49 protein-coding genes and 1 riboswitch (1 of these 50 running past the window's edge) are annotated in these 57671 nt (G+C 59.0%); of the genes, 31 read left to right on the plus strand and 18 right to left on the minus strand.

Translation table 11 applies throughout. The features are described 5' to 3' along the window. Positions 1-326 precede the first annotated feature (326 nt). From pepE to M3P88_RS03930, 3 genes are all read left to right on the plus strand, one after another. Complete coding sequence (pepE, locus tag M3P88_RS03920) at positions 327-1052, plus strand: dipeptidase PepE (protein WP_249614758.1); 726 nt, start codon at positions 327-329, stop codon at positions 1050-1052. Positions 1053-1187: 135 nt separating this feature from the next. Beyond that, positions 1188-1829, plus strand: a complete 642-nt coding sequence (locus M3P88_RS03925) for a DUF1345 domain-containing protein (RefSeq protein WP_249614759.1) — start codon at positions 1188-1190, stop codon at positions 1827-1829. A 76-nt stretch (positions 1830-1905) separates the two neighbouring features. Next, entirely contained in the window at positions 1906-3291 is a 1386-nt protein-coding gene (locus M3P88_RS03930; protein WP_249614760.1) for an FAD-dependent oxidoreductase, read from the plus strand. A gap of 16 nt (positions 3292-3307) precedes the next feature. Here the strand turns inward: M3P88_RS03930 and M3P88_RS03935 are convergent, their stop codons facing one another. Continuing rightward, a complete protein-coding gene (locus M3P88_RS03935; protein WP_249614761.1) occupies positions 3308-4108 on the minus strand; it encodes a hypothetical protein in 801 nt (266 codons plus the stop codon). Between the two features lie 172 nt (positions 4109-4280). Here M3P88_RS03935 and M3P88_RS03940 point away from each other — a divergent pair, with 172 nt between their 5' ends. The 7 genes from M3P88_RS03940 (at position 4281) to M3P88_RS03970 (ending at position 12367) form a co-directional block, all read left to right on the plus strand. Continuing rightward, complete coding sequence (locus tag M3P88_RS03940) at positions 4281-5711, plus strand: efflux transporter outer membrane subunit (RefSeq protein WP_249614762.1); 1431 nt, start codon at positions 4281-4283, stop codon at positions 5709-5711. Then, entirely contained in the window at positions 5708-6874 is a 1167-nt protein-coding gene (locus M3P88_RS03945) for an HlyD family secretion protein (RefSeq protein ID WP_249614763.1), read from the plus strand. The genes M3P88_RS03940 and M3P88_RS03945 overlap by 4 nt, the downstream gene beginning before the upstream one ends. Then, on the plus strand, positions 6871-8409 hold the full coding sequence (locus tag M3P88_RS03950) for a DHA2 family efflux MFS transporter permease subunit (RefSeq protein ID WP_249614764.1): 1539 nt from the start codon (positions 6871-6873) through the stop codon (positions 8407-8409). Before M3P88_RS03945 ends, M3P88_RS03950 begins: the two co-directional genes overlap by 4 nt. A gap of 30 nt (positions 8410-8439) precedes the next feature. Next, entirely contained in the window at positions 8440-8967 is a 528-nt protein-coding gene (locus tag M3P88_RS03955) for an acyloxyacyl hydrolase (RefSeq protein ID WP_249614765.1), read from the plus strand. A gap of 80 nt (positions 8968-9047) precedes the next feature. Further along, a riboswitch (TPP riboswitch) is annotated at positions 9048-9138 on the plus strand. Between the two features lie 52 nt (positions 9139-9190). Next, positions 9191-10204, plus strand: coding sequence for a thiamine ABC transporter substrate-binding protein (locus M3P88_RS03960; protein ID WP_249614766.1), 1014 nt, complete (start codon positions 9191-9193; stop codon positions 10202-10204). Between the two features lie 2 nt (positions 10205-10206). Further along, the gene (locus M3P88_RS03965; protein ID WP_249614767.1) at positions 10207-11763 is read left to right on the plus strand and encodes an ABC transporter permease; all 1557 of its coding nucleotides are present in this window, start codon (positions 10207-10209) and stop codon (positions 11761-11763) included. After that, positions 11747-12367: an ABC transporter ATP-binding protein gene (locus M3P88_RS03970; protein ID WP_249614768.1), complete on the plus strand. Its 621-nt coding sequence runs from the start codon at positions 11747-11749 to the stop codon at positions 12365-12367. Before M3P88_RS03965 ends, M3P88_RS03970 begins: the two co-directional genes overlap by 17 nt. Here the strand turns inward: M3P88_RS03970 and M3P88_RS03975 are convergent. Continuing rightward, complete coding sequence (locus M3P88_RS03975) at positions 12364-12852, minus strand: YbaK/EbsC family protein (protein ID WP_249614769.1); 489 nt, start codon at positions 12850-12852, stop codon at positions 12364-12366. The genes M3P88_RS03970 and M3P88_RS03975 overlap by 4 nt on opposite strands. A 126-nt stretch (positions 12853-12978) precedes the next feature. Here M3P88_RS03975 and M3P88_RS03980 point away from each other — a divergent pair, with 126 nt between their 5' ends. From M3P88_RS03980 to M3P88_RS04005, 6 genes are all read left to right on the plus strand, one after another. Then, the gene (locus M3P88_RS03980; protein ID WP_249614770.1) at positions 12979-14595 is read left to right on the plus strand and encodes a methyl-accepting chemotaxis protein; all 1617 of its coding nucleotides are present in this window, start codon (positions 12979-12981) and stop codon (positions 14593-14595) included. A gap of 298 nt (positions 14596-14893) precedes the next feature. Further along, positions 14894-15205 carry a DUF485 domain-containing protein gene (locus M3P88_RS03985; protein WP_249614771.1) on the plus strand — a complete coding sequence of 104 codons (312 nt, stop codon included), beginning with the start codon at positions 14894-14896 and terminating at the stop codon, positions 15203-15205. After that, the gene (locus M3P88_RS03990) at positions 15202-16857 is read left to right on the plus strand and encodes a cation acetate symporter (RefSeq protein ID WP_249614772.1); all 1656 of its coding nucleotides are present in this window, start codon (positions 15202-15204) and stop codon (positions 16855-16857) included. Before M3P88_RS03985 ends, M3P88_RS03990 begins: the two co-directional genes overlap by 4 nt. A 108-nt stretch (positions 16858-16965) precedes the next feature. Beyond that, on the plus strand, positions 16966-18633 hold the full coding sequence (gene ettA / locus M3P88_RS03995; RefSeq protein ID WP_249614773.1) for an energy-dependent translational throttle protein EttA: 1668 nt from the start codon (positions 16966-16968) through the stop codon (positions 18631-18633). A 145-nt stretch (positions 18634-18778) separates the two neighbouring features. After that, a complete protein-coding gene (pdxY, locus tag M3P88_RS04000) occupies positions 18779-19633 on the plus strand; it encodes a pyridoxal kinase PdxY (protein ID WP_249614774.1) in 855 nt (284 codons plus the stop codon). A gap of 11 nt (positions 19634-19644) precedes the next feature. Beyond that, the gene (locus M3P88_RS04005; RefSeq protein ID WP_249614775.1) at positions 19645-20463 is read left to right on the plus strand and encodes a class I SAM-dependent methyltransferase; all 819 of its coding nucleotides are present in this window, start codon (positions 19645-19647) and stop codon (positions 20461-20463) included. Between the two features lie 34 nt (positions 20464-20497). On the opposite strand, the gene M3P88_RS04010 is transcribed toward M3P88_RS04005, so the two are convergent. Together M3P88_RS04010 and trxC are read right to left on the minus strand one after the other, a co-directional pair. Further along, the gene (locus M3P88_RS04010) at positions 20498-21421 is read right to left on the minus strand and encodes a PliI family lysozyme inhibitor of I-type lysozyme (RefSeq protein WP_249614776.1); all 924 of its coding nucleotides are present in this window, start codon (positions 21419-21421) and stop codon (positions 20498-20500) included. A 52-nt stretch (positions 21422-21473) separates the two neighbouring features. Then, a complete protein-coding gene (gene trxC / locus M3P88_RS04015) occupies positions 21474-21905 on the minus strand; it encodes a thioredoxin TrxC (RefSeq protein ID WP_249614777.1) in 432 nt (143 codons plus the stop codon). A 95-nt stretch (positions 21906-22000) separates the two neighbouring features. Here trxC and M3P88_RS04020 point away from each other — a divergent pair, with 95 nt between their 5' ends. Further along, the gene (locus tag M3P88_RS04020; RefSeq protein WP_249614778.1) at positions 22001-23119 is read left to right on the plus strand and encodes a glycerate kinase; all 1119 of its coding nucleotides are present in this window, start codon (positions 22001-22003) and stop codon (positions 23117-23119) included. On the opposite strand, the gene M3P88_RS04025 is transcribed toward M3P88_RS04020, so the two are convergent. Next, entirely contained in the window at positions 23116-23982 is an 867-nt protein-coding gene (locus tag M3P88_RS04025; RefSeq protein WP_249614779.1) for an ion transporter, read from the minus strand. The two genes, M3P88_RS04020 and M3P88_RS04025, sit on opposite strands and share 4 nt — an antisense overlap. Before the next feature lie 120 nt (positions 23983-24102). Between M3P88_RS04025 and cysK the strand changes: the two genes are divergently transcribed. From cysK to M3P88_RS04045, 4 genes are all read left to right on the plus strand, one after another. Beyond that, positions 24103-25035: a cysteine synthase A gene (gene cysK / locus M3P88_RS04030; protein ID WP_249614780.1), complete on the plus strand. Its 933-nt coding sequence runs from the start codon at positions 24103-24105 to the stop codon at positions 25033-25035. 43 nt (positions 25036-25078) lie between these two features. After that, positions 25079-25549: a hypothetical protein gene (locus tag M3P88_RS04035; protein WP_249614781.1), complete on the plus strand. Its 471-nt coding sequence runs from the start codon at positions 25079-25081 to the stop codon at positions 25547-25549. Beyond that, the gene (locus M3P88_RS04040; protein WP_349629037.1) at positions 25546-25941 is read left to right on the plus strand and encodes a YchJ family protein; all 396 of its coding nucleotides are present in this window, start codon (positions 25546-25548) and stop codon (positions 25939-25941) included. The genes M3P88_RS04035 and M3P88_RS04040 overlap by 4 nt, the downstream gene beginning before the upstream one ends. Before the next feature lie 97 nt (positions 25942-26038). Continuing rightward, positions 26039-27067, plus strand: coding sequence for a histone deacetylase family protein (locus M3P88_RS04045; protein ID WP_249614783.1), 1029 nt, complete (start codon positions 26039-26041; stop codon positions 27065-27067). Between the two features lie 43 nt (positions 27068-27110). Here M3P88_RS04045 and M3P88_RS04050 read toward each other — a convergent pair whose 3' ends face one another. The 3 genes from M3P88_RS04050 to M3P88_RS04060 form a co-directional block, all read right to left on the minus strand. Beyond that, complete coding sequence (locus tag M3P88_RS04050; protein ID WP_249614784.1) at positions 27111-27593, minus strand: glutathione peroxidase; 483 nt, start codon at positions 27591-27593, stop codon at positions 27111-27113. A 363-nt stretch (positions 27594-27956) separates the two neighbouring features. Beyond that, positions 27957-29084 (minus strand): M14 family metallopeptidase, encoded by a 1128-nt coding sequence (locus M3P88_RS04055; protein ID WP_249614785.1) that lies wholly within the window; start codon positions 29082-29084, stop codon positions 27957-27959. Between the two features lie 149 nt (positions 29085-29233). Continuing rightward, positions 29234-29788 (minus strand): phasin family protein, encoded by a 555-nt coding sequence (locus M3P88_RS04060; RefSeq protein ID WP_249614786.1) that lies wholly within the window; start codon positions 29786-29788, stop codon positions 29234-29236. Positions 29789-30016: 228 nt separating this feature from the next. Here M3P88_RS04060 and phaR point away from each other — a divergent pair, with 228 nt between their 5' ends. Then, complete coding sequence (phaR, locus tag M3P88_RS04065; RefSeq protein WP_249614787.1) at positions 30017-30589, plus strand: polyhydroxyalkanoate synthesis repressor PhaR; 573 nt, start codon at positions 30017-30019, stop codon at positions 30587-30589. Positions 30590-30651: 62 nt separating this feature from the next. Here phaR and hypF read toward each other — a convergent pair whose 3' ends face one another. Beyond that, positions 30652-32955: a carbamoyltransferase HypF gene (gene hypF / locus M3P88_RS04070; RefSeq protein ID WP_249614788.1), complete on the minus strand. Its 2304-nt coding sequence runs from the start codon at positions 32953-32955 to the stop codon at positions 30652-30654. 136 nt (positions 32956-33091) lie between these two features. On the opposite strand from hypF, the gene M3P88_RS15880 reads away from it, so the two are divergent. Continuing rightward, positions 33092-33214 carry a hypothetical protein gene (locus M3P88_RS15880; protein ID WP_283773142.1) on the plus strand — a complete coding sequence of 41 codons (123 nt, stop codon included), beginning with the start codon at positions 33092-33094 and terminating at the stop codon, positions 33212-33214. After that, positions 33211-35706 (plus strand): EAL domain-containing protein, encoded by a 2496-nt coding sequence (locus tag M3P88_RS04075; RefSeq protein WP_249614789.1) that lies wholly within the window; start codon positions 33211-33213, stop codon positions 35704-35706. The genes M3P88_RS15880 and M3P88_RS04075 overlap by 4 nt, the downstream gene beginning before the upstream one ends. 93 nt (positions 35707-35799) lie before the next feature. Here M3P88_RS04075 and M3P88_RS04080 read toward each other — a convergent pair whose 3' ends face one another. Next, the gene (locus M3P88_RS04080) at positions 35800-37332 is read right to left on the minus strand and encodes a methyl-accepting chemotaxis protein (protein ID WP_249614790.1); all 1533 of its coding nucleotides are present in this window, start codon (positions 37330-37332) and stop codon (positions 35800-35802) included. Between the two features lie 253 nt (positions 37333-37585). Here M3P88_RS04080 and M3P88_RS04085 point away from each other — a divergent pair, with 253 nt between their 5' ends. From M3P88_RS04085 to M3P88_RS04105, 5 genes are all read left to right on the plus strand, one after another. After that, entirely contained in the window at positions 37586-38122 is a 537-nt protein-coding gene (locus M3P88_RS04085) for a hypothetical protein (protein ID WP_249614791.1), read from the plus strand. After that, a complete protein-coding gene (locus tag M3P88_RS04090) occupies positions 38119-39003 on the plus strand; it encodes a DMT family transporter (protein ID WP_249614792.1) in 885 nt (294 codons plus the stop codon). Before M3P88_RS04085 ends, M3P88_RS04090 begins: the two co-directional genes overlap by 4 nt. 19 nt (positions 39004-39022) lie before the next feature. Continuing rightward, positions 39023-39892, plus strand: coding sequence for a DMT family transporter (locus M3P88_RS04095; RefSeq protein ID WP_249614793.1), 870 nt, complete (start codon positions 39023-39025; stop codon positions 39890-39892). Positions 39893-39929: 37 nt separating this feature from the next. Then, on the plus strand, positions 39930-40286 hold the full coding sequence (locus M3P88_RS04100; RefSeq protein ID WP_249614794.1) for a SpoIIAA family protein: 357 nt from the start codon (positions 39930-39932) through the stop codon (positions 40284-40286). A 73-nt stretch (positions 40287-40359) separates the two neighbouring features. Then, complete coding sequence (locus tag M3P88_RS04105; RefSeq protein ID WP_249614795.1) at positions 40360-42663, plus strand: Tex family protein; 2304 nt, start codon at positions 40360-40362, stop codon at positions 42661-42663. A gap of 96 nt (positions 42664-42759) precedes the next feature. Here the strand turns inward: M3P88_RS04105 and M3P88_RS04110 are convergent, their stop codons facing one another. Continuing rightward, positions 42760-43482 (minus strand): phosphatase PAP2 family protein, encoded by a 723-nt coding sequence (locus tag M3P88_RS04110; RefSeq protein ID WP_249614796.1) that lies wholly within the window; start codon positions 43480-43482, stop codon positions 42760-42762. A gap of 173 nt (positions 43483-43655) precedes the next feature. Between M3P88_RS04110 and M3P88_RS04115 the strand changes: the two genes are divergently transcribed. Next, positions 43656-44627 carry a M14 family metallopeptidase gene (locus tag M3P88_RS04115; protein ID WP_283773108.1) on the plus strand — a complete coding sequence of 324 codons (972 nt, stop codon included), beginning with the start codon at positions 43656-43658 and terminating at the stop codon, positions 44625-44627. Between the two features lie 239 nt (positions 44628-44866). Beyond that, the gene (locus M3P88_RS04120) at positions 44867-46186 is read left to right on the plus strand and encodes a hemolysin family protein (RefSeq protein ID WP_249614798.1); all 1320 of its coding nucleotides are present in this window, start codon (positions 44867-44869) and stop codon (positions 46184-46186) included. A gap of 94 nt (positions 46187-46280) precedes the next feature. Here the strand turns inward: M3P88_RS04120 and M3P88_RS04125 are convergent, their stop codons facing one another. The 7 genes from M3P88_RS04125 to prpB all read right to left on the minus strand — a co-directional run. Continuing rightward, on the minus strand, positions 46281-48059 hold the full coding sequence (locus M3P88_RS04125) for an aminopeptidase P family protein (protein WP_249614799.1): 1779 nt from the start codon (positions 48057-48059) through the stop codon (positions 46281-46283). Positions 48060-48150: 91 nt separating this feature from the next. Continuing rightward, complete coding sequence (locus M3P88_RS04130; protein WP_249614800.1) at positions 48151-50307, minus strand: methyl-accepting chemotaxis protein; 2157 nt, start codon at positions 50305-50307, stop codon at positions 48151-48153. A gap of 141 nt (positions 50308-50448) precedes the next feature. Continuing rightward, on the minus strand, positions 50449-52077 hold the full coding sequence (locus tag M3P88_RS04135) for a methyl-accepting chemotaxis protein (protein WP_249614801.1): 1629 nt from the start codon (positions 52075-52077) through the stop codon (positions 50449-50451). Between the two features lie 151 nt (positions 52078-52228). Then, a complete protein-coding gene (gene prpF, locus M3P88_RS04140) occupies positions 52229-53425 on the minus strand; it encodes a 2-methylaconitate cis-trans isomerase PrpF (RefSeq protein ID WP_249614802.1) in 1197 nt (398 codons plus the stop codon). Positions 53426-53509: 84 nt separating this feature from the next. Next, positions 53510-56131, minus strand: a complete 2622-nt coding sequence (acnD, locus tag M3P88_RS04145; RefSeq protein ID WP_249614803.1) for a Fe/S-dependent 2-methylisocitrate dehydratase AcnD — start codon at positions 56129-56131, stop codon at positions 53510-53512. Between the two features lie 86 nt (positions 56132-56217). After that, the gene (prpC, locus tag M3P88_RS04150) at positions 56218-57363 is read right to left on the minus strand and encodes a bifunctional 2-methylcitrate synthase/citrate synthase (protein ID WP_249614804.1); all 1146 of its coding nucleotides are present in this window, start codon (positions 57361-57363) and stop codon (positions 56218-56220) included. A 36-nt stretch (positions 57364-57399) separates the two neighbouring features. Further along, positions 57400-57671 carry the 3' end of a methylisocitrate lyase gene (gene prpB, locus M3P88_RS04155; RefSeq protein ID WP_249614805.1) on the minus strand. The gene runs 607 nt beyond the window's last position, so 272 of the gene's 879 nt are visible here — the last part of the coding sequence; the start codon falls outside the window, past its right edge — the gene reads right to left on this strand; the stop codon is at positions 57400-57402.

Consider the following 57671-nt stretch of genomic DNA (forward strand, 5'->3'; position numbering starts at 1 on the left):
GGAAAACCCCGGCTTGTGGTTTGTGCCCCTTGTGCTGGCGAAGGCTTGGCGTAAACGGTGCGGATCCTCTGTAATCAACGATATGTGCGCGAGTATTTGATTCGTTGTACCGGGTCTTTACCAATGTTTAATGGTTTAAACAAAGACCGGCTTGAGGCCTCGCTGCGACCTTTTACCGTGCTATTGGTATTTTAGATAGTGACATCTTCTTGTTTTGCTCCGGCAGTGGCGCTTGTGCGCTATCATGCGCGCGTAGCGCGTGTCCGGGGTCCGGCCTGGGGTTGGGCGGATCTTGCGCACGCCTTTTCCCTATTTAAGGAGCACGCATGCGTCTGTTACTGTTGTCCAATGCCAAGACCGAGGGGATGGCTTACCTCGAATACGCCATTCCGCACTTTCAGTCTTTCTTCGCCGGCAAAGTCGAGCGTGCGCTGTTTATCCCGTTTGCCAACGCGGCGGGGGACTATCTCGGTTTCGAAGCCAAGGCGGCGGTGGCTCTGGCCCAGGCCGGCATCAAGCTTGAGTCGATCACGCGCTTTGCCGATCCGGTGCAAGCGGTGCGCGAGGCGCAAGCGGTGATTGTCGGTGGCGGCAGCACCTGGAAGCTGTTGCGTGATGTGCGCGCTTTGGGCTTGCTGGAGGCGATACGTGAACGCGTCGCCGGCGGCATGCCTTATGCCGGCTGGAGCGCCGGTGCCAATCTGGCTTGCCCGACCATTATGACGACCAATGACATGCCCATTTGCGACCCCAAGGGTTTTGATGCGCTGGATTTCATTCCCTTCCAGATTAATCCGCATTATCTGCATGGCAATCCGCCGGGCTTTAAGGGCGAAACGCGCGAAGAGCGTATCGCTGAATTTGGCAAGCTCAATCCCGATACCTGGGTGGCGGGCATACGCGAAGGCACGGGCTTTGTCATCGAGGATGGTACGATCCGCATGGTGGGCGAGCTCGATTGCCGCGTATTTAAGGCCGGCACCGAGCCGTGTGAAGTGCCTGCGAGTGGCGACTTTTCCTTCCTGATGCGCAGCCAGCGTCCTTGCGCCTGAGTCTCGCTTGAAGCCTGCGCCGCGATGCCCGGCATCGTGGCGCAGGTCATGTGATGTCGCAGCAAGTACACTGGGGGCTGACGGATACCGAGCTGGTGTTTTATGGCTAAACAGCATGCCTCGCACAGAGGCGGTTTGATACGGCAATTTTTGCAGACCCGTCCGCGTTTGACGCTGGCTTTGCTGGCGGGGATATTGTCTTACTGGTTTTTGCCGGACAGTCTGACGCTGTTGACGCGGGTGCTGCTGGGCTGGAACGTGACGGCATGGAGCTATCTGCTGGCGCTGTGGACCATGATGCTGCATGCCCGGGTGCAGCATATCCGGCAGGAAGCGCAGCGTCAGGACGAGAGCGCGGCCAAGGTGCTGGCACTGGTGTGTGTGGCGACGCTGATGAGCCTGGCGGCCATTGTGCTGGAAATGGCGCTGGCACATGCGCCGGCAGGTGGCTGGCATCTGACGTTGACCGGGATGACGCTGCTGGGTGCCTGGCTATTGCTGCCGACCTGTTTTGCCGTGCATTACGCCCACCTGTTTTACCTGTCCGGCGCAGAGCCGCCTTTGCTTGGTTTTCCCGACGCGCCGCCCGAGCCCGATTACTGGGACTTCCTCTATTTTTCTTTCACGATTGCTGCAACCAACCAGACCGCCGATGTCGCGGTCGCCAGTTCGCGCGTGCGCCGTTTGGTACTGCTGCAAAGCATGCTGTCTTTCGTGTTTAACCTGTTTATTCTGGGTTTATCCATCAATCTGGGCGCCGGTTTAATCGGCGGCTAAGCGTCAGCGGAGGAGCCTGCCAGCTGCTAGTCTGCAGCGAGGCAGCACGGGGCTGCCCTTGGTCTGGAGATTAAAGATGGCACGTCTTCCTCCGCTGGAGTTTGTCGTGTTGGGTGGTGGTATGGCCGGACGGCGCTTGGCGCGGGATCTGGCGCGCCGTGGCCATCGGGGCGCCTTGGTCGAATATCATGCTTTTGGCGGCGCCTCGCTGAATGTGGCTTGTCTGCCGGACGCGGTCATGGTGCGCGCGGCGCGCATCGCTCACCAGATGCGCCAAGGCGCGGCCTGCGGCGTGGGCAGCGGCGTATGTGAAGTGGATCTGGCGCGCCTGTTTGCCTGTATCGGCGAGACGGTTTCTGCCGCCCGCGCCCATGATCTTGCCTTGTGGCCGGCAGAAAAGGTCGAGCTGGTGCTGGGGCACGGCCATCTGATTGCGGCGGATACGGTAGAAGTTGCCCTGCAGGACGGTACTTTGCGCCGTTTGCGTGCCGAGCGCATTTTCGTGTCCACCGGCTCGGCCGTTAAAGTGCCGGCGGTGGCGGGCCTGGCTGACGCCTGCGCCATGACGCAACGCGAACTGATGTGCATGACGCGCCTGCCAGCGCACTTGCTGATTCTGGGCTCCAGTTTCGGTGCGCTGGCCTATGCACAGGCTTTTGCCCGTCTGGGCTGCGATGTCACCCTGATAGATGAAGCGCCGCGGCTCGCCCGCTTTGAAGATGCGGTATTTTCCGATGCCATTGGCCAGCTATTGCGCCGTGACGGGGTGCGTCTGTTGACTTCGACTGTTATCGAGCGGGTGCGCGGTATCAGCGGTGCCGGCGTGAGTCTGGAAGCAAGGCAGGGCCGGCAGTTGCTGGAACTGGATGGCAGCGATATTTTGCTGGCGGGTGCGCGCCGGCCGCTGACGGCCAATTTGGGGCTGGAGGCCCTGGGGGTCGAGTTGGCCGCCGATGGCCGTATCGTGGTGGATCAAAGTCTGCAGAGCACGGTGCCCGGCATCTATGCACTGGGTGAGGTGGCCGCGCATCCGCAGCCTGGCCATGCGGTGAGTGACGACGCCCGTGTTGCTTTGTCGTTGTTTCATCCGCCTTTGCAGCCGGTGCAGGGGCGGGTGTTGCCACGGCTGGCCTTTATTGACCCGGAGTATGCACGCATCGGCCTGAGTGTAGCCGAGGCAGAGCAGGCCGGGCTGGACGTGCGCGTGTTGAGTCTGGCCATGGATGCGGTCACGCGGGCCTGGGCCGAGGGCGAAACCAGCGGCCTGATGCAGGCGGTGATTGCTGCCGATAGCGATACGCTGCTGGGCTTTGCCATGCTGGGCGTGGGCGCGGGCGAGGTGGTGTCGGTGGTACAAATGGCGATGCAGGCGGGCTTGCCCTACACCGCGCTGGCCAATACGCCACTGGCACACCCCACCGCATCCGAGGCGCTAAACACCCTGTTTGCCCAGGCGGGCTAAGCGCGGAGCGGCCAGCTTAGACCCGAAGTGCCGCCATCAATCCCATGACCAGTACAAAGCAGGTCACGCCCACCAGAATCAGATTGAGCATGCGCTCGCGCTCCAGTTTGACGGTGGCGTGCTCTTTTTTGGAGTTGGCACGCGACAGGTGCTGTTCCAGTTCGCTGCAGTGGCTGGCCTGACTGGCCAGTGTATCCAGCAGGCGTTCGCAGTCCAGGCGGCGAACGGTTTCGCTATCCCATACGCCCAGTAACTGACTGGCCTTGGCCTTGAAGTAGCGGCCGCTGCGCTGTTCGATATCAAACCATTCAAAGTCAAAACCCTGAGTCGCGTAATAGCCGTTGCGCCGCAAACGGGCTTCTTCATTGGCGGCATCTTCTGCGCGCAACAAGCCTCCCTTGATGCTGTAGTCCGGATAGCGGGCTTTGGCCCAGACTATCGTCTGGGCAAACAGATAGGCCGGCAGACCTTTGCCGGCTAGCGTCTCCAGCACTTGTACGCCGTACTCCGGCCCGAAGCTGATGCTGCTACTGGCGTGGTCGACCCAAACTTCGGCGCTGTGGTAGCCGTTGTGCCATTCGGCGGCTTCGCCTTGCAGCAAGGTCCATTCGCTGCCGCGGGCACTGGCATGGGCGCGTATCTGCACCTTGAAATAATCGGCTTGCTCCGTGCGCGCCTGCAGCTTGCGTTCGACGGCATAAATCGGGTCGCCGCTACCGGCCAGAATCAAAATGGATTCGGACTGGACTTCAGCCTGACTGGCAAGCGCGCTGGCGCGAATGGGCGCGGAGGTCGGAGTGCTGGCTGAGCTGTTCATCGCAGGGAGAGGGCTTAAAAGTCGGAGCGGAGTATTTTAAATTATCCCCGCTGAGATGATCGACTAATTTGATGATTTATTTTGTCTAATGCCGTTGGCGCAGCTGAGCGCGGGCAGCACCATATTTATCATCTAGGATGGAGAAATACTTGCAACCATAAGCATAAACATAATGGCTGAATTGTCGACATCTGCCCCCCGTGCCGCACTGTGTAGTGTGCTTGTGTGCATCTTGGTGGGGTGTGCCAGTCCTGTGTCGCCGGCACCGCCGGTGTTAGAGGCGAAGGCTTTGTCCTTACAGTCGCTGGCGCAGTCACCGGCATTTGCCCGTGGCAACTGGTGGCAGGGTTTACAAGAGCCGGCGCTCAACAAGCTGCTGGAGCAGGCCCTGGCTGCCCATCCGCGTTTGACCCTGGCCTCGGCGCGTGAGGCAGGTGCGCGTGCCCGTCAAGCCATTGCGGCCAGCGCGCATGGTCCGTTTGTTTCGGCTAATGCCTCGTGGAACCGCCAGCGTTACAGTAGTGACGCGCTGGTGCCGCCCCCCATTGCCGGTTCCTGGCAAAACCTGTCCGAGTTGGGCTTAAGCCTGGACTACCGCTTTGATGTGTGGGGCCGTGTGCGCGAGCGCGTGACGGCAGCAGCCGGCGCGCAAGCCGCGGCGCATTTGCAGCAGGACAGTGCCAGACTATGGCTGCAAAGCGAGGTGGTGAGCCAGTTTGTACAATGGCGCGCCGCACAGCAAGAGCTGGCGCTGGCGCAAGAGGCGCTCAGGCTGTCAGAAAGTCTGGCCAGACAAGATAAAACCCTTAAGCGCGCAGGTTTGGTCAGTCTGGATGCCTTATCCGAGCGTGATGCCATGCTGGCTGCCCGGCGTAGCGATGTAAGTGCGGCGCAAAGCCGGCTGCTGGGGGCCCGCGCTGCGCTTGGGGCGCTGACGCTGAGCGATGCGGCCAGTCTTGACGCATTGCCAGCCGCTGCCTTGCCGTTATGGCCTATTGAAACAGCGGGTTTAACGCTGAACCAGATTGCTCCGCGGGCAGAGCTGCGCGCTGCCCGTTTCCAGATGGAGGGCGCGGCGGCACAAGTGCGTGCCGCCCGTGCCGATTTTTACCCCGATATTTCCCTGTCCGCCCTGATTGGTCTGTCGACGCTCAGTAGTGCCACGCTATTTGATGCGCGCTCGCGCGGTTTGTCTCTGACGCCGGCCATCAGCCTGCCGCTGTTTCAAGCCGGTGCCTTGCAAGGTGCACTGGATTTGCAACAGGCCGCTTACGCCGAGGCGATCGCAAGCTACAACCAGACCCTGCTCGATATTGCCCGCGAAAGCGCGACGGCGCTGGCCTCGCAGCAAGGCGCGCTGCACGCCGAGTCTGACGCGCGCCTGGGCGAGCGCGCCGCGCAGGCACTGGCCGCCAGTGCTCAGCTGCGCCAGCGCGCGGGCCTTGCTCCCGCCAGCGAGCCTTTGCAGGCCGGTCTGACGCTTGTTGATGCCCGCTTGGGTCTGGTGCAGGCGCATCGTGCACGGCTGATGGCACAAACCGCGCTGGTCCGGGCCATGGGCAGTGGCGCGCTGGACAATACCTTCAAGAAAGAAAACTTATGAGTGAAACTGTGGTGGTCGATAGCAAGCGCCGCCGGCGCGCCTTGTCGTTGGCGGTTTTGTTACTGCTCTTGCTGGCCCTTGCCGTCGCGCTTTACTGGCTGCTGGTGTTGCGCTTTGAGGAAAGTACCGATGACGCTTATGTTGCCGCTTATGTGACACAGATAGACGCACGGGTAGGCGGCACGGTCAGTGCGGTATATGTGCACAATACTGACTCGGTCAGGGCGGGGGATTTATTGGTGCAACTGGATGCCAGCGATGCCCGGCTTGCGCTGGCACGGGCCGAGTCGGCATTGGCGCGTGCGGTGCGTGGCGCACAAGGCTCGCAGCAGCAAGTCAGCCAACTGGCCGCCGAAATCAAGGGGCGCGAGGCGGCATTGGTTCAGGCCAGGGGCGACCTTGCGCGCCGGCGCATTGCGATCGAGGGGCAGGCCGTCAGTCATGAAGCCCTGCAGCATGCCGAACAGGGCGTCGCCGCAGCCGAGGCGGCCCTGCAGGCTAGCCGTGCGGCCTGGCAAGCGGCGCGCAGCCAGGTAGTAGGCGGTGTGGTCAGCGATTATCCCGAGGTGAGCGCCGCGGCCGATGCGCTACGGGAGGCATGGCTGAATCGCGAGCGCACCGCTATCCGTGCGCCGATTCAGGGGCAGGTAGCCAAGCGTGCGGTGGCGCTGGGTTCGCAAGTCGCACCAGGCTCGCCCTTGCTGGCACTGGTGCCGCTGTCTACGGTCTGGGTTGATGCCAATCTGAAAGAAACGCAGCTGGAAAACCTGCGCATCGGTCAGCCGGTGACGCTGACCGCCGATATTTACGGCAGTTCAGTCAAGTATCGCGGCACGGTCGCCGGCCTGTCGCCGGGTACCGGTAGCGTGTTTTCGCTACTGCCGCCGGAGAACGCCAATGGCGACTGGATCAAGATCGTGCAGCGCCTGCCGGTGCGCATTACGCTGGACGCCAGGCAATTAGCCGAGCATCCCCTGCAAGTGGGCTTGTCGATGTCGGTAACGGTGGATACGCATGCACGCGACGGACAAAGGCTGGCAGCCGTGCGCCGCGGTGCGCCAGTAGAAGCGACTGATTTATACGATGTCTCGCTGGAGCAGGCTAACCGTCATATTGATGCGGTGATCAAGGCCAATTTGCTTGGCAAGGGTGAGGCAGAGTGAAAACCATCCCGCCCTTGCAAGGCGCTGCGCGGGTATGGGCGACGACCGCACTGGCGCTGGCCACTTTTATGCAGGTGCTGGACACGACGATCACCAATGTCGCCATTCCCACCATCTCGGGCGATCTGGGCGCCTCGGTCACCGAGGGCACCTGGGTGATTACCTCGTTCGGTGTCGCCAATGCCATTTCGGTGCTGCTGTCCGGCTGGGTGGCGCGGCGCTTTGGCGAAGTGCGCGTGTTTATGGTGGCCACGCTGGGCTTTGTGTTGACATCGTTTCTCTCCGGTATGGCGCCCTCGCTTGGCCTGCTGATTCTGTTCCGTGTGCTGCAGGGCTTGTTGGCCGGCCCGCTGATTCCACTGTCGCAAAGCCTGCTTTTGGCAAGCTATCCACCCGAAAAAAAGACGCTGGCACTGGCCTTGTGGGCGATGACCGTGATTCTCGCCCCCATTGTCGGGCCGATTTTAGGTGGCTGGATTACCGATAACTGGGTATGGGGCGGGATCTTCTTTATCAATGTACCGGTCGGCCTGTTTGTCGCCGCCGTAGCCCTGTGGCAACTGCGCGGACGGGAAACCGAGACCCAGACCCAACCGGTGGACAAGGTCGGGCTGGTGTTGCTGGTGATAACCATCAGTGCGTTTCAGATCATGCTGGATCTGGGCAATCAGGATGAGTGGTTCAGCTCCACGCGCATTATCACGCTGGCTATTATCGCGGCCGTGGGCTTGCTGTTTCTCTTGCTATGGGAGCGTGACGAAGCGTATCCGGTGCTGGATCTGGCGCTGTTTCGCCAGCGCAATTTCACCGTGGGGGCACTAAGCCTGAGTCTGGGTTATCTGATGTATTTCGGTTCCATCTTGCTCTTGCCTTTGCTGATGCAGGAAAACCTTGGCTATACCGCGACGCAAGCCGGGCTTGCGCTGGCACCCGTGGGGCTGTTGCCGGTCATTTTGTCGCCGCTGATCGGGCGCTTTTCCAATCGCATCGACTTGCGTCTGCTGGTGACGCTGGCCTTTGCCGTGTTTGCCGCTTGCTATTACTGGCGCACCTTCTATACGCCGGCCATTAGCTTTGGCTGGCTGGCATGGCCGCAGCTGGTGCAGGGCATCGGTGTCGCCTGTTTTTTCATGCCCCTGACCGCCATTACCCTGTCCGGCCTGCCGCCCGAGCGCATTGCCTCGGCGGCCAGCATGTCGAATTTCATGCGGACCATGTCCGGCACCATAGGCGTCTCGCTGGTGACCGCCTTGTGGGACAACATGGAAAAAGTGCATCACGTCAATCTGGTGCAACAGATCAATCCCTATCACCCGGTTGCTCAAAACAGTCTGGCCGCGTTGCAGGCGCAGGGCTTTTCTACGGCGCAAGCGCTGGGGCTGATTAACCAGCAGATTACCCAGCGCAGTTATTTCATGTCGGCAACCGATATCTTTTACCTGTTTGCCGTGTTGTTCCTGTTGTTGATTGGCTTGGTATGGCTGGCACGCGGCCCGTTTAGCGAGAAGCCGGCGGATGCAGGGGAGCCGGGCTAGTGTCTCGGTGGCTCATTCATGGGAGGTATGATGAAAAAACAGACAGCGTTTATTCTGGTTCTGCTATTGCCCATGGGGGCACAGGCACGCAACCTTGATGCACTGGGGGTCTCCGGCGGAGGCGGCGCTTATGGCCATAGCCGGCATACGTCTTCGCTCTCGGTGCTGGCTCAGACTGCGCCATGGTGGCAGAGCCGTTTGCAAGGCGGCAGCGAACTGATGCTGCTGGGCGAGGGGCGGCTGAGCTGGAACGCGCGGGGGAGCGATAGCTTATGGGGCATCAGTGCCTCGCCCTTGTTGCGCTGGCAGTTTCCATCCGCCAGCGGGGCGCTGAGTCCTTATGTGCAAGCCGGTATTGGTGCGGCCTGGTTTAACGGCACACGTCTGCAAGACACGGACTTGGGTTCGCGCTGGCAGTTTATCGACCAGCTGGGTGTCGGGCTTGCCGGGAAAAGCTGGGATCTTGCCTTGCGCGCCGTGCATTACTCCAATGCCGACCTGAAAAAACCGAATAACGGTCTGGATCTGCTTGAGTTGAGCGTGCTGTACCGCTACTAGACATGGTGAGCCGCAGTTCTGCATGATGCTGTTTAGATGGGGGCTTTGTCAGCGGCCGGCTTTACCGTTATGATGCGTGCGCTAATCACCGGGGGTGCCCAGTCGGGCTGAGAGAGTCCCCATTACCTGATCTGGGTCATGCCAGCGTAGGAAGCGTGATGCGGCACGTTTTCGCGCGCCGTTTCCCTGTCTTCGCTTTATGGCCTTGTAAAGCGGAGAAACCATGAAGCCTGTTCGCATCCTGACCACTGTTTTGCTGGCCTTTGCCGCCTGCGCCGCGCATGCGGCTGAGTTGCGCGTATTGACCCATTCCTCTTTTTCCCTGCCCAAGGCGCGTCTGGCTGCATTCGAGCAGCAAAACGGCGTCAAACTGTCGCTGATCAAGGGCGGCGACGCCGGCGAGATGCTCAATAAACTGATCCTGACCCGCGCCAACCCGATTGCCGATGTGGTCTACGGCGTAGACAACACCTTGCTGGCCAAGGCCTCCGCTGCTGGCGTGATCGCGCCGTATTCCGGTGCTGCGCTTAAGTCCAAGGCGCGTTATGCGCTGGGCGAGGGGGTGGTCAGCACCGATTACGGCTATGTCACGCTGAATTACGACAAGGCTTGGTTTGCCAAAAACAAGCTGGCTTTGCCGGCCTCGCTGCAGGACTTGACCAAGCCTGAATACGCCAAGCTCTTGGTGGTGCAAAACCCGGCTACGTCCAGTCCGGGCTACGCTTTTATGCTGGCCACCATTGCCGGCATGGGCGAGGCGCAGGCCTTTGACTGGTGGGCGAAGTTGCGCGGTAATGGCGTGAAAGTGGCCAAGGGCTGGAGTGAAGCTTACTACACCGATTTTTCGCGCAACGGCGGCGAGCGCCCGCTGGTGGTGAGTTACGCCACCAGCCCGGCGGCCGAGGTGTTCTACAGCAAGGACAAGATCAGTATGCCACCAACCGGCAACCTGTTCCTCAAGGGCGGGGTGTTCCGTCAGGTTGAAGGCGTGGCGCTGGTCAAAGGCGGCAAGGAAGGCGAGGCCGCTGCCAAGTTTGTCGAATTCATGCGCTCGCCCGAGGTGCAGGCTGAATTGCAGACCACGATGTGGATGTATCCGGTGGTCGAAGGCAGTGCCGCTGCGCCGGTGTTTGCCCATGCCGCCGAGCCGGGTTTTGCCGCCGAGATGGCACCGGCCACCATCGCCGCCAAAGGCGGGGCATGGCTTAAGCGCTGGAACAAGGTGGTGTTGCGTTAAGCATGACCATTGCCATGATGTCGCCCGGCACTTATTCGCGCCGGGCTTTAGCCTTGCTGCCGCTGGGCTTTTTAGTGTTACTGGCCTTGCTGCCGCTGGCGCGGCTACTGCTTGAAGGCTGGGATGGCGTGCACCTTGAGTTGTTTGCCGATGACTATCTGCAAGGCCGTCTGCTCTGGTCGCTGGCACAGGCGGCGATGACCTGCGTGCTGACTGGGTTAATCGGCGTGCCGCTAGCTTGGGTGCTGGCGCGGTTGGCCTTTCCCGGGCGCTCCTTGCTATTGCGTCTGATGTTGCTGCCTTTTGTGATGCCGACTTTGGTGGCGGCGCTGGGGGTGTTGACCCTGTTCGGTCCGCGCGGCATAAGCGGCTTGAATTTGCAGGACACGCCCTGGCTTTTGCTCTACGGCAATCTGTTTTACAACCTGCCGCTGGTGGTGCGCGCCTCGGTTGACGGCTTGCTGGCGCTGCCGGCCAGTCGCCTGCTGGCAGCGCGCAGTCTGGGTGCATCGCCTTGGCGTGCTTTTTGGCGTATCGAGCTGCCGGCGCTGATGCCATGGCTTTCGTCCAGCCTGTGTCTGGTGTTTCTGTACTGTTTTTCCGGCTTTGGCCTGGCCCTGCTTTTGGGCGGGCAGCAATGGGTCACGATAGAAGTTGAGATTTACACCCTGGTTGCCTATGAGTTGAACCTCGCCGACGCCGGCGCTTTGGCGTTGGTGGCCATGCTGGTCAGTGCGACTGCCGCGCTGTTTTATGCCGCACTGGAGGCGCGCATGGCGGTGCCGGCCAAGGCCGAGCCGCTGGCGCTGTTGGCGCTTAATACGCTGCGCCGCCGCGTCTTGCTGGCGAGTGCCCTGCTGGTGTTGTTGCTCATGACCGGCGCACCGCTTTTGGCTTTGCTGGCGCGCGCCGCACAAGTGGAGGCACAGACATGGCGTTTGTTGCTGAATGAAGACACGGCGCTGGCATTATTCAATACCCTGCGTTTTTCGTTGCTGGCCTTGCTTTTGGCCAGCTTGCTCGGCGTGTTGCATGCGCTGGCGGCCAGACGCAGTACGCTGATGCGCGCGGCGGCGTTTTTACCGTTTGTGGTGTCGCCGGTATGCGTGGCTTTCGGCCTGTTGCTGTTATATCCGGGCTGGACCGCCAGTCTGCTGCTGCTGGTGTCGGCCTATGCCTTGCTGGCCTATCCCTTTATCGCCAAGAGTCTGGCGGCGGCGCTGGATGCGCTGCCGCCCAATCTGCCAGCGGCTGCGCGCACGCTGGGGGCGACGCCCTGGCGCAGCTTCTGGCGTGTGAGTTGGCCATGGTTGCGGCCGGCTTTTCGCCGGGGGCTTGCCTTTGCCGCCGCCACCACGGTGGGCGAGTTTGCCGTGACGCTGTTTTTATCGCGCCCCGAATGGCTGACGCTGACCACGCTGATCTACCAGCATCTGGGGCGTCCCGGGCAGGCCAATCTGGATGCGGCGCTGTTGCTGTCCGTTTTATTGATGCTGTTTGCCCTGATTGCGTTTGCCGCAATCGAGTGGCCGGAAAAAAACCATGCTCCAGATCGTTGACCTTAGCCTGTCTTATGCCGGCCGCCCGTTGTTGTCCCGCTTTAATCTGCATGTAGCGGCGGGGGAGATTGTCGCCTTGCTCGGTCCCTCGGGGTGCGGCAAAAGCTCCTTGCTTAAAATCATTGCCGGCCTGAGCGCCGCCGATGCGGGCGAAATGTTTTTTGCCGGCGAGCCGCTGGCAGGGCTTGCGCCTGAGGCGCGTCGCTTTGCGCTGATGTTTCAGGATTTCGCCCTGTTTCCGCATCTGGATGTGCTGGGTAATGTGATGTTCGGCCTGATCGAGCAGCGTGTGCCCAAACGCGAGGCCGCGGTGCGCGCCGAGGCTATGCTGGCCGGTGTCGGTCTGGCTGGTTTTGGCTCGCGCCGGGTGTGGGATTTGTCTGGCGGCGAGCAGCAGCGGGTGGCGCTGGCGCGCGCGCTGATTACCGATCCGCGTTTAATGCTGCTGGATGAACCGTTTTCGGCGCTGGACGCGCTGTTGCGTACCGGCCTGGGCGACGAGTTTCGCCGCAGCCTCAAGGCGGCCAATATGCCGGCCATTTTAGTGACGCATGACCCGGCCGAGGCGGCGCGCCTGGCCGATCGTATCGTTAGTCTGTCTTAAGCACTGAGGGTCGCAACTGGCTCTATCAGGCTGCACACGTCGACCCAATGCCCGCTTACTAGTTGTGCCAGCATCTGCGGTGACAGTCGTACCGCCGTATGGGTGCCGCCTGCTGCCGGTAGCACCTCATCAAATACCTGCAATGAAACATCCAGATACACCGGCAAGGGCGTGGCCAGACCAAATGGGCATACCCCGCCGACCGGATGGCCGGTGATGGCTTCGACCTCGTCCGGTGGCAGCATCTTGCCCTTGCCGAATTTCTCCTTGAATTTGCGGTTGTCTATGCGCGCATCGCCGCGCGTAACCAAAATCACGACTTCGTTGTTTGTTGTTCTGAACGCCAGCGTCTTGGCAATACGGCCGGCTTCGACTCCATGCGCCGCGGCAGCCAGCGCCACCGTCGCCGTACTGGTCGACAGTTCGATAATGGGCATGTCCAGTTGTTTGCTGGAGAAAAATGCACGCACGGAAGCGAGGCTCATGCTAGGTATCCTGTCTGTGGGGCGGGATGTGTAGGTTTTCCCTGATAGTCAAACATAAGTTTTTAATGCATATTACATGACAATTAGTCGTGTTTATAAATATGCCTGCAGCAGCTTGGGGGAAATATGTCCATTAAAAAGCAGTTGATGACCTTGTTGGTTGCGATCGTGCTGGGCGTGGTATTGATGGCTGGCTGGGGCTTGCAGAATTTGCGCAGCTCACTACAGGAGTCGTATCAGCAGGAGGTTATTCGCCTGTCCGAGTCGGTGCTGACCATTATTCAGTCGTATGAAAAAGCCGCTGCTTCGGGCCAGATGCCGCTGGCTGAGGCGCAAGCACGTGCCAAGGCTGCGGTAATGAGTTCGCGTTATGGCGAGGATGGTTATTTTTTCATTCTCGATAGCAAAATGAATTTTGTTGCCCATCCGGTTAAACCGCAGTTGGTGGGCAGCAGTATGTTTGCGCTCAAAACCCCGGATGGTCGTAGTCTGGGGGATATTTTTTCGCAGGCTGTGAACCAAAAAACGGCAGCCTACTATCCATGGCCTAAACCGGGTGCGGATGAGCCGGTCGAAAAGGTCAGCATGGTGCTGAAGTCTGCGGGCTGGGGCTGGGTTGTGGGGACGGGCATTTATACCGATGAGATTAATGCCGATGTGCGGGGGCATGCAATCGAACAGGGTGTCGCCTTGCTGATCTTGGTCTTGCTGTTGTGCGGCCTGGTCTGGAAAATTTCGTCCAATATCATCAGGCAACTGGGTGGGGAGCCGGCTTATGCGCGACAGGTGGTGCGGGAAATTGCGGCTGGCAGATTGCATACGCAGGTGAAACTGAATGCGGGTGATCACGATAGCTTGTTGGCAGGTATTGCCGGTATGCAGAGTGATCTGCGCGCGATGGTGGGGCAGGTTGTCAGTGCCAGCGAAGAGCTGACCGGGACAGTCGGCGTGTTATCCCGTCATGTTGCACAGGTGGCCGGTGGTGCCAGCCAGCAAAGCGCAGCGGCTTCGGCCATGGCGGTTTCGGTGGAGCAGATGACCCAGAGTGTAGGTGTGCTGTCCGGCAATGCCGAGCAGGCGCGCCTGTTGGGGGCGCGTTCGGGCGAGTTTTCCCGCGAGGGTGGCGCGGTAGTACGGGGCGCCGCCGATGAGATGCGTGAAATCAATAAGAGGGTGGATGTGGCATCCGGAACCTTGTCCAGTCTGGCGGGTGATGTATCCGGCATTTCGTCCATTGTGGCCGTGATTCGCGATATTGCCGATCAGACTAATTTACTGGCGCTTAACGCCGCGATTGAGGCTGCGCGTGCCGGCGAGTCGGGGCGGGGCTTTGCCGTGGTGGCGGATGAGGTCCGAAAACTGGCAGAACGTACCTCAACGGCGACCGGAGAAATTGTTACCAAGATCGGTCATATCCAGCAGCTATCGGAAAATACCCGTAGTGCGATGCAAGATGCGGTCGGCAAGGTGGTGCTGGGGGTCGAACTGACCGATCAGGGGCAGGAGGCCATCAGCCGCATCGAACAAAGCGCGGATGCTGTGCAGCATGCGGTGCAGGATATTTCCAGCGCTTTGCATGAGCAGGTGGCTGTCAGTACCGATATTGCACAGCATGTAGAGCAGGTGGCGGCCAGTGCCAGCGACAATGCCGCTATTGCCGCTGAAGCAGCGGGCAAGACTGAAGCCATGCTGGTATTGGCGCGCCAACTGCAAGACTCGGTGCAACATTTCAAACTGCACTAGCGTTTTTGGCCTCCTCAGTAAGAAGGAGGTGTGTCATTTTTGTCAGGGTAAACCCCACTATGCATGGGGTTTACCCTTTTTTTATAAGGCAACGACGTACCTGCTTGTCATGAATGTTTGCTCGTGGCATGATGCAGCGCAATAATAGAGTAGGGGCTCTGGTGAATAACTCGGGTTATCTACCGGTAGAAAACCCGTCGCAAGCCTAAAAACAGGCTGAAAAACGAGGAAAGCTACCCCTAAAAGCCGGGAAATGCTTATGCGTTGCCCATGCTGTGTTGCAACCTCAGGAGAAAGTATGTCTAACAATATCAATGACCGTATACGGTCCAATCCCAAGTATCGCGAGCTGGCAGGCAAGCGTTCGCGTACCGCATGGGGACTGACTGCACTGGTGCTGGCCGTTTACTACAGCTTTATGCTGCTGGTGGGTAGCAGTCCGGAATTTTTGGCAACACCGCTGTTTGAAGGTGGCGTGCTGTCTATCGGTGTACCGATTGGCGCTTTTATCATTTTCTTTGCCTGGGCCTGTACAGGTCTGTATGTGCGTCGTGCCAATAGCGAGTTTGACCGCCTGAACGCCGAAATCGTTGAGGAAGCGCGCAAATGAAAAAACTACTGTCTACCCTCGCTTTGTTTCCGTTGTGCGCCATCGCCGGCCCTGCGGTTGAAGCTGCCGAGAAGCAACCGCTGAATCTGACCGCGATCGCGATGTTCTTTATCTTCGTCGCCGGTACGCTGGTGATTACCTGGTGGGCGGCGCGCCGTACCAAGTCGGCATCCGATTTTTATACCGCCGGCGGTGGCATTACCGGTTTCCAGAATGGTCTGGCGATTGCCGGTGACTATATGTCGGCAGCGACCTTGCTGGGCTTGTCGTCCATGGTGTTTGCCAAGGGCTACGATGGTCTGGTGTATACGGTTGGCTTCTTTGTCGGCTGGCCGGTGGTGACCTTCCTGATCGCCGAGCGCTTGCGTAACCTCGGCAAGTACACCTTTGCCGATATCGCATCCTATCGCCTCGACCAGAAGAAAATCCGTACCTTCGCTGCCTTTGGTTCGCTGACCGTGGTTTGCTTTTATCTGATCGTGCAGATGGTGGGTGCCGGTCAGCTGATCAAACTGCTGTTCGGTCTGGATTACCCGGTTGCCGTGGTGATTGTTGGCGTGGTGATGATGCTGTACGTGACTTTTGGCGGCATGATTGCCACCACCTGGGTGCAGATTATCAAGGCCGTGCTGTTGCTGGCCGGTGGTACCACCCTCGCGCTGATGGCGATGAGCGAGTTTGGCTTCAGCTACGAGACGCTGGCGCAACGCGCAGTCGAAGTACACAAGGGCGGGCTGGGCATTATGGCGCCGGGCTCCATGCTGGCGGATCCGGTTAACGCCGCCTCCATGTCGCTGGGTCTGGTATTCGGTATTGCCGGCTTGCCGCACATCCTGATGCGCTTCTTTACCGTGCCCAATGCACGCGAAGCACGCAAATCGGTGTTCGTGGCCACCGGCTTTATCGGCTTCTTCTTTATCGTGGTGTGCACGCTGGGCTTTAGCGCCATGGTGATTGTCGGCACGAACCCGCTGTACTTTGTCGATGGTGATCTGGCGGGCAAGATTGCCGGTGGCGGCAATATGGTTGCCATGCACTTGGCGCACGCCGTGGGTGGCAACCTGTTCCTGGGCTTCCTCTCGGCTGTTGCCTTCGCCACCATTCTGGCCGTGGTGTCGGGTCTGGCGCTGGCCGGTGCCTCGTCGATCTCGCATGACATCTACGCCAACGTGATCTGCGGTGGCAAGGCTGACGAAAAGACCGAAATCAAGGTGTCCAAGATCGCCGCGATCGTGCTGGGTGTGCTGGCCATTATTCTCGGCATTATGTTTGAGAAGATGAACGTCGCCTTCCTCGTGGGTCTGACTTTCGGTATCGCCGCTTCGGCCAACTTCCCTATTCTGATCCTGTCCATGTACTGGAAGGGCCTGACCACCAGCGGCGCCTTGCTGGGTGGCTTCACCGGCCTGATTTCGGCGGTGACCATGGTGGTGTTGTCGCCATCGGTATGGGTAACGGTATTGGGTCACGAAACCGCGATCTTCCCGTATGATCATCCGGCGCTGTTCTCGATGCCGCTGGCCTTTATGGTCACGATTGTGGTGTCCATGCTGGACTCGAGTGCCCAGGCCAAGAAAGAGCGCGCCGCATTCGATGATCAGCTGGTTCGGGCGCAAACCGGTATCGGTGCTGCGGCTGCCAATAACCACTAAGCCTTTATTCTTCATCATTAAACCGCGTGCCAACAGGCGCGCGGTTTTCTTTTGTCCGGCCGATTTTGGTAAACTGCATGTTTTCGCATTAGCCGGATACCGAACACCATGGCCCAATATGTAATGTCTATGCTGCGCGTGAGCAAAGTCGTACCGCCCAAGCGCAAGATCATCAAGGATATTTCGCTTTCCTTCTTTCCCGGCGCCAAAATCGGCCTGTTGGGTCTGAACGGCTCGGGGAAGTCCACCGTGCTGCGCATCATGGCCGGCGTAGATAAAGAGTACGAAGGCGAAGTCCAGCATATGCCGGGCGTCAATATTGGCTACCTGCCGCAGGAACCGGAGCTGGACGCCGAAAAAACCGTGCGCGAAGAAGTCGAAAGCGGCATGGGTGAAGTGATGGGCGCACAAAAGCGTCTGGAAGAGGTGTATGCCGCTTACGCTGAAGCCGATGCCGATTTTGATGCGCTGGCTGAAGAGCAGGCTAAGCTGGAAGCCATTATTTCGGCCGGTGCCGGCGACAATATCGAACTGCAGCTGGAGCTGGCTGCCGATGCGCTGCGCCTGCCGCCATGGGATGCCAAGATCGGCCCGCTCTCCGGCGGCGAGAAGCGCCGCGTGGCGCTGTGCAAGCTGTTGCTGTCCAAGCCTGACATGCTGCTCTTGGACGAACCGACCAACCACCTGGATGCCGAATCGGTCGAGTGGCTGGAGCAGTTCCTGGTGCGCTTCCCCGGTACCGTAGTGGCGGTGACGCACGATCGTTACTTCCTTGATAATGCTGCCGAATGGATTCTGGAACTGGACCGCGGCGAAGGCATTCCGTGGAAGGGCAACTACTCCAGCTGGCTGGAGCAGAAGGAAGCGCGCCTGGAGCAGGAGTCCAAGAGCGAAGGCGCGCGCATGAAGGCGATGAAGCAGGAACTGGAGTGGGTCCGCCAGAACCCGAAAGGCCGTCAGGCCAAGAGTAAGGCGCGTATCGCCCGCTTCGAGGAAATGTCGTCGTTCGAACACCAGAAGCGCAACGAAACGCAGGAAATCTTTATTCCGGTGGCCGAGCGTCTGGGCAATGAAGTGATCGAGTTTGACGGCGTGTCCAAGGGCTTTGGTGACCGCCTGCTGATCGACAATCTGAGCTTCAAGGCACCGGCTGGCGCGATTGTCGGCATTATCGGTCCGAACGGTGCCGGTAAGTCGACACTGTTCAAGATGGTCGCCGGGCTGGAAAAGCCGGATTCGGGCGAAGTGAAAATCGGCCAGACTGTGCAGATGGCCTATGTCGAGCAGTCGCGTGAAAATCTGGATAGCGACAAGACCGTATTCCAGGACGTGGCCGACGGCAATGACCTGATTACGGTGGGTAAGTTCGAGATGTCCAGCCGTGCTTATCTGGGCCGCTTCAACTTCAAGGGCGCGGATCAGCAGAAGAAGGTCGGCATGCTCTCCGGTGGCGAGCGCGGCCGTCTGCATATGGCCAAGACTTTGCTTAAGGGCGGCAATGTCTTGCTGCTTGACGAACCATCCAACGACCTTGATGTGGAAACCTTGCGTGCGCTGGAAGATGCGCTCTTGGAATACGCCGGCACCGTGTTCGTGATTTCCCACGACCGCTGGTTCCTCGACCGTATCGCCACCCATATTCTGGCGGCTGAAGGCGAGTCGCAGTGGACTTTCTTTGACGGCAACTATCAGGAATACGAAGCCGACAAGAAGAAGCGTCTGGGTGAAGAGGGTGCCAAGCCTAAGCGCATCCGCTACAAGCCGGTGACCCGTTAAGGATTGAAGGGGTGGGTGAGGGCGGCTTAGGTGGCAAGGCCGCCTGCTCGTCCTACTCCACGCAGCCTGATCCGGTTTATTGCCTGCCCGCCTGTGACGGCGGGCTTTTCCATTATGTGCGGTGCGATACCGCCGGAGTGTGTCGATGAATATCCTGTCCATACAGTCGCATGTGGTGTACGGCCATGCCGGTAACAGCGCAGCGGTGTTCCCCATGCAGCGCATGGGCGCCAATGTGTGGCCGCTGCATACGGTGCAGTTTTCCAACCATACCCAGTACGGCCGCTGGAGCGGCCGTGCCTTGCCGCCGGCCGAAATCAGCGAACTGGCCGCCGGCATCCATGCGATTGATGCCCTGCATGAATGTACGGCCGTCTTGTCCGGCTATATCGGTAGTGCCGAGCAGGGCGTGCAGATCCTCGACGCGGTGCGTCAGGTGAAAGCGGCCAATCCGGCAGCGCTCTACCATTGCGACCCGGTGATGGGTCATCCGGCCAAGGGCTGCATCGTTGCGCCGGGCGTGGCCGAGTTTCTGGTCGGTGAAGCGCTGGCTGTGGCCGATATTATTTCGCCCAACCAGCTGGAGCTGGAAATCATTGCCGCACGCAAGCTGGACACCTTGGACGAGATTGTCGCAGCGGCTCGCTCAGTACTGGCGCGCGGCCCGCGCGTGGTGCTAGTCAAGCATCTGCATTACGCGGCCAAGCCGGCCGATCAGTTCCAGATGCTGGCCCTGACCCGGGACGAAGCCTGGCTGATTGCGCGGCCTATTTTTGATTTTGCGCGTGATCCGGTTGGCGTGGGTGATATGACTTCCGGCCTGTTTTTAGTTGGCCTATTGTCCGGCAAGTCCTTGCGCCAGGCGCTGGAACACTGCGCCGCCGCCGTATACGGCATGTTGCAGGAGACGCAGCGTCTGGGGCGTTACGAGCTGGCGGTGGTGGCCGCGCAGCGCGAGTATGAAAACCCGACGCATACCTTTGCCGCGCAACCCATTTGAAAGAGCTATCCATGGCACAAAGTTACGAAATCAAGCCCGAGCAGTCGCTTGAACTATTGAAAGAGCTGCATATCCTGACCCGCGACGGCAAGCTGAATCAGGACAGCCGGCGCAAGCTCAAGCAGGTCTACCATCTGGTACAGTTTATCGAGCCGCTGATCCGCGAAGTGGTCGAGCAAAAGGGCGATGTGACCATCGTCGACCATGGTGCCGGCAAGTCTTATCTGGGCTTTATTCTGTACGATCTGGTGCTCAAGGCCCTGAATGTGGGCGAGGTGATCGGCATCGAGACGCGCGAAGAGTTGGTAAAAACCACGGCGGCGCTGGCCGAACGTCTGGGTTTTGCGCGCATGCGCTTTATCAACGAGACGGTGGCCGAATCGATTTCGGACTCGGCTATCGGCAAACAGGTCGATATCGTTACCGCCTTGCACGCCTGCAATACCGCCACCGATGATGCGATCCGCTTCGCGCTGGAAAAGGATGCCCAGTTTATTGTGCTGGTGCCGTGCTGCCAGGCCGAGGTAGCGGCCGAGCTGCGTCAGGTCAAGGCAAAGCTGCTGGCCGGTACCCCCTTGTCCGAACTGATGCGCCACGGCATCCATACCCGCGAAATGGGCAGCCAGCTGACCAATGTATTGCGTTGCCTGTTGCTGGAGTCGCATGGCTACCAGCTGACGGTGACCGAGTTGGTGGGTTGGGAACACTCGATGAAAAACGAGCTGATTGTGGCGCGCAAGGGGCATAAGCGCGGTGGTGCGCGCGAACGTGCCGAATCCATTGTCGACACCTTTATGCTGGGTAATCTGAAGGCGCGCTTTATCTATTGATGCGCTTGCTTTAAGCCCGTCTTTCTTGGCGCTTTCAGTACATCAGCACCTTGTCTGGCTTCAAATGCCAAGCCGCTTCGCCTGGCTCCAGGCGGTACTGGATCTGGCGCATGCCGCCAGTGGGCTTGGCATTGCTATCGCCGTTCTGGTAAACGGGGAAACGGCGCAATAGCCGGCCTTCTCCGACGGCAAACGCATCATGGCCCTGATAGCCGGCGCTCAGTTTTTTATCGTCACCAAGTGCGGGCAGGTGGATTTCACTCAGGCTTTTTTTGTGATTGGCTGCGTAGGCAAGGAGCGAGCCATAACTGCCGCTGCCAGCCGAGTTGACATAGATATACAGCTCGGGCGAGCCATCGGCATTAAGGTCGGCCACTTCGGCGCCGCTTACACTGCCGTCTATTTCACGCTTGATGGGCGCATGGCTGCCTGCAAGGCCGGACGGAGTGATGGTGAGCTGGTTAATCGAGCCCACATTGCTCGCCGTGACATGAAAGCTGACGCCTTGCAGGCTGAGTGTCTGGTCGAAGGCGGTTGGCGTGGCCTTATGTGCGCTGGCCTCTATGCCGACCTTAAGCGTGTAACGGGCTGTTTCATTGCGTCGTGCGGCATTGCGCATCAGGTAGACGCGGATAGTGTACACGCCATCGACGGGCAGCACGCCGCTGTATTCATCGCCCAGTGTGGAGCCGATAAACAGAGCCTCCTCTGAGCCCGGTGGCAGCAGATTGAAGTAGGCGGAGCGATTGCTTGGCGTGAAATCGATGCGGATTTTTTGCCCGGCGCGCGCGCGTAACTGATAGTCGACCATCTGATCGCCTTTGATCTGGCTCTGGATGCGGGCACTGCTGCTACCCTTGGCGAAAATAATCGTCTGCTGCGGAATGTCGCTGGCAGCCAGCGCCGGTAACGGTGCCAGCAAGGACAGGCCGAGCAGACAGGCTTGCCATGTTTTCATGATGTACTCCTGGTGACTGTTGTGGATGGGGGCATCGCCAGTGCTTTGCCCATCAAGGATGAAGAGCCAACTCACGCCGTGCCCAAGCGAGGATCTGCGCCGCCGCCATGGCACCGCTTTGGCGTGCAATTTCGCGGCCATGCTTAAATAGCACCAGCGTCGGGATGCTGCGTATGGCGTAGCGGGCCGACGCCTGTGGCGCGCTGTCGCTGTCGACTTTGGCAAAGCGTATTTCTGTGGCTTGCCTTGCCGCTTCGGCAAACTGCGGTGCCATGGTTTGACACGGGCCGCACCAAGTCGCCCAGAAGTCGACCAATACCGGCAGTTCGGTGCCTTGCACAAAGCCCGGCAGGGCCGCTTCGCTCAAGGTGGCCGGTATGGCGGCCATGAGCTGGGTTTTGCATTTGCCGCATAGCGGCTGCGCATACAGGCGCTCGTCGGGTACGCGGTTTTTGGCGCCGCAGTCAGGGCAGACAAGTTGCATGATGGTTTCCTTGAGCGGTCTTAATCGATTGAAGTTTTTACTATAGAAGGTCGCTTCATGTCTTTAGAATGCTTTTTATTTGACGTGGAGTTGTTATGCATTGGCTGATTGCGCCCGATAGTTTTAAGGGCTCCTTGCCTGCAGCCCGCGTGGCGGAGGCGATGGCGGCGGGCGTGCGCCGGGCCGATGCGCAGGCACGTTTGACGCTCAAACCGATGGCGGATGGCGGCGAAGGTACGCTGGACACGCTTTATAGCGTGTCAGGCGGGCTTTGGCGCGAGTGCGTAGTGCATGATGCCGCAGGAAAGATGCGAACTGCCGCCTATCTTTGCTTGCCTGACGGCTGTTGCGTGATAGAAGTTGCGCAGGTTGTACCTTTGACGGAGGTGCCGGGAGGCTCTGCGCTTGAGCGCAGCAGTTTGGGTGTGGGCGAACTGATGCTGGACGCGCTGGATCAGGGGGCGACACATCTGGCGCTGGCCTTGGGCGGCTCCTCGACCAACGATGGCGGGGCCGGCCTGTTGTTGGCGCTGGGTGCACGCTTTGTCGATGGGCAAGGGCGCTGGCTGCAACCCAGCCCTGCGGGGTTGCAGGGCTTGGCACAGGTGGATTTGTCGGCGCTGGACGCGCGTCTGGCGCATACCCGGATCGAGTTGTGGAGCGATGTCGATCACCCCTTGTGCGGCGAACAAGGTGCCTCTGCGGTTTTCGGCGGGCAAAAAGGGCTGAGTGCCGCCGAGCAGTTAGCCGCTGACGAGGTGTTACAGCGCCTTGCCGTGCTGGCCGGAGGCGAAGCGCAGGCGCAGCAGGCAGGCGCCGGGGCTGCGGGCGGCATGGGCTGGGCCTTGCTCTTGCTGGGTGGACAGCGGACATCCGGGGCGCAGGCGGTCGCAAGCCACACCGGCTTGGCGGCGGCCTTGTGCGAAGCCGACTGGGTGCTGACCGGAGAAGGCGCCTCTGATGCGCAAACCCTGTCGGGCAAAGCGCCTTTTGTGGTGGCGCAACTGGCGCAAGCTGCCGGCGTGCCGGTGTCGCTGCTGTCCGGTGCCATCCGGCCGGATGGCGCAGGGCGTCTGGCGGCGGCTTTTGATGGCTGCTTCTCGCTGTGCAGCGGGCCTATGCCTTTAACTACGGCCATGGCACAGGCGCCGGCCTTGCTGGAACAGGCTTGCGAGCAGCTGGCGCGGACGGTGCTACGGGCCCGGCGTGTTTAGCTGACCGTGCCCTTGGCCGGACGCGGCAAATGGCCGCCGCAATATTTGCAATAGCGTGCATCCCAGTCATGTCCCTCGCTGAAACAGTGCGGGCATAAACGCGTGCCCGAGCGTATCTCCGGCTGAGGGCTGGCTCCGCCTTTGGCGATCTCGGCGCTGACGATGCCGGTCGGTACGGCAATGATGCCGTAACCCATAATCATGGCGACGCTGGCCAGTGCCTGACCCGGTGGCGTTTTGGGCGTGATGTCGCCAAAACCGACCGTGGTCAGGGTGACGATGGCCCAGTAAATGCTGTGCGGAATACTGTTAAAGCCGTTCTCCGGCCCTTCAATCAGATACATCAGCGTACCCAGAATGATGACCAGCATCATGACGGTCACCAGAAAGACGGTGATCTTGCGCTGGCTGGCTATCAGGGCGCGCTTTAACTGCTGGGCTTCACCGATATAGTGGGTGAGCTTGAGGATGCGGAACAGGCGCAGCAAGCGCAGGATGCGGATATCGGCGAGAAAATGGCTGCCGGGAATAAATAGCCCGATATAAAAGGGCAGCACGGCCAGCAAATCGATGACACCGAAAAAGCTTTTGGCGTAGCGCATGGGCTTGTGCACGCATACCAGGCGCAGGATGTATTCGACGGTAAAAAACAGGGCGAATACCACATCCAGTTGTTGCAGCAGCGGCCCATAGTGCTCGCGTATGCTGGCCACGCTTTCCAGCATGACGCTTAGCACCGAGGCGACAATGATCAGTAGCAGCATAATGTCGAAGCTGCGCCCGGCGCGGGTGTCGGCCTCAAAGATGATGATGTACAGCTTGCGGCGCCAGCCTTGTAGCGGGATCAGAGGTTCTTGTTCCATAGCGGGGGGCTTGGTTTCTTTCTTATAAAAAATAGATATTATGGCAGTGTTTATTATTCTGTTTAATATAGTGGCTGAGATGAAACCTCAGCCCGCTATTCTATCTAGGAGAAGCAGTTCATGCGCATCGCCAATACGGTAACCGATCTGATCGGCAACACCCCTCTGGTTAAACTCAACCGCGTGACCGCAGGCTGTGTCGCCGACGTGGTGGTCAAGCTGGAATTCTACAATCCGGCGCATTCGGTCAAAGACCGTATCGCCGCCGCGATGATAGACGCGGGTGAAAAGGCCGGCAAAATCGGGCCGGACACGGTGATCGTCGAGCCGACGTCGGGCAATACCGGCATCGGGTTGGCTATGGTGTGCGCTGCACGCGGCTACAAGCTGGTGATTACCATGCCGGAAACCATGAGTCGCGAGCGGCGCATGCTGCTGAAAGCCTATGGTGCCGAGCTGATCCTGACGCCGGGGCCGGAAGGCATGGGTGGCGCGATTGCACGTGCGCGCGAACTGGTAGAGGCAAACCCCACGACCCATTTCATGCCACAGCAGTTTGAAAATCCGGCCAATCCCGCCATTCACTACGGCACAACGGCCGAAGAAATCTGGCGTGACACCGATGGCCAGGTCGATATTTTTGTGGCCGGGGTTGGCACCGGCGGCACCATTACTGGCGTGGGGTCTTTCCTGAAGGCACACAAACCCGGAGTGCAGATTGTCGCGGTCGAGCCGGATGCCTCGCCGGTTCTGTCCGGTGGCGCCAAGGGGCCGCATCCATTGCAGGGTATAGGTGCAGGGTTTGTGCCTGCGGTACTGGATACGGCCGTTTATGATGAGATTATCCGCGTCAAGAATGACGACGCTTTTGCCACCGCGCGTGCGCTGGCAAAAGAAGAGGGGCTGCTGGTGGGGATCTCGTCTGGTGCCGCCGTCTGGTCGGCTTTGCAACTGGCGCGCAAGAGCGAGAACGCCGGCAAACTGATCGTGGTGGTCGTGCCTTCGTTTGGCGAGCGCTATCTGTCGACCCCGCTATTTGAAGATCTGGCTTGAGGCTTTGGCGGTCGCTTGCGCCAACGTCGTATAGAATGCAGACATGAAACCAAAACTGTTGATTGTTTTTCTTGCGGCGTCTTTGCTGGCCGGTTGTGCCGGTTTCGACCCTTTCAAGGCCAGCGCACCGGCTGTCATCAAGCCCACGCCCAAGCCTGAAGTGGTCAAGCCGGCTATACAAAGTCAGAGCGAGCGTTTGCTGTTCGAAGCCAACCGGCTGGCAGACGAAGTAAAGACGGGGCGCATGACGCGCACCCAGGCGGCCGATGCGCTGGGGCGTTCCCGTCTGGCTTGGGTCGGGCGCAATAGCGTGGATGATGAGGTATTTCGTGCCTACCGCCAGATGGCGGTGGCGCGGGACGCTGATATCATGACCCAGCCGATGGCGCATAACCGCATGTTCGAGCTGCTTAAAAATTGGCAGCGTCGCTGGCTGTATCTGAAACCTAAGCCTAGCGATCCTGCCTTTACCAATTTCCTGATGAAGGTTTACAGCCTTCCACCTTTGCAATGAAAAAAAAGCAGACTTTAGAGCGCTGTCCTTGTGGCAGCGCTCTGTTTTTTGACGCCTGTTGCGCGCCCTACCTGGACGGTCAGGCCGCGCCCAGTGCCCAGGCATTGATGCGTTCGCGTTACACGGCCTATGTCAAAAAGGACACCGCCTATCTCTTGCTCAGCTGGCATGCGTCCACTCGTCCGGCAAGCCTGAATTTGGCCGAAGACTCAGTTAAATGGATGGCGCTGGAGATCCTCTCGCTGTCGCAAGGCCTGCCTGGCGACAGCGCAGGGACGGTCGAATTTGTCGCTAGCTACAAAGCGGGTGGCCGGGCGCAGCGTTTGACGGAAAAAAGCCGCTTTGTGTTTGAAGACGGACGCTGGTTTTATGTGGATGGCGACATCGCGTAAAACCGGCATTGCGCCAGCGCAAACAGCTTGAAGGTCTTGTTTGACCTGAGTCTTGAAAGCAGGGCAGCATGTGGTTTTCTTGTTTTGCGGGGATGCCATGCGCACTGTCTATACCGATGATCACCACTTGCATCAAGGCCGGGCTGAACTCTATAACGGCACCCTGACGGCAAGCTTTGAGAAGCCGTCGCGTGCCGATATGGTGCTGGCGCAGGTTCGTACCCAGATGCTGGGCGAGGTGCTGGCGCCTAAGTCACATGGGCTGGCGCCCGTGCTCAAAGTGCATGATGAGGGCTATGTGCGTTTTTGGGAGCGGGCTTGGGAGCGCTGGTCGGCGAGCGGGCGCGACTGGGATGCCTTGCCCAAAATGTGGCAGGTGCGGCGCTTGCGCGAGCGGATTCCCGAGCATGTCGAAGGCCAGCTTTGTTACTACTCCATGGATGCCGGTACGCCTCTGACCGCCGGTACCTGGCCTGCGATTACTGGGGCGGCTAATGTGGCGGTCACCGCTGCCGATTGCCTGCTCTCGGGTGAGAAGTCGGTATTCGCCCTGACGCGTCCGCCCGGCCATCATGCAGCTTACGACTACTGCGGCGGCTACTGCTACTTCAATAATGCGGCAATTGCGGCGCAGCGTCTGCGGGATGGTGGTGTGCGAAAACTTGCCGTGCTGGATGTCGACTACCATCACGGCAACGGGACGCAGGATATTTTCTACCGTCGCTCCGATGTACTGTTTTTGTCCATACATGGTGACCCGCGCACCGAATATCCGTTCTTTCTCGGCTTTGCCGACGAGGAGGGCGAGGGCGAAGGCTTGGGCTTTAATGCCAACTACCCTTTGGCTGCGGGCACCGATGTCGCGGGCTGGTTTGCGGCGCTGGAAGCCGCGTGCATCCGCATCCAGGCCTATGGTGCCGAGGCACTGGTGGTGTCGCTTGGCGTGGATACTTTTGAGGGTGACCCGATTTCCCGTTTTGCACTCAAACACGAAGACTTTACCCGCCTGGGTGCACGTCTGGCGCGTTTGGGTCTGCCTACCCAGTTCTGTTTTGAGGGGGGGTATGCGGTGGAGGCTATCGGCATCAATGCGGTCAATGTCCTGACCGGATTTGAAGGCGCATAATAAAGAGGGCTGGCGGCAAGATCTGTCGCCAGCCCTTGATGCTTTACAGTAGAGCTTCGATGTCGTCCGCAATGGAGGCAGGGGGGGTTTGCGGGGCAAAGCGCTTGACGACATGGCCCTGGCGGTCAACCAAGTACTTGGTGAAATTCCATTTGATCGCAGGCAGGCCCAGCAAACCGGGCTTTTCTTTTTTCAGGTAATCCCACAAAGGGCTCGCGTCTTTGCCGTTGACGTCGACCTTGTCCATCATGGTGAAGCTGACGCCGTAGTTTTTCTGGCAGAAGGCACCAATGCTTGCTGCATCCCCCGGTTCCTGCTGACCAAACTGGTTGCAAGGAAAACCCAGTATGACCAAGCCTTGGGCGTGATAACGCTGATGCAACGCTTCAAGCTCGGCATATTGCGGGGTAAAGCCGCACTCGCTGGCGGTGTTGACGATGAGCAGAACCTGACCTTCAAACTGGCTTATGGGCAAAGGCTGGCCATTGATCGCCAACGGCGCGTATTGATAGATAGGGGATGGCATCAGGGCTACCGCAAGGATGAAGAATAGCTAGCTTAAAGCAAGGTACATGCCAAACGCAATGCGTGGAGGAGTGCGGGAAAGTGACAGACAAAAAAGAAGCGCCGTGGCAAGGGGGAACCACGACGCCCCAAGGAAAACAGCTTGCTGTGCAAGAACCCTGTGCCCATCAAGGGCAAACCGGATCCTTCGTTAAAGGTAGAGCATGTATCGGGGAAAAGCGAGGATGAATCGAGAAAGGATATGGATCTGATTACTATCTGCAACAAAAAGGGGAAACGGTGATATTTGTCCGGCCAGCAGTCCGCCTGATTCAGGAAGATCTGCCGGCCGGTGTTTACATCAAAGCATCAGTGCTATGTACAATCAGCGCAGGTGGCGCAAGACAGCGAGAATGGGGGAGAGGGCGGCTTCGCCCATGCGCAGGCTGCGCTGGCCGTTCCAGCCAAAGTCGTCATCCGGCAGATTAGCGTTATCCTTGAACGGCATTTCCAGTGTGAAAGCGAGACAGCGGAACTGTTCGGCAACCCAAGCGGTTGCCCAGGTCAGCTCGGCTTGCCCTTTTTCTTGCTTCGGATAGCCGATTTCATCCTGAAAATCCGGGCAAGCAAGTTGTAGCTGCTCTTTGAAAAGCGTTTCCAGCCTGGAAATACGTTCATCGTATGAAGGCACACCTTCGCTGCCTGCGGCAAAGACATAAGGCAGTGCTTCATCGCCGTGGATGTCGAGGAACAGGTCGACTCCGGTTTCCAGCATTTTCTGGCGAACTGCCAGCACCTCAGGGCTCTTGCCTGCGCTTGGAGCATGCCATTCACGATTGAGGTTGGCACCGGCGGCATTGGTTCTGAGATTGCCGTGGATGGCGCCGTCCGGATTCATATTCGGCACAATGTAGAAGGTGGCCGAGTCCAATAGCAAGCGGCTAGTCGGGTCTTGTGGGTCCAGCAAGCGATTGAGCAAGCCTTCCACAAACCATTCGGCCATGGTTTCCCCTGGGTGCTGGCGGGCAATAATCCAGATCTTGAGGTCGGACTCGACTTCATGACCTATGGTCAGCAGGTCGATATCGCGGTCTTCAATGGTTGAGCCCAGCGAGCTGACATCACACAGGCCGGAGCTTTGTGCCTGGCCGATCAGGTTGAGGTGTTGCTCGTAGGAGTAGGGCTCGAAATAGGCGTAGTAGATGCTGCCGGCCAGCGGGACATGCTCGATGGTCAGTGTCTGCCCATCATAGGTCGTCGGTACGCGGAACCAGTTGACGCGGTCGTATGAGGCCATGGCCTGATAGTCCTGCCAGCCTTGCGGGTAGGCACATTCTCCTGCATTGAGAAAACGTAGCGTACATGGTTGGTAGGCTGCGCCTTGCAGGCGGAAATAAAACCATTGGGCAAAGCTGGCGGCATTGTCCTGACGGATCTTGAGTTGGATGTCGGAAAAATCGTCAAACTGGACAACTTCGATACTGCCGGCGTCAAAATGGCTGCTGATTTTCATCCGATATAACCTCGGGCTCGGTGAACGGTGGAAACAAGAGCAGATTGTACTGCTTGTTGGCCGGTGTATCACCCCCATGATACAAAACACCCCGCATGCGGGGTGTCGGATGCAGGCTTGCTAATCAAGGCAAGCCCGAAAGTGCAGACTTAAGCGTTGTTGCGCTTGGCGTTGGCGTTTTTAACAGCGTCAGCGGTTGCGCTGCCTGCCGTTTTGATATTGCTGTCGGCAAGGTGTACCACTTGCTGTGCGCTTTGCGTCACGCTGTTGACGGCAGCTGCGGTGGCTGCAATCGATGTTTTGACGGCGCTGACAGCGGCATCGGATCCTGCCGGGGCGTTCTTGGCCAGGGTTTCAATCGAGCTGATCAGGCCTTTATTGAAGTTGCCGATATTGTCTTCGACCAGTTTGGTCATGGCACTTTGTGTCTGGGAGATGATCTCGTAAAAACCGCGTGCGTTTTCTACGGCTTTTTCCGCAGCGAGGCCGGCCATTTTATTGAGGTTTGCTGCGATGCTTTGTGGATCGCTGGTGCCTGACAGCTCACGGGCAAACTCGGAATTTTCTTGCAGGGTCTGCTTGGAGATGTCCAGATTGAACCTGACCAGACGCTCAGTGCTGTCCAGTGCGATTTGTGCTGCACGCAATGTGATCTCGTAGTGATTGAGAGAAAAGGTATTGAGTTGTTCTTTGGCGGTATTCATATCGTCGGTTTCCTTTGGCTTTGAAGGTTTTAATCGGGCGATTCAGGATGCCGTTTTGAGTTCTTTTTGCAGCAAGTGATTGTTTTTTTTAGTTGTGCTATGCACAATCCACCTCAATCTATCATGCAGTGCAGCATAGCGCTAGACGTTTAACTCTACTCTGTTGTTTTTATGATAGAGTAATGTTGTGTTGCAATGTAAAACAGAAATATACAAAGGGGGAGTTTCATGAGCACAGAAAAACGGGTTATTAAGAAATATCCCAACCGCCGCCTGTACGATACCGCGACCAGTTCATATATCACGTTGGAAGATGTTAAGCGCCTGGTGCTGGACAATGTCGATCTGCAGGTTGTGGACGCCAAGACCCAGGAAGATATTTCACGCAGTGTCTTGCTGCAGATCATTCTGGAGGAGGAGAGCGGTGGCTCCCCCATATTTACTCATGACGTATTGACCCAGTTCATCCGTTCTTATGGGCAGGCGATGCAGGGCATGATGGGACCGTTTTTGGAGAAGAATCTGGAGATTTTCGGCCAGTTGCAGAAAAAAATGCAGGAGCAGAGCCGTTCCTTGTGCTCGGATGGTAATGGCTGGAATGCCAATTTGTGGGGTGAGTATATGAAGCTCCAGGCACCTGCGATGCAGAACCTGATGTCGAATTATATGGAGCAGAGCAGCACGACGTTTCTTGATATGCAAAACCGTATGCAGGAGCAGACCAAGCAGTTGTTCTCGGGTTTTGCTTTCCCCGGATTTCCTATCCCACCGGCTCAAGCCGAAGACAACAACAAAAAATAAAGCTTGTTGCAGATGCATGCAAAACGCCTGCCGGTGTGGCAGGCGTTTTGCATTTAACCCGTTTACCCTTTTGTCTGGGCCTGCAGGCGCTGGCGGGCAATCCAGGCTTGCCCCAGGCTGATGCCCCCGTCGTTTGCGGGCAGTTGCTTGGCGCGCAATGCCGTGATGCCGCCTTCTTGCAGGCGCGGCAGTAACGCGGCCATCAGTCGGCGGTTGCTGCAGCAGCCGCCGCTTAACACCACGGTCTTGATGCCACTGGCCGCGCAGCCATGGTATGCCCAGTCGGCCAGTGCAGCGGCAAGTGTCGCATGCCAGATGCCGGAAATTTCACCGGTTTTACCTCCGAGGGCGACCAGTTGGCGACAGACCGGCATGAGGTCGAGCTGCATGTCTTTGATCTGCCAGCCATCCAGCATCGGCGCGCATTCTTCTGCTATTTCCTCCAGCCGTTGCAAGGCCTCGTTGTCAAAGCGCTGTTCATCGCACAGACCACACAGACCCGCAATCGCTGCGAACCAAAGCGCCATACTGCTGGTGTTTTGTAGTTGCAGCGGTTTTTCCAGTTGAGTGGCAATGGCAGGCCAGGCTGGGCGCTGGCCAAATCGACGCTGGGCTTCTTGCTCTTCACCCAGTGCATAAAGCAAAGAACTTGCCATCAGCCATGGCTCGTGCATGGCGCGCAAGCCCCCAGGCAAGGGGAGGGGCGCGAGTTGGCCTAATAGCTCGAAGTGGCCACCATGGATTTGCATGAGTTCGCCACCCCAGCCTTTGCCGTCTTCCCCAAGACCGAATGCATCCAGTGCCAAGCCTAATGCCGGGCTGGTGTGACCATGCTCGGCCAGTACGGCAGCAATATGTGCTTGATGATGCTGGATATGAAACAGAGGCACACGGTAGTGTCTGGCCATCTCTTCAGCCAGCCGGCTTGAGCTCTGGCTAAGGTCAAGGTCACAGGCGATGGCGGCAGGCGTGATATCGGTCAGCTCAAGCAGGTGATGGGCACTGGCCTCCATGGCATCGCAGTTCAGCGGATGGTTCAGGTCGCCGACATGCGGTGAGACAAAAGCCTCCTGCCCCCGCAGGACGCAAACGGTATTTTTATGCTGGGCACCCAGCGCCAGAATACTGGGGCCGGAACTTGCCAGCGGGAGCGGATCCGGTGCGTAGCCACGGGCACGGCGCAGGAAGAGAGGCTGCTTGCCATCCTGAATCAGTACGCTGTCGTCGCAGCGTGCGACGATGTTGCGGTTGTGCAGCAAGAAGACATCTGCCAACTGGTTCAGCCGCTCGCGTGCTTCCCGGTTACTGACCACAATAGGCTCGCCGCTAGGATTGGCGCTCGTCATCACCCAGACACGGTCACAAGCTTCCTCCAGCCATGCATGGCCTTCCGGTCTGCCCAGCGCTTCATGAAACAGCAGCCATTGTTGTGGGGTGTAAGGCAGCATCACCCCCAGACTGTCCAGTTCAGGGGCCACACCAGGAAGCTTGGCATCGGTGTCATGACGTTTGCGCAACAATACGATGGGGCGCTCGCGTGATGCTAGCAGTTCGGCTTCTTCCGGGCTGATGTGGCATAGCCGTTGGGCGGAGGCAATATTGAATACCATGACGGCCAGTGGTTTGTCCCGTCGTTTTTTCTGCCCTCGCACCCGGCTCACGGCCTCTTCCTTGCTTGCATCACAGACCAGATGAAAGCCTCCGATACCCTTCATCGCGATGCTGCGCCCCATATTGAGTACTTGCAGGGAACCCGCTATCGCATCGCCTTTCAATGCCTGACCAAAGCGATCGGTCAATGACAGGCGCGGGCCACAGGCCGGGCAGGCATTTGGCTCGGCATGGAAGCGGCGGCTTTCCGGGCTGTGATATTCATCATTGCAGCTTGGACACAGGGTAAAGGCGGCCATGCTGGTTTCGGCCCTGTCGTATGGCAGGGCGTGGGTGATGCTGTAGCGCGGGCCGCAATCCGTACAATTGATAAACGGGTAGCGGTAGCGGCGATTGCCTGGTTCGAACAGCTCATGCAGACAGTTGGGGCAGCTTGCCATGTCTGCCGGCACATAAGCGTGTGTGGCCTTGCCGCTGCTACTGAGTATTTCGAAATGATCGCATTCATCTTGCAGCGGGATAGCTTCCTGCTTCAGGCTATCCAGTCTGGCCAGAGGCGGCAAGTTCTGGCGCAGGGCTTTTTGGCATGCTGCCACGGTCTCGTCAGGGCCTTGCAACTCGATAACGACGCCTTCGCCGGTGTTTTTTACAAAACCGCTCAGGTGGTGGTTTTTTACGATGCGCCAGACATGAGGACGAAAGCCAACGCCCTGGACGCGTCCGAGAATAGTGAGGCGGGTGCGGCAAGTCATCATGTGTTTTTCTCGGTGTGCTGTATCGGATAAGTATGCAGCCTATGTCGAGCCATGCTGCAGCGCGGAAAGAAATTTTCTACATTTTAAGCATTTAAATATTGATTGGAAGTGGAAATTGATAATTTTATGAACTAAATTGGATGAATTTGTTATTATTCAAATTGAATTAGGGGTGGTGGAAAACGATTGTCCAGCATTTATCGTGCTTGCAGGGCATGATAAATGGCTGGTGGCGGTTTTTTATTGGGGGTGTGTGTGACGTTCCAACGCGCTATAGCAACACTGGCATCCAGCAATATACTCAGTTGCAGTCCGGAAACGCCTGCGGCCGTAGCGGCCCGCATGATGGTCGATGCGCATTGCGGATCTATCGTGGTGATGAGTCCTGCCGGCAAGGCGCTGGGTATCTGGACTGAAAGCGACGCGCTGAAGATGGGCTTAGGTTGCCATGATGATTTATCGCAAGCGATCGCCGGGGTGATGAGTGCGCCGGTATACACACTCGATGCCGGATTGGGGACACAGGACGTGGCGGCCTTTTTTCGGCAGAAGCAGATCCGTCATGCACTACTGACCCGAGAGGGAGCGTATGTAGGCGTGGTGTCGGCCTCCGATATCGTATCGAATCAGGGCAGTGAGGTCTTTTTGCGCTGTACCCGCTTGGATAACTTGCCACTGGCACCTTTGGTGAGTGTCGGTGCCGATCGTCCTTTATCCGAAGCCTTGCAGCTGCTGCGTGATAGCGGCCATGATGCGCTGGCCATTGATTTTGCCGATGGCAGCTGGGGGATTCTGACTGCGCGTGATGTGCTGGCGCTGCTTGCCCGGCAGCAGCAGGATGTTGCCGTGCGTGAAGTGTGCAGTTACCCGATGCGCAGCGTCGCGGTAAATACTTCATTACTGGCGGTGCGTCAGCAATTGTTGGCGCAAAAAACGCGTCATATGGGCGTATTAGGCCTGGATGGACGCTTGCTGGCGATCGTTGGCATGGTCGACATCATGTACTCGATCGAGCACGAATTTATTGCCGAGTTGCAGCAAGCTTTGCAGCAACGGGATGCGGCGCTGGAAAATTCGCGTCAAAACCTGCTGCTGGCGGAAAAGGTCTTCGAGTCGACGCAGGAAGGCATCGTTGTGACCGATCCGGCGGGGGTGATTTTGCATGTCAACGCGGCATTTACCCGGATAACGGGTTACAGCCGCGAGGAGGTGCTGGGCAATACGCCGGCGATACTGCAATCCGGCCAGCAGCCGCCCGAGTTCTATCAGGCTTTTTGGCAGAGTCTGAAAAATGAAGGCAATTGGCAGGGCGAACTGGTCAATCGGCGCAAAAATGGTGTGCTGTATTCCGAGTATCTGTCCATCTCCGGCATCCGTGAGCCTGATGGCCGCATTCTGCATTATGTCGGCGTATTCTCGGACATTACCCAGCGCAAGTTGTCTGAAGAGCGTTTGCATTATCTGGCCAATCATGATGCATTGACTGGCTTGTTCAACCGTACATTGTTTGCTGATTATGTCGCTGATGCGGTGCAGCGCAGCCTGAATGGCGGGCAGTTTGCTGTCCTGCATATCAATCTGGACCGTTTCAAACTGATCAACGATACGCTTGGCCATCAGGTCGGCGATGCCTTGTTGCGTCAGGTGGCAACGACGCTTAAATCCAGCCTGCCCGAGAGTGCACGCGTGGCGCGCTTGGCCGGGGACGAGTTCGGGGTTTTGTATGAATACGGGGAAAGCGTGGTACTACTGGCGGCGCAGGTCCAGAAAACACTGGATCAGTTAGCGGGCGAAATTCAGGTAGACGGCAATCCGCTCTTTATTACCGCCAGTATCGGGGTCGCCTTGTATCCGGATGACGGGTATAACGCCGAGACCTTGTTGCTGAATGCCGATGCCGCCATGCACAAGGCCAAGGTGCGCGGAAAAAATGCATTCCAGTTTTACGCGTCAGATATGAATGTCCGTGCCATGGCCAGGCTGAAGCTGGAGTTTGCGCTGCACCGGGTGCTGGAACGCGAGGAATTGGCGCTTTACTATCAGCCCAAGATAGATCTGGCCAGCGGCCGTTGTTGTGGTGCCGAGGCGCTGTTGCGCTGGTTTAGCCCGGATCTGGGCTCAGTCTCGCCGGCTGATTTCATTCCGCTGGCCGAGGAAACCGGACTGATTATTCCTATCGGTGAATGGGTGTTGCGCACGGCCTGTACTCAGGCCAGTGATTGGCTGGCACAGGGGGTGCTGGATGGGCGGGTGGCGGTCAACCTGTCCGGACGCCAATTTGCTTCCGGTAATATTGTCGCCATGATCCGGCGTATTCTGGACGAGACCGGTTTGCCGGCCGAGTTTTTGGAACTGGAAATTACCGAAAGTACGGCCATGGATGTCGATAGCGACGTGCTGGGCCAGTTAAGCAGCTTGCGTGCTTTGGGGATTGTGCTTTCCATTGATGATTTCGGCACCGGCTATTCATCGCTGGCTTATCTGAAGAAGCTGCCGGTCAGTGTGCTTAAGGTTGACCAATCCTTTATCAAAGATTTACATCATGACCGGGATGATGCCGCCATTGCTGCCGCCATTATCTCGATGGCGCGTAGTCTGGAGTTGGATATTGTCGCCGAAGGGGTCGAGCTGGAAGAACACCGCCAGTTTTTACTGCAGCATGGCTGTACGATGGCGCAAGGCTATTTGTTTAGCCGCCCCTTGCCGGCCCAGGAAATGGGCCACTGGCTGGCTGGGGATAGAGCGGCCTAGCTGTTATAAAGGCGGCTGTCCTGATCGAATACAGGCAGGCAGTGGGTGCGTGCTGCTAGCCAGATGCGCACCCATTGTGATGCTTAAACCGGATCAGGCGTAGTAGCGTTGCGGTTCGCGCTGCACATCGGGTGCCACGTAGGCGTCTGTGTTTCGCGTCTGGAATGTGGTGATGGATTTGCCAAGTTCCGCCATCAGCCTATCCAGTTGTCGGGTTGCATGGGCAATGGTATCGGTTTCTGCAGAGAGTGCCCGGGTATCGCTTTCGATCGAGTTAATATTGCTGGCGAAGTGGCTGAAGCCTTCGTTTTGCTTGGCCTCTGCCGCTGAAACCTGTTGCAGAAGATGGCCAAGTTCCAGCGTGTTGGCGATCATTCCGCCAAGCTTTTCATGTGCCGACAGGGTATGCTCGCGGCCCGTTCGCATCTGGGTATTGCCTTCCCGCATGGCGATAATCGATGACTGCGTACCCTCATGAATAAGATGTATCTTGTCGCCGATGTCCACGGTGGCTTTTTGCGTGCGCTCGGCCAGTTTCCTGACTTCATCTGCGACAACGGCAAAACCGCGGCCGAACTCGCCGGCACGTGCCGCTTCGATCGCTGCATTGAGCGCCAGCAAATTGGTCTGGTCGGCAATTTCACGGATCATCTGCACAATGCTGTCGACTTCCGTACTGCGCTCGCCCAGTTCCTCCAGCTTTTCTGCTGCCGCATCGATGACGGCCCGCGCCTTGTTAAGCTGCTGTACGGCGGCGTCCATTGCTTCTCCGCCCGCATGCGCCGCGGTGCCCGCAGCTTCGGCCATCGTGGCTGCCCGTTGTGACTCATGGGCACTTTGCTGCGTTAATGCCGACATTTTCCGTGTTTCCTCCACCATGTTTTCGGCACGCTGGCGTTGTTTGCTCATGGTGTCTGCCATCAGACCGGCGCTGCTGGCGATGTCGCGGCTTTCGGTGGTTGCGGCCTGAATAGAATGCGTCACCTGCGCCATCATCTCCTTCATGATGCGGCTCGTGTTTTCCGCCTCTTCGCGGGCCGCTTCCAGTTTCTCGAAGCCACGGGCTTTGGCTTTCTCAAATGAAAGCGACAGGATGAATACCGTTAGCGTGAGTCCGATCAGCGATTTGGCCTGCAGCTTGGGGAATTCTTCGTGGGCAATGGGGCTAGGCGGGAGCCAGCCGTGATTCTCCGACAAAACCAGCATGACGATGATGGCCGCAATGGTCATTGCGCTCCATACCGTGCCGGAGTGGCGGCCATTGATAAATATGGCCGCCACCGGTACTGCGGCATACCAGACAATGCTGGTCGACATGACACCGCCGTTAACGTAAACCATCCAGCTAACGAGTGCGAACATACATAGCACCACGTACTCGCCAACCAGACGCACCATGCCGCTGAATTTAAGTGCGAAAGCGCCGGCCAATAGCAACAGGCAGCCAAGCAAAATGCCGTCTGCCATCGCCGGATGGTTCAGCTTGTAGTAAGACAGGGCAAACAGTGGTGCGATCAGGCCTGCGGTTAGTGCCGCACTGATGATGGTCCGTGCGCGGATGAGTAGTTCCTGCTGCTGGCGAACAGCGGCAGGAATGAACCACTCGGTGATGCTTTGTAGCGTCATGATGAAGTCTCTCCCGTGATTTGTTTTTTATTATCAAAACCGTAGCGGTTATAAATGGTTTTGTGGGTGAACTCTAAAACAAATGTTTGATTAGAACAATGGTGTATTTTGCGTGCGTTACGGATTGCTGCAGTTTATTTTTGGCCTTTGGCTGGGACGTGGGGCTTTCCTGAATCGCTGGTGTCATAAGCAGGGTTTGAGGCAAAATGATAAAAGCGGCCTATTTCGCCATGCCTAGAAACCGATTGCCCTCATGTTGCGTTTGCCTTTGTTGCCCGTTTTACTGCTCTGTCTGCCTGTTTGGGCATGGGCTGCACCTTATCGCGATACCGTCTGGCCCGTGACTTTCGATTTGCCGGCGCAGTGGCAGCTCAGCAGCAAGACCGAGAAAAAGCGCCGCACTCTTTTGGTTCTGCCGCGTCGTGCCGAGGACCGGGAGCGCGGCGATGCGCGCGCGGTGTTCAGCGTGCGCCGCCTGGGTAAGCGCGACAGCTTGCAGCGCTTGATCCGGCCTTACCGCAGTGCGCAGGGCGGGCGCGAGGCCGCCAGCCGTATCGAGCTGGATGAAAAGCGCGGCCGTGTGCTGCTGGACTACCGCGAAAGCGAAAATGTACAGAATGGCTTGTGGATTGTGCGGCGCCACCAGAAGGTATGGCAGCTGGACAAGGCGTCGCGCCGGGTATTCGAGGCCGATTGCAGCGCCAACGCGTCCGAGTTCAAACATTACCGCCAGCCTTTTTCCAGCCTGTGCCTGAAGTTTTCGGTCAGCAGCAAGCGTGAACAGCCATGAGTGCGGCCTTAAGGCAGATCCTGTGGCTGCGCGTGCGCGCAGGGCAGCTGGGTGCCGGCTGGATGGTGCTGGCCGGGCTGTCGTTTGCGCTGATGGGCGTGTTCGTCAAGGAAGGCGCGCGTACCTTTTCTTCGACCGAACTGTTGTTCTGGCGCACTTTGCTGGGAGCCTTGTGTCTGTCCGCGGTGATGCGGCTGCGCGGGCAGTCGTCGCGCACGCACCATTTTACTGGCCATCTCAAGCGCAGTGTTATCGGTTACGCCTCCATGGCCATGCTGTTTTATGCACTCGCCCATTTGCCCTTGTCCAGCGCGATTACGCTGAATTACACTTCGCCGCTTTTCTTTGTCCTCTTGTGCATGATCAGGCTGCGCGACCGCTTGACGCCGGCCGTGGGCCTGTCTTTGGCACTGGGCTTTGTTGGGGTGGTGCTGCTGCTTAAACCCGGCTTCGCTTCGGATGCCTGGTTTGCCACGCTGGTGGGTCTGGGCTCGGGCCTGTGTGCCGGCTTTGCCGTGTTTCAGGTGCGCGAGCTGGGGCAGATGGGGGAGCCGTCGTGGCGTACAGTGTTCTGGTTCTTCTGGCTTGCCAGCGGCTTTGGCCTGATTTTTTTGCTGTTTGGCCCGGGTTTTACCCCATTAAATAGTGCGAATGTCGGGCCCTTACTCGGTGTTGCGCTATTCGGCCTGACCGGCCAGCTGGCGATGACCCGTGCCTATCAGGAAGGGCGGCGCTTTCTGGTTGCCAGTCTTGCCTATCTGACCGTCGTCTTTTCCGCCCTGTTTGGTGTTCTGTTGTGGGGGGAACCCCTAAGCGGCGATGCGCTGCTGGCGATGGCGCTGGTGATCCTGTCCGGCGTGATTGCGGCACGGCGCGGATAAATTTTCTTTTTGGAACGGTATGAAGCATTTGTTTTTGCCTGCACGCTGGCGGGATTTTTCCCTGGGCGCGGGCTGGATGGTGGTGGCTGCTTTTTTCTTCGGCCTGATGGGGGTATTCGTCAAGCTGGGATCGGCTAGTCTGAGTTCGAGCGCGCTGGTGTTCTGGCGCACGCTGATTGGCGTGCTGCTGCTGGGAATTCCGGCCCTGCTTAAAGGGCAGCGGTTTGCCACGCCTTGTCTGCGCCGCCATATCCAGCGTGGCCTGTTGGCTTACACCTCGCTGCTGCTGTACTTTTACGCCATCGCCCATCTGCCGCTGGCGACCGCTGTGACCTTGAATTACACCTCGCCCATGTTTCTTGCGCTGTTGTCGGTTGTGTTCTTGCGCGAGAAGCTGTCGCCGCGCGCGCTCTTTGCGCTGGCGCTGGGCTTTGTCGGCGTTGTGCTGCTATTGCGCCCGACACTGGCGTCGGATGCCTGGCTGGTGGGTTTGATGGGCTTGTGTTCGGGCTTGCTGGCCGGCTGGTCCTATCTGCATGTACGCGAGCTTGCGCGTCTGGGCGAGCCTGAGTGGCGTATCGTGTTTTATTTCGCGTTGATTGCGACTCTGGGCGGGGCGGTGCTGGTGTCGTTCGAGGGCTGGCAGCCCATGGATGGCCATACCATGCTGATGGTGGCCGGGCTGGGTATCACGGCCACCATTGCCCAACTGGCGATGACCCGTGCCTATAAGGTTGGCAATAAGCTGGTGGCGGCCAATCTGTCCTACCTGACGGTGGTGTTCTCTACCTTGCTGGGTGTGCTGTTATGGGATGAATCCCTGCCCGGCGTCTCGCTGTCGGCAATAATATTGATTGTGATCAGTGGTATGCTCGCTAGCCGGCGCTAGAATGTTAATTGCATGAATAACGAGAGAGGTGTAGCGCATGATTTCCATCCGTGAGCAGGACTATGGCCTGGATGTCGCCTTGTATGGCGAATTTACCCTGGCCGATTTTAAATTGTTCGAAGCGGCGCTGATGAAGCGCGCCGGCGAACAGCGCAAACCGGATGTATTGCTGGATCTGTCCGAACTGAAGGACTTCACCATCGATATGGCGCTGGAGGAGGTGAAATTCATGCGCGCGCATGAAAGTGACTTCGGCCGCATCGCGCTGGTGGTGGAGGATGTGTGGATCAAGCTGGCCACCCATATTGCCGGCATGCTGTCCGATGCGCGTTCGCACCACTTTGAAACGCTGGAAGAAGCGCAAGCCTGGCTCAAGGGCGCAGAACCGCTGTAAGGTTTACAGGGCTTGCTTTTACCTGCTTAGCCGCTACAGTAGGGGCTTTTCTTCGCCAAGACAGAAAAGCCGCATGATCAAGTCTATTGCCAGCCGCCTCGCGGCGGAACTCAATGTCCGCGAGGCGCAAGTCCTTGCCACGGTCGAACTGATTGACGAGGGCGCAACCGTGCCCTTTATCGCGCGTTACCGCAAGGAAGTCACCGGTGGTCTGGACGACACCCAGTTGCGCCTGCTGGATGAACGCCTCGTTTATCTGCGCGAACTGGATGCCCGCCGCGACACCATACTCAAAAGCATTGCCGAACAGGACAAGCTCAGCCCCGAGCTACAGGCCGCCATTTTGGAGGCCGATAATAAAACCCTGCTGGAAGACCTGTACCTGCCGTATAAGCCCAAACGCCGTACCCGGGCCCAGATTGCGCGCGAAGCCGGGCTGGAGCCGCTGGCCGATAGCCTGTTGGCCGATCCCTCACAAGAGCCCGAAGCGGCCGCCGCTGCTTATATTGCCCCGGATAAGGGCGTTGCCGATGCCAAGGCTGCGCTGGATGGTGCTCGCGCCATTCTGATTGAACGCTTTGCCGAGGACGCTGCACTTTTGGGCGTTTTGCGCGACAAATTGTGGCAAGAGGGCGAGCTAAGCGGCAGCGTGGTGGCCGGCAAGGAAGCCGAAGGCGCCAAGTTTTCCGATTATTTCGCCCATCGCGAGCCGATACGCAGTACGCCTTCACACCGCGCGCTGGCACTGCTGCGTGGCCGCAATGAGGGCATTCTGACGCTCGGCCTTAAATACCAGCCGGACGAAACGCCGATTACCGAGCGTTCGGCTTATGAGCTCTTGATTGCCCGCCATTTTGCAGTGGCCGATCAGGGGCGCGCCGCCGATAAATGGCTGCTGGACGGGGTGCGCCTGTGCTGGCGGGCCAAAATTTTCCTGTCTTTCGAACTGGAGCTGCTGGGCCGGCTGAAAGACGCGGCCGACGCCGAGGCGATCAAGGTGTTTGCCGGCAATCTGCATGACTTGCTGCTGGCGGCACCGGCTGGCGCCCGTGCCACCATGGGGCTGGACCCGGGCATTCGTACTGGCGTGAAAGTCGCCGTTGTCGATGCTACCGGCAAACTATTGGATACCGCCACCGTTTACCCGCACGAGCCGCGCCGCGACTGGCATGGCGCGCTCTCGACCCTGGCGGCGCTGGCGGTGCGTCATCAGGTTGATCTGATCGCCATCGGCAACGGCACGGCCAGCCGCGAAACCGACAAACTGGCCGAAGAACTGACCCGTGCACTGCCGCAACTGGCGATGACGCGCGTGGTGGTGTCCGAGGCCGGCGCTTCGGTGTATTCGGCGTCCGAGCTGGCTGCGCGCGAATTCCCGACACTGGATGTGAGCCTGCGCGGTGCGGTGTCGATTGCCCGGCGCTTGCAGGACCCGCTGGCCGAGCTGGTGAAGATAGACCCCAAAAGCATCGGTGTCGGCCAGTACCAGCATGATGTCAATCAAAGCCAGTTGGCCAAGTCGCTGGACGCCGTGGTGGAAGATTGCGTCAACGCCGTCGGGGTGGATGTGAATATGGCTTCGGTGCCGCTATTGACCCGCATTTCGGGATTGAATGCCACGCTGGCGGCGAATATCGTGGCCTATCGTGATGCCAACGGCGCGTTCAAAAGCCGCAAGGCACTGTTGAAAGTGCCGCGTCTGGGCGAAAAAACTTTCGAGCAGGCCGCCGGCTTTTTGCGCATACGCGGCGGCGACAATCCGCTGGATGCGTCATCGGTTCACCCCGAGGCCTATCCGGTGGTGGAGAAGATTGTCAGCCGCACCGGACGTGCGGTGTCAGAACTGATTAGCGATGCCGGCGCCATCAAGACGCTGCGCCCATCCGACTATACCGATGCGCGTTTCGGTTTGCCTACGGTGATGGATATTCTGAAAGAGCTGGAAAAACCGGGGCGCGATCCGCGTCCCGAATTCAAGACAGCGACCTTTCAGGACGGGATCGAAGACATCAAGCATTTGCTGCCGGGCATGGTGCTCGAAGGTTGCGTCACCAATGTCACCAATTTCGGCGCCTTCGTCGATATCGGCGTGCACCAGGATGGGCTGGTGCATATTTCCGCCTTGTCCAATAAATTTGTCGATGATCCGCGTACTGTGGTCAAGGCCGGCGATGTGGTGCAGGTCAAGGTGCTGGAAGTGGATGTGGCGCGCAAACGCATTGCGCTGACCATGCGCATGAGCGACGAGCCGGGTGCCCAGCGTAGCAGTGCACCGGCTGGCCGCAGCGATGCTTCGCGTAGTGGCAAGGGGAGGGCGCCGGAAAAAGCGCCGGCCAATAATGCCATGGCGGATGCGCTGGCAAGGCTGAAACGCTAAGCAGTTGTTCACCTCGTCCCGCTTGGGATAGGGTGAAAGACTTTTAAGTCCATGCTGCTGAACCAAGGCCCGCGCAAGCGGGCCTTGGTTTTTTGCTTAAGAGAGCGCCAGTCTTAGAGCGTGAAATACATAGCCGGCGATCAGGCGGACGCTGTCAAACATCTCGGCAATTTCAAACAGCAAGGCAAAGCCCAGGGCGTAAAACCATTGTGGATAGCCGTGCTCAATGTTCAGTAGTCTGCTTGTGATGTGGCTGCGCGCTTTCCAGTGACTGATGATAGACACGCTTGCGATACCGAGTAAGGCGCCGGCAATCAGGTCGGACGGGTAGTGCATGCCAAAATAAAGTCTGGGCAGGCAAATAAAGATGGTTGCATGGATAAACGCCCAAAGCCCCATTTTTGGCGAGATCCTGAATAGCGAGGATGCCAGCACAAAGGCCAAAGCGGCATGGTCACTGGGGAAAGAACTCCAGGTGCGCATGCTGGATGCAAGCTGGGTAACAAAATGCAGATCAATATTGGTGAAAGGCCGCCCCCGGAAAGGCAGGGCCAGCGCTAGCAGACGGGCAAAAAACAAGGTAGCGAAACCCGTCAATATGCCTTCAAGCAGGATGTTCCGGTTAAGCGATTGCTTGGGTGTGTTTTTGAACCATATCCAGCAGATAGCCAGTACCAGTGGAAAAAATTTTATAATCGAAGCGTCAAGCACCCATGCAACCACACCATCAAACAAGGGGCTCTTGAGCATGAATTGATTCACCCACATCACTATTTCGTTGTCCAAGTGGGAGATGGATGGAAAGTCGTGAGCGGGCATCGTATTCACCTATTTTCTTTGTTTGTAATTGTTTTTGTCATCCCTGTGTCAGTTTAGTATCTGCTTGGCTGGGGGCAAGGCTTGATGCCGCCATCCCGATCGGATGGTCAACTTGTTGGCATGATGTACTGATCCGGTTTATCTTCTGGGGATTGCCAAACTGCGAGTGCGCCATGCCTATCCCTTTGCAATTTTCATCCTATCAATTTGCTTCTCCCCAAACCGGTCCGCGATTAATCGTGCTGGGTGCGGTGCACGGTAACGAGGTATGCGGCACCTTGGGTATCCGCCGCCTGCTGGCCGAATTCGAGAGCGGTGCACGCGTGCTCAAGCAAGGCTGCGTGACCTTGGTGCCGGTGACGAATCCGCTGGCTTACAACAAGGGCGAGCGTTCGGGGGATCGCAACCTTAACCGCAATTTCGCGCCGACCACTACACCGCTGGAGTTTGAAGACCGCATTGCCAATTGGCTATGCCCGCTGCTGGCGCAGCACGATGTGCTGTTGGATCTGCATTCCTTCCAGTCCAAGGGGCAGGCTTTTGTGTTTATGGGGCCGCATGACAATGCCGGTACGCTGGAGCCGTTTATGCATGCGGCCAAGGAGGAAGCACTGGCACGTTGTTTGGGGGTGAGCCGGGCGGTGGATGGCTGGTTGTCGACCTACGCGCTGGGGGTCAAGCGGCGGGTGGCCTTGTTCGGCGAAGCGGACTCGCGCCAGATGCAGCTAAATACCGACCCGTGCTATGGCATGGGTACGACCGAATGGATGCGCCGTTGTGGCGGCTGGGCGCTGACGCTGGAGTGCGGTCAGCATCAAGATCCAGCCGCGCCCGATGTGGCGTATCAGGCCATCCTTAACACGCTGGCGCATTTGGGGCTGATTGATGCCCCGGCACCTGCTCCGGTTGACGGGATGGAGGCGCTGTCGTTGTATGAGGTGATTGACCGCATGCACGCCGATGATCAGTTTGTGCGCGAGTGGGTCAGCTTTGACGAGGTCAAAAAAGGTGAGCAAATCGCCACCCGCGCCGACGGTACGCCGGTGCTGGCCGTGGACGACGGGCGCATCGTATTTCCTAATGTGAAGTCGCAGGTGGGGCAGGAGTGGTTTTATCTGGCGCGCGAGTCGGGGCGTTTAGGCTAAGCGAACGCTGTTGCAAGGCTGGCGAAGTCGCGCCAGCTTGCGCGTATTCATGTGGCACGCTTTGGCGGCTGAGATCTTGCAGGTATGCAAAATACAGGTAAGATCTAGCTGTTTTTATTATCAAGGAATGACTGCGGGCCTGCCCGTGATCCTATGGACCCTTCCCCCTCTAGCTGTTCTGCTGTTCATCCTGCATTCCCCTTGTGCTGCCACGCGCGTTTCCGACAGGAGGCGATCTCGTGGAAGTGCTGATCCTGATTGGTCTGATTATTCTGAACGGCGTGTTTGCCATGAGCGAGATTGCGCTGGTGACTGCGCGCCGCGCACGCCTGTCCAAGCTTGCCGATAGCGGTGACCACGCCGCTGCTGCCGCACTCAAGCTGGGCGAGGAGCCGACCCGTTTTTTGTCGACGGTACAGATTGGCATTACCTCGATCGGTATTCTTAACGGTATCTTCGGCGAGGCGGTACTGGCCGAGCCGCTGGCCGTGTGGCTGGTGTCGCTGGGCGTACCCGGGCATGGCGCGAGTGTTGGCGCGACGGTGGGGGTAGTGATTGTGATCACCTACGTCTCTATCGTGGTGGGGGAGTTGGTGCCCAAACGGATCGGCCAGATGGCGCCCGAGACCATCGCCCGTCTGGTCGCGCGCCCAATGCAATATCTGGCACTGGCCACCCGACCGTTCGTGCACTTGCTGGCGCTGTCGACCGAGGCTTTGCTGCGCCTGATGGGCGTGCGCAACCAGATTGCCAGCGGCGTGACCGAGGAAGAGATCCAGACCATGCTGGACGAGGGGAGCGAGAGCGGCACCATCGACACCCACCAGCACGAAATGCTGCGCAATGTCTTCCGTCTCGATGACCGTCAGCTCTCGTCCTTGATGATTCCGCGCGCCGACGTGGTCAGCCTCGATACCACCTTGCCGTTTGCCGACAATCTGGCGCGCATGACCGGTTCTGAGTTTACCCGCTATCCGGTCTGTGCCGGTGGGCTGGACCGGCTCAGCGGCGTGGCCAATGCCAAGCATGTATTGACTGCGGCACTGGCCGGCGGCGAGCCGGACTGGGCGTCGCTGCTGCAACCCGCCTTGTTCGTGCCGGAGACGCTGACCGGGATGGAGTTGCTCGAACAGTTTCGCGCCGGCGGTACGCAGATGGCGATGGTGATCGACGAGTACGGCGAGGTCGAGGGTATTGTCACGCTGCATGACCTGCTGGAAGCGGTGACCGGCGAGTTCACCCCACGAGACGCCGACGACGCCTGGGCCTTGCAACGCGAGGATGGTTCATGGTTGCTGGACGGCTCGATTCCGGTGCCCGAACTCAAGGACAAGCTTTCGCTCAAGGAGACCCCGGAGGAGGACAAGGGGCGTTATCACACCTTGTCGGGGATGATCATGTTGTTGCAGGGGCGGGTCGCGCGCACGGGCGATATCGTGTGCTGGCAGGGCTGGCGGCTGGAAGTGGTCGATATGGACGAGATGCGCATCGACAAGGTGCTGGCCAGCCGCGAGCTGGCTGAGCCCGATGGCAGTACGCCGGACGGAGTGGGCCGATAGGGCGGTGAGCCGCTACTTTCCGGCAAGCCGCGGGTGTTTGGTCACCCGCGGCTTTGTTAGCGAGCTAGGCGCGCTTCGGATACTGGCGCCTGCATCAAACAGGCTCAGTGGACGCCAGCAGCCAGTCGCGGGCCGCGCCTGCTACATGCGGCAGTAGCCGTGTGCGTACTTCACCGTGATAGGCGTTCAGCCAGTCGCGCTCAGCCGTGTCCAGTAGCGCCAGCGTTATGCAGCGCGTATCGATCGGGCACAGCGTCAGCGTTTCAAAGGCGAGAAATTCATTGAATTCGCTACTGCCTGCGTCGATGTTCAACACCAGATTCTCAATGCGTACCCCCCAGTGCCCGGGGCGGTAAATGCCCGGCTCGATCGAAGTCACCATGCCCTCGCGCATCGCCATGTGCGGGGTGGGCAGGGCGCGCGAGATGCTTTGCGGGCCTTCATGCACATTCAGGAAATAGCCGACGCCGTGGCCGGTGCCATGGCCGAAGTCTATGTTTTCGCGCCATAGCGGTGCACGCGCCAGCGCATCCAGCATGGGCGACAGCGTGCCTTTGGGGAAGCGGGTGCGTGACAGATTAATCACCCCCTTGAGTACCAGCGTAAAGTCGCGCTTTTGCGCTTCACTCGGTGTACCCACCGCGAGCACACGGGTAATGTCGGTGGTGCCGCCCAGATACTGGCCGCCGGAGTCTATCAGCAGCAAGCCATCGCCCGTGATGGTCGCGTGTGCGGCAGCGGTGGCACGATAGTGCGGCAAGGCGCCGTTGGCGTTAAAACCGGCAATGGTGGCAAAGCTCTCGGATACAAAGCCCGCCCGGCGCGCGCGCGCGGCGGTAATCTGGGTGTCGATATCCAGCTCGGTCACGCGGTCGCGGCCTATGGCCGATTCGAACCAGGCAAAAAATTCACACAGTGCCGCGCCATCTTGTTCCATGGTGGCGCGGATCTGGCTGGCTTCAGCCTTGCTTTTGCATGACTTGAATAGCGTGCTGGGGTTGATGTTTTCGATGATGCGTACGTGCTCCGGCACGCTTTGGACGAAACCTTGGGTAACCCGTGCCGGATCCAGCAATAGCGCGGCATCCGGCGCGAGTGCAGCCAGCGCCGCTTTGGCGTGGTCATAGGGGGCGAGCGTGACGCCATCGGCGGCAAGCCGTGCGACAAGGGCCGCATCCAGCTTGTCCATGCCGACAAACAGGGTAGTGCTGTCGCGGCTCAGCAGCAGATGGGCAAGAAAGACCGGGTTGTAGCTGACATCGCTCCCCCTGAGGTTGAGCAGCCAGGCGATATCGTCCAGTGTCGAGAGCCAGTGGCAGTTGGTGCCTTGCGCGGCCATGGCGCTGCGTACGCGTGTGATCTTGTCGGCACGGCTTTCGCAAGCGGCCGGCGGCAGATGCTCGTACACGGGCGCGTTTGGCAGTGGCGCGCGTTCGCTCCAGATGGCCGCGACCGGATCCAGTGCAGTGTGGAGCATGACGCCGCTACGGCTGAGTGCCTGCTTGAGGGCGCGGGTCGCGCCTTGCGACAGCACATCGCCATCGACTGCCAGTACCTGACCCGCTCTTAGCTGACTGGCCAGCCAATCAAGATGCTGGGTGCTGGCGGCCGTTTCAACCTTAACCAAGCTGACGCCGCTGCCGGCCAGCTCCTGTTCGGCTTGTGTCCAGTAGCGGCTGTCTGCCCAAAGACCGGCAAAATCCGGAGTGACAATCAGCGTCCCCATGGAACCGGTAAAACCCGATAGCCATTGTCGTGCCTGCCAGTGCCCGGGCAGATATTCGGACAGGTGCGGGTCGGACGATGGAATCAGGCAGGCATCAAAGCCTAGCGCAGCCATATGCTGGCGCAGGCGGGTCAAGGCTGGGTTCATGGGGCTTCCTTTTGCGGATAGGCACCCATTGTCGGCGGCGGGGACGCTGGCGGCAAGTGCGGATCACGGCCGCCAGCTTTGCATCTTGGCGCTAGTGTGTAAGTTGCGAGACACGGAATTTGCCCGCCAGCAGGGTGAGGCCGTCGATGCCGTTGCGCGCTTCGTTTACGCTGCCGGCCAGCGCCGCCTGAGTTTGCCCCAGATTTATGCTGACATCGCCGATCTCTTCGGCTTCATGCAGACGCTCGTGGCCGGCCTGCGACAATTGCTGGATGATGCCAATCAGACCATCGACGAGTGCTTGTATTTCCGGGTTTTCCCCGGCCGATGCTTCGGCCAGTTGCAAGCCTTCTTCCAGATCCCGCATGCCGGACTGCATACTGGTGGCCGCACTGGCCGCTTGTTGCTGCACGCTGCTGATCATATTGCGGATGTCTTCAGTGTTGCTGCGGGTGCGCTCGGCCAGTTTTCTGACTTCGTCCGCGACTACGGCGAAGCCGCGCCCGGCCTCACCGGCACGCGCGGCCTCGATGGCGGCATTCAGCGCCAGCAAGTTGGTCTGGTCCGCGACGTCCTGAATCAGGCCGACCACACTGCTGATCTGTTGTGTGCTGTCGCCTAGCGAGTCGATGATCGATGCCGATTGGGCGACGGTCTGGCGAATGCTGCCGGTGCGTTCGCTGACGGTCTGCATCTGGCTGCGGCTGTTGTTGTTCTGCTCGTGCATGGCGTCGCGGACATGATCGGCGTAGCGGTTGGCGTCGGCGAGTATGGACGCTTGCATTTGCAGCCCTTCCCGTGTGCGGGCTACCGTGCTTTGTACCTGAGTGGCGGCGACACCTGCAGCCTGATTGTGTTCGCTCATGCGCAAATTGGTGTGTCCAAGCAGGCGGCTGACGCCCAGTAAGCGACCCAGCGTCAAATCCAGATTATCAATCAGGCTGTTGACCCATTGGGCCATTAAGCCGGTTTCATCGTGGCGCAGCGAGTCACGCTTGATGCGCAAGGTCAGATCGCCGGCACCTTCTGCAACATTGCGTATCATCCCCGACATGGCGCGCATGCGTTGCGCCAGCGGTTTTGCAAACAGCGTATGAAACCCCAGCGTTCCGCCAAGGGCCAAAGCCAGTGCCGCACCGGCCTGCAGCATGCCTGGCAGTGCGGTAAATTGGGTGACCGCCAGCGTGGCTGTCGTCAATGCCAACTGGAGGCCCAGAAAGCGGGTGCTTAACTGGTAGCTGACCGAGCGGTAGCGGTAGACCTCTTCAAGGTCGGCTTCGCACATCATGCCCCAGGTGTCAGGCGAGCCGGGCAGCTTGAAGCTGATGCCTTTGCCGACAACGGGGATATGGCGGTAGTCGGCGTAGCCAGGATAGGTGACAAACAGGTTTTCGCCGCGGCGTATGGTTTCACGTACGCCCGGGTGTAGCTCGCCATTTGCCGGGTCATTGAACAGCAGCTCAAGTTCAGTGTGCTCGCGTATCCGTACCGTGCCATAGGATGTAGTCACGCCATCCTTCAGGTTGTCGCCACCGCTGAAAGTACGGTCTTCGAAACGCGATCGCGATAAAGCGGTGCCGGGGCGAATGGAAGGGTCAACAACCGGCTTGACCATGAACAGGTAGTTGTCGCCCGACTCGTGAAAAATATGCCCGGCTTCGCGCTGGATCAGATCGCCCAGTACATCGTTGGGCACGCGCGCACACAGACAGCCCCAGCTTGCACCGTCGCGTATCAGCGGTTGGTGAAACATCAGGGTCACGGCATCGTGAAAGCGTGAACTACGGGCACCCAGACTTAGGGTTTCCTCGTCGCGGTACGGTCCGTACAGTACCTGCCTGCCAAGACCCTGTTGCAGCAAGGGGGGAGGAGGTGTGGCTGGCGAGCGTTTGTGTTTGGCGGTACTCGCCAGAAGCTGTCCTTGCGGTGACAGGATAAATAGCTCGGTTACCTCGCTTAAGGTGGCATAAGCCTCTTCAAGCGCGGCCGTATAGTTGTCCTGTTCCAGGCAGGACAGGTGTTTGCCCAAACTCTCCAGAGCTTGCCAGTGTTGCGTTGTCCAGTCGAGCAGTATTCCTACCCGGGTGCGGGCAAAATTTTCGAAGATGTCTTCGAGTACCGAATAGCGGTCGCGATTGAGGAAGCAGGACCAGCGCATGGCGATTTTTCCGGTCTTGCCAAACAGGGGTAGCCAGCGTTGTTCCTGTGTGCTGCGTACCATGAGTGTGCTTTTAAGCATATTTTGCATGGTGGCCTCCATTTTCGATAAAACGGATATGCAAATAGCGTGCCAGTGCCGGGCCGGTAAAACAAAACGGCAGCGCATGGGGCGCTGCCGTTTTAGCTGGATAGACTTGCGATCGTATGGCGATGCAGCTAGATGAATGCGTCAGGTGCGAAAGCGCGAAACCGACTCTTGTAGCGTCGAGGCCAGCTTGTCCAGCTCGGCCACCGCCTGAACGGTGTGGCCAATAGCAATGTCGTTTTCGCGTGCACGCTCGGCAATGCTTTCGATATTGTGGATGACAACGTCGCTGCTGGCTTTTTGATGCTCGGTCACGCCGACAATCTGATCCAGACCCTGGCTGACATCGGCGACCGAAACCCGGGTCGCGTCCAGTACGGCGACAACCTGTTCTGTCGATTGCTGGCTGGACGCCAAGCGGCTCAGGCTGTGTGTCAATGCCTCGCGCACGGCCAGTGATTTCGGCCCGAGTGCCGAGGTTACCTTATCGATTTGTGCGGCTGAGGCGGCGGATTTCTCTGCCAGCTTGCGTACCTCATCGGCGACCACGGCAAAACCGCGGCCGGCTTCGCCTGCTCGCGCCGCCTCGATTGCTGCGTTCAAGGCCAAAAGATTGGTTTGTTCGGCAATTTCGCGTACCTGGCGTGTCATGTCGTTGATGGCCGAGGTCGAGTGCATGAAATCATTTTCGGCATCGGCCATGAGGCGCACGGCCTGTTCGACTTGCAAGGCCTCGCTACGCAGTTGTGCCAGACTTTGGCGCCCGCTCTCCGACTGTTCGCAGCTCCGTGCTGAAATATCGCGTACCGTGCCGGCTTGTCCGGCAATGGCCACGATATGTTGGGCCAGTGTTTCGACTTCGCTTGTGGCGGCTTGTGACTGGCTGCTTTGCAATTTCGAGCCTTGCGCCAGGCTGGCGGCATGGCTGGACAGGGTGTGCGCAGCGGTCGCGACGGCACCGGCCGAATGACTAACATCGCGTACCAGTGCCGAGATGGTTTCCAGCAGGCGGTTAAAGCGGAATGCCGCGATGCCTATTTCGTCACGGCTGGCAACCGGCAGGCGCCGGCTCAGGTCGCCATCACCGCCGGCCAGTTCTGCCAGCCCTTGCGACATCTCGTTGAGCGGACGGGTCACGAAGCGGCGGATAAACAGGAAGATCAGTCCCATCAGCGGCAGCGACATCAGCAGGGCAAAGGCGATGCTCTGATTGCGAAAACCGTCTACGGCCGCATAGGTCTTGGTCAGGGAGATGCGCATGCTTACGGCGCCTAGCGGAGTGCCTTCCGCGACCTGGTGGCAGCTGATGCAGTTCTTGCCCAGATAGTTGCTGGATGCGAGCGCCGGATAGACGACGCGCAGCATCTCGCCCTGAGCCGGTGAGCTTTCGATGGCGATATAAGGCTTGCCACTGGCGAGCGCCTGGCGCTCGATATCGTCAACCGGGCGGGCTTTGTCGCCGCCGTTGCCCGGGCCGAATATTTTGCTGACGCCTTCGCCGCGCAATACGCGCAGGTCGTGCACGCTGGATAACTCCCGGATCTGGTCCAGAAAAACATCGCGCTGTGCCACGGTGCCGGTGATCATCATGCCGGTCAGTCCGGCCAGTGTCATTTCGTTCATGCTGTGGGCCAAGCCCTTGGCCTGATCGACGGCGATTTCGCGGCTGACGCGGGTTTCCCAGGTAATCAAGCCACCTAATGCCAGCGCCAGACAAAGCCAGATGGCGGAAGTCAGGCGTAGCCAGATCGGCCAGTCGGAGAATTTGCGCATGAAGAATATCCATACCTGAAAGGAATCCGGAAAGTATAACTTATTAATATGTCATTTGAGATGATAAAGATTGATAAAAGTCAAACCGCATACAACAAAACCCCGGCGCAAGGCCGGGGTCGCAAATGGAACCGCATTGCTGTTTAACGGGTCAAGACGCGCAGCTGTCTGCGGGGACGCGTACCCAGCCTTCCATTAGTACGCGCGCGCTGCGGCTCATGACGGCCTTGGTCACGCGCCACTGGCCATCTTCCCATTGCGCCTGGGCACCCACGCGCAAGGTGCCGGACGGGTGGCCGAAGCGTACTGCGCTCTTCTCGCCGCCACCGGCGGCCAGATTGACTAGCGTGCCCGGAATGGCGGCGGCCGTGCCGATGGCCACCGCACAGGTACCCATCATTGCATGGTGCAGTTTGCCCATGGATAGCGCGCGCACCAGCAGATCGATCTCGCCGGCCTTGATGGCCTTGCCGCTGGACGACAGATAGTCGGCCGCCGGGGCCACAAAGGCGATCTTGGGTGTGTGTTGGCGTTTTGCGGCTTCGTCCACATCCTGGATCAGCCCCATGGCGCGTGACGCATAGGCGCGGATGGTTTCGAAGCGGGTCAGTGCCGCGCTGTCATGATTGATGGCATCTTGCAGTTCGGTGCCGGTGTAGCCGATATCGGCCGCGTTGACGAACACGGTCGGGATGCCGGCATTGATCATCGTGACCTGAAAGCGGCCAATACCAGGCACCTCCAGCTCGTCCACGAGATTGCCGGTCGGGAACATTGCACCGCCTGCGCCATCTTCGTCGGCGGCCGGATTCAGAAATTCGATGGCGACTTCGGCGGCGGGAAAGGTGACGCCATCCAGTTCAAAGTCGCCGGTTTCCTGCACCGCACCTGCGGTCATCGGCACATGTGCGATGATGGTTTTGCCGATATTGGCCTGCCAGATGCGTACGGTGCAGATGCCGTTGTCCGGTACGCGCTCAGGATCGACCAGCCCTTTGCTGATGGCGAAAGAGCCAATGGCGGCGGTGAGGTTGCCGCAGTTGCCGCTCCAGTCAACGAAGGGCTTGTCGATGGATACCTGGCCGAACAGATAATCGACATCATGTTCTGCCTGCGTGCTCTTGCTGACAATCGCGGTTTTGCTGGTGCTCGAGGTCGCGCCACCCATGCCGTCTATTTGCTTGCCGTACGGGTCGGGGCTGCCGATGATGCGCATCAGCAGCGCGTCGCGCGCCGCGCCGGCTACTTGTGCCGCAAGCGGTAGCTCTTGCAGGGCAAAGAGTACGCCCTTGCTGGTGCCGCCACGCATATAGGTGGCGGGAACCCTGATCTGGGGAAGGTGAGCCATGGTTGAGTTCCTGATCTATGTATTGCTTAGCCGCCGCCAGACTGATGTGCATGTTCTGGCGGCTAACATCTCTAAAGCTGGCGCTTACGCTAAGGCCGCTTCCGTCTTGCTGGACTCGAGGAAGTCCTGCGCGAAGCGCTGCAACACGCCGCCTGCCTCGTAAATAGAGACTTCTTCGGCGGTGTCGAGGCGGCAGGTGACCGGCACTTCGGCCTGCTCGCCATTTTTGCGCTTGATCACCAGCGTCAGCGTCGCGCGCGGGGTACGCGCACCCAGTACGTCGTAGCTTTCCGTACCATCCAGCGCCAGGGTTTTGCGGGTGACACCGGGTTTGAATTCAAGCGGCAACACGCCCATGCCCACCAGATTGGTGCGGTGAATGCGCTCGAAGCCCTCGGCGACGATGGCCTCGACGCCGGCTAGGCGCACGCCTTTGGCTGCCCAGTCACGCGAGGAACCCTGGCCATAGTCGGCACCGGCAATGATGATCAAGGGCTGCTTGCGTGCCATATAGGTCTCGATCGCCTCCCACATGCGCATCACCTTGCCCTCCGGCTCGACGCGGGCAAGCGAGCCTTGCTTGATCTGGCCATCGACCACGGCCATTTCATTGATCAGCTTGGGGTTGGCGAAGGTGGCGCGCTGTGCAGTCAGGTGATCGCCGCGATGCGTGGCGTAGGAGTTGAAGTCCTCCTCCGGCAGGCCCATCTTGGCCAGATATTCGCCGGCAGCCGAGTTGGCCAGAATGGCATTGGACGGCGACAGATGGTCAGTGGTGATATTGTCCGGCAATAGCGCCAGCGGCCGCATCCCCTTGAGCGTACGCTCGCCGGCCAGTGCGCCTTCCCAGTAGGGCGGGCGGCGGATATAGGTGCTTTGCGCTCGCCAGTCATACAGCGGGCTGTCGGCCTGTTGCGCCACCCCCAGATCGAACATCGGGATATAGACCTGCTTGAACTGCTCGGGCTTGACGCTTTGGGCGACGATGGCATCGATTTCCGCATCCGAAGGCCAGATATCGGCCAGACGGATTTCACGCCCGCCTGCCATGCCCAGTACGTCTTTTTCGATATCAAAGCGCATGGTGCCGGCAATGGCGTAGGCCACCACCAGCGGCGGCGAGGCGAGGAAGGCCTGTTTGGCGTAGGGGTGGATGCGGCCATCGAAGTTGCGGTTGCCGGACAGCACGGCGGTGGCGTACAGGTCGCGGGCTATGATTTCCTGCTGGATGGCCGGATCAAGCGCGCCGGACATGCCGTTGCAGGTGGTGCAGGCGAAGCCGACGATGCCAAAACCCAGTTGTTCCAGTTCGCCCAATAGGCCGGCATCTTTCAGGTACAACTCGGCTACCTTGGAGCCCGGCGCAAACGACGATTTCACCCACGGTTTACGGGTCAGCCCCAGTTCATTGGCTTTTTTCGCCAGCAGTGCCGCCGCGACGACATTGCGCGGGTTGCTGGTGTTGGTGCAGCTGGTAATGGCTGCAATGATGACTGCGCCGTCCGGCATCAATCCTTGTGCTTCTTCGGTGCGGGCGGCGGCAAGCTGGGCTTCGCTGGCAATGCCGCGTGCCTGCAACTCGGTCGTCGGCAGGCGTTTGTGCGGATTGGACGGGCCGGCCATATTGCGCGTGACGCTGGACAGATCGAATTCCAGCACGCGCTCGTATTCGGCGTCGGCAAGGCTGTCCGCCCACAGGCCGGTGGTCTTGGCATAGTTCTCGACCAGTGCCACCTGCTCAGGCTCGCGCCCGGTCAGCTTCAGATAGCTGATGGTCTGCGCGTCGATGTAGAACATGCCGGCCGTGGCGCCGAACTCTGGCGTCATGTTGGAGATGGTGGCGCGGTCGCCAATAGACAGGCTGTCGGCACCCGCGCCGAAAAATTCGAGCCAGGCCGAGACGACGCGCTCCTTGCGCAGGAACTCGGTCAGTGCCAGCACGATATCGGTGGCAGTGATGCCGCTTTGGCGCGTGCCGGTCAGCTTGACGCCGACAATGTCGGGCAGGCGCATCATCGAGGCGCGGCCCAGCATCACGGTTTCGGCCTCGAGACCGCCAACGCCGATGGCGATCACGCCCAGTGCGTCCACATGCGGGGTGTGGCTGTCGGTGCCGACACAGCTGTCCGGAAAGGCGACGCCGTCACGCGCCTGAATCACCGGCGACATTTTTTCCAGATTGATCTGGTGCATGATGCCGTTGCCGGCCGGAATGACATCGACGTTTTTGAATGCGGTACGGGTCCAGTCGATGAAATGGAAGCGGTCTTCGTTACGCCTGTCTTCGATGGCGCGGTTTTTGGCGAAGGCATCCGCATCGAAGCCGCCGCACTCGACGGCCAGTGAATGGTCGACGATAAGTTGGGTCGGCACCACCGGATTGACTTGCGACGGATCGCCGCCCTGATCGGCAATGGCATCGCGCAGGCCGGCCAGATCCACCAGCGCAGTCTGCCCCAGAATGTCGTGGCAGACCACGCGGGCCGGATACCACGGGAAGTCGAGGTCGCGCTTGCGCTCGATCAGCTGCTTGAGGGCGTCGGTCAGCGTGGCGGGGTCGCAGCGGCGCACCAGATTTTCAGCCAGGATGCGCGCGGTGTAAGGCAGTTTGGCGTAAGCGCCCGGTGCGATCGCGTCAACGGCGGCGCGGGTGTCGAAATAGTCAAGGCCGGTGCCGGGCAAGGGTTTGCGGTAGCGAGTATTCATGGTGTCGGTCATCACAATAGGGTAGGCATGCATGCGGCAAGGGGGAGCCGGCGCCAAGCGCACGGCTCCCCCGCTTATTCAGGCGCTTAGCGTTGTTCGATCGGCATAAATGTCTGATCTTCCGGGCCCATATAGTTGGCGCTCGGGCGGATGATCTTGCCGTCAATGCGCTGTTCGATCACATGCGCGCTCCAGCCGGAAGTGCGGGCGATGACGAATAGCGGGGTGAACATCGCGGTTGGTACGCCCATCATGTGGTAGGACACGGCGGAGAACCAGTCGAGGTTGGGGAACATCTTCTTGATGTCCCACATGACGGATTCCAGACGCGCGGCGATATCGAACATCTTGCTGTCGCCGGCGGCCGCCGACAATTCGCGCGCCACTTCCTTGATCACTTTATTGCGCGGGTCGGAAATGGTGTACACCGGATGGCCGAAGCCGATCACGACTTCTTTTTTCTCTACCCGTGCCTTGATGTCGTTTTCCGCCTCGTCCGGCGTGTCGTAACGCTTCTGGATGTCGAATGCCACCTCGTTGGCGCCGCCATGCTTGGGGCCGCGCAGCGCGCCGATGGCACCGGTGATGGCCGAATACATATCGGAGCCGGTGCCGGCAATCACGCGGCCGGTGAAGGTGGATGCATTGAATTCGTGTTCGGCATACAGGATCAGCGAAGTGTGCATCGCTTTCACCCACAGCGCGGACGGCTTCTCGCCGTGCAACAGGTGCAGGAAGTGGCCGCCGATCGAGTCGTCGTCGGTCTCCACCTCGATACGCTTGCCGTTATGGCTGAAGTGGTACCAGTAAAGCAGCATCGAGCCGAAGCTGGCCATCAGGCGGTCGGCGATATCGCGTGCGCCGGCAATATTGTGGTCATCCTTCTCCGGCAAGGTGCAGCCCAGTGCCGACACCCCGGTGCGCATCACGTCCATAGGGTGGGCCGAGGCCGGCAGCGCTTCCAGCACTGCCTTGACTGCGGCGGGCAGGCCGCGCAGCGCCTTGAGCTTGGCCTTGTAGCCGGCTAGTTCCGCCACATTGGGTAGCTTGCCGTGAACCAGCAGATAGGCGACTTCTTCGAATTCGCAACGGTCGGCGATATCGAGAATGTCGTAGCCGCGATAGCTCAAATCATTGCCGGTACGGCCGACGGTGCATAGTGCGGTATTGCCGGCGGCGACGCCGGACAGGGCGACGGATTTTTTCGGCTTGCCGATGACGACTTCAGTCATGTGATTCTCCTTTGCAGATAGCGGGGCGGGCGCGGATTATTTGTTTTTTTCCTGTTGAAACAGGGCGTCCAGTTTTTGTTCGTAGTCGTGATAGCCGAGGTGCTCGTACAGATCCATACGGGTTTGCATGGTGTCGACTACATTGGCCTGCGTACCGTCGCGGCGCAATGCCTCGTAGACATTCAGTGCGGCTTTGGAGGCGGCGCGGAAGGTCGAGAGCGGGTATAGCACCAGCGAGACGCCGTTCTGGCCCAGCTCTTCGGTGGTGTAAAGCGGGGTGGAACCGAATTCGGTGATATTTGCCAGTA

Origin of the sequence: Craterilacuibacter sp. RT1T (assembly GCF_023502145.1) — a bacterium.
In the GTDB taxonomy this organism is placed as follows: domain Bacteria; phylum Pseudomonadota; class Gammaproteobacteria; order Burkholderiales; family Chromobacteriaceae; genus Craterilacuibacter.

What these genes read in the sequence shown, in the direction of transcription:
- acnD (WP_249614803.1), bottom strand. Translation starts at nt 56,131, where the DNA reads ATGAATACTCGCTACCGCAAACCCTTGCCCGGCACCGGCCTTGACTAT.
- pdxY (WP_249614774.1), top strand. Translation starts at nt 18,779, where the DNA reads ATGAATATCCTGTCCATACAGTCGCATGTGGTGTACGGCCATGCCGGT.
- M3P88_RS03970 (WP_249614768.1), top strand. Translation starts at nt 11,747, where the DNA reads ATGCTCCAGATCGTTGACCTTAGCCTGTCTTATGCCGGCCGCCCGTTG.
- phaR (WP_249614787.1), top strand. Translation starts at nt 30,017, where the DNA reads ATGAGCACAGAAAAACGGGTTATTAAGAAATATCCCAACCGCCGCCTG.
- M3P88_RS04110 (WP_249614796.1), bottom strand. Translation starts at nt 43,482, where the DNA reads ATGCCCGCTCACGACTTTCCATCCATCTCCCACTTGGACAACGAAATA.
- M3P88_RS04125 (WP_249614799.1), bottom strand. Translation starts at nt 48,059, where the DNA reads ATGAACCCAGCCTTGACCCGCCTGCGCCAGCATATGGCTGCGCTAGGC.
- M3P88_RS03945 (WP_249614763.1), top strand. Translation starts at nt 5,708, where the DNA reads ATGAGTGAAACTGTGGTGGTCGATAGCAAGCGCCGCCGGCGCGCCTTG.
- M3P88_RS04115 (WP_283773108.1), top strand. Translation starts at nt 43,656, where the DNA reads ATGCCTATCCCTTTGCAATTTTCATCCTATCAATTTGCTTCTCCCCAA.
- M3P88_RS04135 (WP_249614801.1), bottom strand. Translation starts at nt 52,077, where the DNA reads ATGCGCAAATTCTCCGACTGGCCGATCTGGCTACGCCTGACTTCCGCC.
- M3P88_RS04050 (WP_249614784.1), bottom strand. Translation starts at nt 27,593, where the DNA reads ATGCCATCCCCTATCTATCAATACGCGCCGTTGGCGATCAATGGCCAG.
- M3P88_RS03965 (WP_249614767.1), top strand. Translation starts at nt 10,207, where the DNA reads ATGACCATTGCCATGATGTCGCCCGGCACTTATTCGCGCCGGGCTTTA.
- M3P88_RS04055 (WP_249614785.1), bottom strand. Translation starts at nt 29,084, where the DNA reads ATGAAAATCAGCAGCCATTTTGACGCCGGCAGTATCGAAGTTGTCCAG.
- M3P88_RS04105 (WP_249614795.1), top strand. Translation starts at nt 40,360, where the DNA reads ATGATCAAGTCTATTGCCAGCCGCCTCGCGGCGGAACTCAATGTCCGC.
- M3P88_RS04060 (WP_249614786.1), bottom strand. Translation starts at nt 29,788, where the DNA reads ATGAATACCGCCAAAGAACAACTCAATACCTTTTCTCTCAATCACTAC.
- M3P88_RS04080 (WP_249614790.1), bottom strand. Translation starts at nt 37,332, where the DNA reads ATGACGCTACAAAGCATCACCGAGTGGTTCATTCCTGCCGCTGTTCGC.
- ettA (WP_249614773.1), top strand. Translation starts at nt 16,966, where the DNA reads ATGGCCCAATATGTAATGTCTATGCTGCGCGTGAGCAAAGTCGTACCG.
- M3P88_RS03990 (WP_249614772.1), top strand. Translation starts at nt 15,202, where the DNA reads ATGAAAAAACTACTGTCTACCCTCGCTTTGTTTCCGTTGTGCGCCATC.
- M3P88_RS03960 (WP_249614766.1), top strand. Translation starts at nt 9,191, where the DNA reads ATGAAGCCTGTTCGCATCCTGACCACTGTTTTGCTGGCCTTTGCCGCC.
- M3P88_RS04130 (WP_249614800.1), bottom strand. Translation starts at nt 50,307, where the DNA reads ATGCAAAATATGCTTAAAAGCACACTCATGGTACGCAGCACACAGGAA.
- M3P88_RS04085 (WP_249614791.1), top strand. Translation starts at nt 37,586, where the DNA reads ATGTTGCGTTTGCCTTTGTTGCCCGTTTTACTGCTCTGTCTGCCTGTT.
- prpF (WP_249614802.1), bottom strand. Translation starts at nt 53,425, where the DNA reads ATGGCTCACCTTCCCCAGATCAGGGTTCCCGCCACCTATATGCGTGGC.
- M3P88_RS04020 (WP_249614778.1), top strand. Translation starts at nt 22,001, where the DNA reads ATGCATTGGCTGATTGCGCCCGATAGTTTTAAGGGCTCCTTGCCTGCA.
- M3P88_RS04010 (WP_249614776.1), bottom strand. Translation starts at nt 21,421, where the DNA reads ATGAAAACATGGCAAGCCTGTCTGCTCGGCCTGTCCTTGCTGGCACCG.
- M3P88_RS03935 (WP_249614761.1), bottom strand. Translation starts at nt 4,108, where the DNA reads ATGAACAGCTCAGCCAGCACTCCGACCTCCGCGCCCATTCGCGCCAGC.
- M3P88_RS03955 (WP_249614765.1), top strand. Translation starts at nt 8,440, where the DNA reads ATGAAAAAACAGACAGCGTTTATTCTGGTTCTGCTATTGCCCATGGGG.
- prpC (WP_249614804.1), bottom strand. Translation starts at nt 57,363, where the DNA reads ATGACTGAAGTCGTCATCGGCAAGCCGAAAAAATCCGTCGCCCTGTCC.
- M3P88_RS03975 (WP_249614769.1), bottom strand. Translation starts at nt 12,852, where the DNA reads ATGAGCCTCGCTTCCGTGCGTGCATTTTTCTCCAGCAAACAACTGGAC.
- trxC (WP_249614777.1), bottom strand. Translation starts at nt 21,905, where the DNA reads ATGCAACTTGTCTGCCCTGACTGCGGCGCCAAAAACCGCGTACCCGAC.
- M3P88_RS04025 (WP_249614779.1), bottom strand. Translation starts at nt 23,982, where the DNA reads ATGGAACAAGAACCTCTGATCCCGCTACAAGGCTGGCGCCGCAAGCTG.
- cysK (WP_249614780.1), top strand. Translation starts at nt 24,103, where the DNA reads ATGCGCATCGCCAATACGGTAACCGATCTGATCGGCAACACCCCTCTG.
- M3P88_RS04040 (WP_349629037.1), top strand. Translation starts at nt 25,546, where the DNA reads ATGAAAAAAAAGCAGACTTTAGAGCGCTGTCCTTGTGGCAGCGCTCTG.
- pepE (WP_249614758.1), top strand. Translation starts at nt 327, where the DNA reads ATGCGTCTGTTACTGTTGTCCAATGCCAAGACCGAGGGGATGGCTTAC.
- M3P88_RS03930 (WP_249614760.1), top strand. Translation starts at nt 1,906, where the DNA reads ATGGCACGTCTTCCTCCGCTGGAGTTTGTCGTGTTGGGTGGTGGTATG.
- M3P88_RS03985 (WP_249614771.1), top strand. Translation starts at nt 14,894, where the DNA reads ATGTCTAACAATATCAATGACCGTATACGGTCCAATCCCAAGTATCGC.
- hypF (WP_249614788.1), bottom strand. Translation starts at nt 32,955, where the DNA reads ATGATGACTTGCCGCACCCGCCTCACTATTCTCGGACGCGTCCAGGGC.
- M3P88_RS04095 (WP_249614793.1), top strand. Translation starts at nt 39,023, where the DNA reads ATGAAGCATTTGTTTTTGCCTGCACGCTGGCGGGATTTTTCCCTGGGC.
- M3P88_RS04005 (WP_249614775.1), top strand. Translation starts at nt 19,645, where the DNA reads ATGGCACAAAGTTACGAAATCAAGCCCGAGCAGTCGCTTGAACTATTG.
- M3P88_RS04090 (WP_249614792.1), top strand. Translation starts at nt 38,119, where the DNA reads ATGAGTGCGGCCTTAAGGCAGATCCTGTGGCTGCGCGTGCGCGCAGGG.
- M3P88_RS03940 (WP_249614762.1), top strand. Translation starts at nt 4,281, where the DNA reads ATGGCTGAATTGTCGACATCTGCCCCCCGTGCCGCACTGTGTAGTGTG.
- M3P88_RS04100 (WP_249614794.1), top strand. Translation starts at nt 39,930, where the DNA reads ATGATTTCCATCCGTGAGCAGGACTATGGCCTGGATGTCGCCTTGTAT.
- M3P88_RS04035 (WP_249614781.1), top strand. Translation starts at nt 25,079, where the DNA reads ATGAAACCAAAACTGTTGATTGTTTTTCTTGCGGCGTCTTTGCTGGCC.
- M3P88_RS03980 (WP_249614770.1), top strand. Translation starts at nt 12,979, where the DNA reads ATGTCCATTAAAAAGCAGTTGATGACCTTGTTGGTTGCGATCGTGCTG.
- M3P88_RS04045 (WP_249614783.1), top strand. Translation starts at nt 26,039, where the DNA reads ATGCGCACTGTCTATACCGATGATCACCACTTGCATCAAGGCCGGGCT.